General features: G+C 74.8%; 49 protein-coding genes and 1 pseudogene (1 of these 50 running past the window's edge). 24 read left to right on the top strand and 26 right to left on the bottom strand.

The features are described 5' to 3' along the window. The 3 genes from ACIGO8_RS28195 to ACIGO8_RS28205 all read right to left on the bottom strand — a co-directional run. On the bottom strand, nt 1-2,462 hold a 2,462-nt coding region (locus tag ACIGO8_RS28195), incomplete at its 3' end, for a hypothetical protein (RefSeq protein ID WP_399736444.1). A gap of 254 nt (nt 2,463-2,716) precedes the next feature. Then, nucleotides 2,717-3,304, bottom strand: coding sequence for an Imm21 family immunity protein (locus ACIGO8_RS28200; protein WP_399736446.1), 588 nt, complete (start codon nt 3,302-3,304; stop codon nt 2,717-2,719). A gap of 219 nt (nt 3,305-3,523) precedes the next feature. After that, entirely contained in the window at nt 3,524-3,883 is a 360-nt protein-coding gene (locus tag ACIGO8_RS28205) for an MmcQ/YjbR family DNA-binding protein (RefSeq protein ID WP_399736449.1), read from the bottom strand. A gap of 50 nt (nt 3,884-3,933) precedes the next feature. Between ACIGO8_RS28205 and ACIGO8_RS28210 the strand changes: the two genes are divergently transcribed. Next, a complete protein-coding gene (locus ACIGO8_RS28210) occupies nt 3,934-6,015 on the top strand; it encodes a DUF4139 domain-containing protein (protein ID WP_399736452.1) in 2,082 nt (693 codons plus the stop codon). Nucleotides 6,016-6,021: 6 nt separating this feature from the next. After that, entirely contained in the window at nt 6,022-7,737 is a 1,716-nt protein-coding gene (locus tag ACIGO8_RS28215; protein WP_399736455.1) for a DUF4139 domain-containing protein, read from the top strand. A gap of 54 nt (nt 7,738-7,791) precedes the next feature. Here the strand turns inward: ACIGO8_RS28215 and ACIGO8_RS28220 are convergent, their stop codons facing one another. From ACIGO8_RS28220 to ACIGO8_RS28230, 3 genes are read right to left on the bottom strand one after another with little or no spacing between them, the layout of a single operon-like run. Continuing rightward, nucleotides 7,792-8,568 (bottom strand): hypothetical protein, encoded by a 777-nt coding sequence (locus ACIGO8_RS28220; protein ID WP_399736458.1) that lies wholly within the window; start codon nt 8,566-8,568, stop codon nt 7,792-7,794. Then, a complete protein-coding gene (locus ACIGO8_RS28225) occupies nt 8,568-8,981 on the bottom strand; it encodes a hypothetical protein (protein WP_399736461.1) in 414 nt (137 codons plus the stop codon). The genes ACIGO8_RS28220 and ACIGO8_RS28225 overlap by 1 nt, the downstream gene beginning before the upstream one ends. A 33-nt stretch (nt 8,982-9,014) precedes the next feature. Further along, nucleotides 9,015-12,119 (bottom strand): CHAT domain-containing protein, encoded by a 3,105-nt coding sequence (locus ACIGO8_RS28230; protein ID WP_399736464.1) that lies wholly within the window; start codon nt 12,117-12,119, stop codon nt 9,015-9,017. Between the two features lie 138 nt (nt 12,120-12,257). Here ACIGO8_RS28230 and ACIGO8_RS28235 point away from each other — a divergent pair, with 138 nt between their 5' ends. After that, nucleotides 12,258-13,433, top strand: coding sequence for a nitric oxide synthase oxygenase (locus tag ACIGO8_RS28235; RefSeq protein ID WP_399736841.1), 1,176 nt, complete (start codon nt 12,258-12,260; stop codon nt 13,431-13,433). A 156-nt stretch (nt 13,434-13,589) separates the two neighbouring features. On the opposite strand, the gene fusA is transcribed toward ACIGO8_RS28235, so the two are convergent. The 5 genes from fusA to ACIGO8_RS28260 form a co-directional block, all read right to left on the bottom strand. Next, nucleotides 13,590-15,590, bottom strand: a complete 2,001-nt coding sequence (gene fusA / locus ACIGO8_RS28240) for an elongation factor G (RefSeq protein ID WP_399736465.1) — start codon at nt 15,588-15,590, stop codon at nt 13,590-13,592. A 398-nt stretch (nt 15,591-15,988) separates the two neighbouring features. Continuing rightward, nucleotides 15,989-17,059: a tetratricopeptide repeat protein gene (locus ACIGO8_RS28245; protein ID WP_399736468.1), complete on the bottom strand. Its 1,071-nt coding sequence runs from the start codon at nt 17,057-17,059 to the stop codon at nt 15,989-15,991. Continuing rightward, entirely contained in the window at nt 17,056-18,129 is a 1,074-nt protein-coding gene (locus ACIGO8_RS28250) for a tetratricopeptide repeat protein (protein WP_399736471.1), read from the bottom strand. The genes ACIGO8_RS28245 and ACIGO8_RS28250 overlap by 4 nt, the downstream gene beginning before the upstream one ends. Beyond that, nucleotides 18,126-19,469: an AAA family ATPase gene (locus ACIGO8_RS28255; RefSeq protein WP_399736474.1), complete on the bottom strand. Its 1,344-nt coding sequence runs from the start codon at nt 19,467-19,469 to the stop codon at nt 18,126-18,128. The genes ACIGO8_RS28250 and ACIGO8_RS28255 overlap by 4 nt, the downstream gene beginning before the upstream one ends. A 251-nt stretch (nt 19,470-19,720) precedes the next feature. Next, complete coding sequence (locus tag ACIGO8_RS28260) at nt 19,721-20,383, bottom strand: hypothetical protein (RefSeq protein WP_399736843.1); 663 nt, start codon at nt 20,381-20,383, stop codon at nt 19,721-19,723. A gap of 217 nt (nt 20,384-20,600) precedes the next feature. On the opposite strand from ACIGO8_RS28260, the gene ACIGO8_RS28265 reads away from it, so the two are divergent. Beyond that, nucleotides 20,601-21,056: a DUF5709 domain-containing protein gene (locus tag ACIGO8_RS28265; protein WP_399736477.1), complete on the top strand. Its 456-nt coding sequence runs from the start codon at nt 20,601-20,603 to the stop codon at nt 21,054-21,056. A 128-nt stretch (nt 21,057-21,184) separates the two neighbouring features. Here ACIGO8_RS28265 and ACIGO8_RS28270 read toward each other — a convergent pair whose 3' ends face one another. Further along, nucleotides 21,185-22,621: an SLC13 family permease gene (locus ACIGO8_RS28270; RefSeq protein ID WP_399736479.1), complete on the bottom strand. Its 1,437-nt coding sequence runs from the start codon at nt 22,619-22,621 to the stop codon at nt 21,185-21,187. Nucleotides 22,622-22,939: 318 nt separating this feature from the next. Between ACIGO8_RS28270 and ectA the strand changes: the two genes are divergently transcribed. From ectA to thpD, 4 genes are all read left to right on the top strand, one after another. Continuing rightward, on the top strand, nt 22,940-23,479 hold the full coding sequence (ectA, locus tag ACIGO8_RS28275; protein ID WP_399736481.1) for a diaminobutyrate acetyltransferase: 540 nt from the start codon (nt 22,940-22,942) through the stop codon (nt 23,477-23,479). A 152-nt stretch (nt 23,480-23,631) separates the two neighbouring features. Next, entirely contained in the window at nt 23,632-24,915 is a 1,284-nt protein-coding gene (gene ectB, locus ACIGO8_RS28280; protein WP_399736845.1) for a diaminobutyrate--2-oxoglutarate transaminase, read from the top strand. 30 nt (nt 24,916-24,945) lie between these two features. Beyond that, nucleotides 24,946-25,350 carry an ectoine synthase gene (locus ACIGO8_RS28285; RefSeq protein WP_399736484.1) on the top strand — a complete coding sequence of 135 codons (405 nt, stop codon included), beginning with the start codon at nt 24,946-24,948 and terminating at the stop codon, nt 25,348-25,350. A 108-nt stretch (nt 25,351-25,458) separates the two neighbouring features. Next, nucleotides 25,459-26,358 carry an ectoine hydroxylase gene (gene thpD, locus ACIGO8_RS28290; protein ID WP_399736486.1) on the top strand — a complete coding sequence of 300 codons (900 nt, stop codon included), beginning with the start codon at nt 25,459-25,461 and terminating at the stop codon, nt 26,356-26,358. Between the two features lie 755 nt (nt 26,359-27,113). On the opposite strand, the gene ACIGO8_RS28295 is transcribed toward thpD, so the two are convergent. Continuing rightward, complete coding sequence (locus ACIGO8_RS28295; protein ID WP_399736847.1) at nt 27,114-27,974, bottom strand: RNA polymerase sigma factor SigF; 861 nt, start codon at nt 27,972-27,974, stop codon at nt 27,114-27,116. A gap of 176 nt (nt 27,975-28,150) precedes the next feature. Here ACIGO8_RS28295 and ACIGO8_RS28300 point away from each other — a divergent pair, with 176 nt between their 5' ends. Further along, nucleotides 28,151-28,612, top strand: coding sequence for an ATP-binding protein (locus tag ACIGO8_RS28300; RefSeq protein ID WP_399736488.1), 462 nt, complete (start codon nt 28,151-28,153; stop codon nt 28,610-28,612). A 130-nt stretch (nt 28,613-28,742) separates the two neighbouring features. Here the strand turns inward: ACIGO8_RS28300 and ACIGO8_RS28305 are convergent, their stop codons facing one another. Next, on the bottom strand, nt 28,743-28,967 hold the full coding sequence (locus ACIGO8_RS28305) for a DUF6458 family protein (protein WP_399736491.1): 225 nt from the start codon (nt 28,965-28,967) through the stop codon (nt 28,743-28,745). A gap of 133 nt (nt 28,968-29,100) precedes the next feature. On the opposite strand from ACIGO8_RS28305, the gene ACIGO8_RS28310 reads away from it, so the two are divergent. Both ACIGO8_RS28310 and ACIGO8_RS28315 read left to right on the top strand, forming a co-directional pair. Beyond that, the gene (locus ACIGO8_RS28310) at nt 29,101-30,177 is read left to right on the top strand and encodes a mechanosensitive ion channel family protein (RefSeq protein WP_399736493.1); all 1,077 of its coding nucleotides are present in this window, start codon (nt 29,101-29,103) and stop codon (nt 30,175-30,177) included. A gap of 71 nt (nt 30,178-30,248) precedes the next feature. After that, nucleotides 30,249-30,935 (top strand): beta-glucanase, encoded by a 687-nt coding sequence (locus ACIGO8_RS28315; RefSeq protein WP_399736496.1) that lies wholly within the window; start codon nt 30,249-30,251, stop codon nt 30,933-30,935. Nucleotides 30,936-30,972: 37 nt separating this feature from the next. On the opposite strand, the gene ACIGO8_RS28320 is transcribed toward ACIGO8_RS28315, so the two are convergent. Then, entirely contained in the window at nt 30,973-31,524 is a 552-nt protein-coding gene (locus ACIGO8_RS28320; protein ID WP_399736498.1) for an HPP family protein, read from the bottom strand. A gap of 207 nt (nt 31,525-31,731) precedes the next feature. On the opposite strand from ACIGO8_RS28320, the gene ACIGO8_RS28325 reads away from it, so the two are divergent. From ACIGO8_RS28325 to ACIGO8_RS28345, 5 genes are all read left to right on the top strand, one after another. Continuing rightward, nucleotides 31,732-32,781: an aldo/keto reductase family oxidoreductase gene (locus ACIGO8_RS28325; RefSeq protein ID WP_399736501.1), complete on the top strand. Its 1,050-nt coding sequence runs from the start codon at nt 31,732-31,734 to the stop codon at nt 32,779-32,781. A gap of 76 nt (nt 32,782-32,857) precedes the next feature. Then, the gene (locus ACIGO8_RS28330) at nt 32,858-33,691 is read left to right on the top strand and encodes an N-formylglutamate amidohydrolase (RefSeq protein WP_399736503.1); all 834 of its coding nucleotides are present in this window, start codon (nt 32,858-32,860) and stop codon (nt 33,689-33,691) included. An 83-nt stretch (nt 33,692-33,774) separates the two neighbouring features. Further along, a complete protein-coding gene (locus ACIGO8_RS28335; RefSeq protein WP_399736506.1) occupies nt 33,775-34,044 on the top strand; it encodes a DUF6296 family protein in 270 nt (89 codons plus the stop codon). 21 nt (nt 34,045-34,065) lie between these two features. Continuing rightward, entirely contained in the window at nt 34,066-34,398 is a 333-nt protein-coding gene (locus ACIGO8_RS28340; protein WP_399736509.1) for a hypothetical protein, read from the top strand. A 97-nt stretch (nt 34,399-34,495) separates the two neighbouring features. Then, the gene (locus tag ACIGO8_RS28345; RefSeq protein ID WP_399736512.1) at nt 34,496-36,586 is read left to right on the top strand and encodes a protein kinase; all 2,091 of its coding nucleotides are present in this window, start codon (nt 34,496-34,498) and stop codon (nt 36,584-36,586) included. Between the two features lie 131 nt (nt 36,587-36,717). Here ACIGO8_RS28345 and ACIGO8_RS28350 read toward each other — a convergent pair whose 3' ends face one another. The 4 genes and pseudogenes from ACIGO8_RS28350 to rpmG form a co-directional block, all read right to left on the bottom strand. Continuing rightward, nucleotides 36,718-37,470: a chitosanase gene (locus tag ACIGO8_RS28350; protein WP_399736849.1), complete on the bottom strand. Its 753-nt coding sequence runs from the start codon at nt 37,468-37,470 to the stop codon at nt 36,718-36,720. Nucleotides 37,471-37,521: 51 nt separating this feature from the next. Next, nucleotides 37,522-37,944: pseudogene (locus ACIGO8_RS28355) on the bottom strand (discoidin domain-containing protein); the annotation flags it as partial. Nucleotides 37,945-38,209: 265 nt separating this feature from the next. After that, complete coding sequence (locus ACIGO8_RS28360) at nt 38,210-38,983, bottom strand: aminoglycoside adenylyltransferase domain-containing protein (protein WP_399736514.1); 774 nt, start codon at nt 38,981-38,983, stop codon at nt 38,210-38,212. 120 nt (nt 38,984-39,103) lie between these two features. Then, nucleotides 39,104-39,268, bottom strand: coding sequence for a 50S ribosomal protein L33 (gene rpmG / locus ACIGO8_RS28365; protein WP_399736517.1), 165 nt, complete (start codon nt 39,266-39,268; stop codon nt 39,104-39,106). Nucleotides 39,269-39,480: 212 nt separating this feature from the next. Between rpmG and ACIGO8_RS28370 the strand changes: the two genes are divergently transcribed. Further along, nucleotides 39,481-41,397: a serine/threonine-protein kinase gene (locus tag ACIGO8_RS28370; protein ID WP_399736520.1), complete on the top strand. Its 1,917-nt coding sequence runs from the start codon at nt 39,481-39,483 to the stop codon at nt 41,395-41,397. 9 nt (nt 41,398-41,406) lie between these two features. On the opposite strand, the gene ACIGO8_RS28375 is transcribed toward ACIGO8_RS28370, so the two are convergent. Both ACIGO8_RS28375 and ACIGO8_RS28380 read right to left on the bottom strand, forming a co-directional pair. After that, complete coding sequence (locus ACIGO8_RS28375; RefSeq protein WP_399736523.1) at nt 41,407-42,426, bottom strand: CU044_5270 family protein; 1,020 nt, start codon at nt 42,424-42,426, stop codon at nt 41,407-41,409. Continuing rightward, nucleotides 42,423-43,547, bottom strand: coding sequence for a sigma-70 family RNA polymerase sigma factor (locus ACIGO8_RS28380; RefSeq protein ID WP_399736526.1), 1,125 nt, complete (start codon nt 43,545-43,547; stop codon nt 42,423-42,425). The genes ACIGO8_RS28375 and ACIGO8_RS28380 overlap by 4 nt, the downstream gene beginning before the upstream one ends. Before the next feature lie 133 nt (nt 43,548-43,680). Here ACIGO8_RS28380 and ACIGO8_RS28385 point away from each other — a divergent pair, with 133 nt between their 5' ends. The 3 genes from ACIGO8_RS28385 to ACIGO8_RS28395 all read left to right on the top strand — a co-directional run bounded on the left by ACIGO8_RS28385 (nt 43,681) and on the right by ACIGO8_RS28395 (nt 46,192). Then, nucleotides 43,681-45,282 (top strand): serine protease, encoded by a 1,602-nt coding sequence (locus ACIGO8_RS28385; protein WP_399736529.1) that lies wholly within the window; start codon nt 43,681-43,683, stop codon nt 45,280-45,282. Nucleotides 45,283-45,368: 86 nt separating this feature from the next. Further along, the gene (locus ACIGO8_RS28390; protein ID WP_399736531.1) at nt 45,369-45,827 is read left to right on the top strand and encodes a helix-turn-helix domain-containing protein; all 459 of its coding nucleotides are present in this window, start codon (nt 45,369-45,371) and stop codon (nt 45,825-45,827) included. Continuing rightward, nucleotides 45,824-46,192, top strand: coding sequence for a DUF4180 domain-containing protein (locus ACIGO8_RS28395; RefSeq protein WP_399736534.1), 369 nt, complete (start codon nt 45,824-45,826; stop codon nt 46,190-46,192). The genes ACIGO8_RS28390 and ACIGO8_RS28395 overlap by 4 nt, the downstream gene beginning before the upstream one ends. Nucleotides 46,193-46,283: 91 nt before the next feature. Here the strand turns inward: ACIGO8_RS28395 and ACIGO8_RS28400 are convergent, their stop codons facing one another. Together ACIGO8_RS28400 and ACIGO8_RS28405 are read right to left on the bottom strand one after the other, a co-directional pair. Next, on the bottom strand, nt 46,284-47,198 hold the full coding sequence (locus ACIGO8_RS28400; protein ID WP_399736537.1) for a sigma-70 family RNA polymerase sigma factor: 915 nt from the start codon (nt 47,196-47,198) through the stop codon (nt 46,284-46,286). Nucleotides 47,199-47,261: 63 nt separating this feature from the next. Beyond that, nucleotides 47,262-47,657 (bottom strand): DUF4440 domain-containing protein, encoded by a 396-nt coding sequence (locus ACIGO8_RS28405; protein WP_399736541.1) that lies wholly within the window; start codon nt 47,655-47,657, stop codon nt 47,262-47,264. Nucleotides 47,658-47,814: 157 nt separating this feature from the next. Between ACIGO8_RS28405 and ACIGO8_RS28410 the strand changes: the two genes are divergently transcribed. The 4 genes from ACIGO8_RS28410 (at nt 47,815) to ACIGO8_RS28425 (ending at nt 52,426) form a co-directional block, all read left to right on the top strand. Continuing rightward, a complete protein-coding gene (locus ACIGO8_RS28410; RefSeq protein WP_399736544.1) occupies nt 47,815-48,732 on the top strand; it encodes a diiron oxygenase in 918 nt (305 codons plus the stop codon). A gap of 45 nt (nt 48,733-48,777) precedes the next feature. Next, a complete protein-coding gene (locus tag ACIGO8_RS28415) occupies nt 48,778-50,418 on the top strand; it encodes an FAD-dependent oxidoreductase (protein WP_399736547.1) in 1,641 nt (546 codons plus the stop codon). Between the two features lie 546 nt (nt 50,419-50,964). After that, nucleotides 50,965-51,885: a universal stress protein gene (locus ACIGO8_RS28420; RefSeq protein ID WP_399736549.1), complete on the top strand. Its 921-nt coding sequence runs from the start codon at nt 50,965-50,967 to the stop codon at nt 51,883-51,885. Nucleotides 51,886-52,042: 157 nt separating this feature from the next. Continuing rightward, complete coding sequence (locus ACIGO8_RS28425) at nt 52,043-52,426, top strand: STAS domain-containing protein (RefSeq protein ID WP_399736552.1); 384 nt, start codon at nt 52,043-52,045, stop codon at nt 52,424-52,426. Between the two features lie 117 nt (nt 52,427-52,543). On the opposite strand, the gene ACIGO8_RS28430 is transcribed toward ACIGO8_RS28425, so the two are convergent. The 3 genes from ACIGO8_RS28430 to ACIGO8_RS28440 all read right to left on the bottom strand — a co-directional run. Next, entirely contained in the window at nt 52,544-53,257 is a 714-nt protein-coding gene (locus tag ACIGO8_RS28430) for a GNAT family N-acetyltransferase (protein WP_399736555.1), read from the bottom strand. Between the two features lie 262 nt (nt 53,258-53,519). Continuing rightward, the gene (locus ACIGO8_RS28435) at nt 53,520-54,215 is read right to left on the bottom strand and encodes a ribonuclease H (protein WP_399736558.1); all 696 of its coding nucleotides are present in this window, start codon (nt 54,213-54,215) and stop codon (nt 53,520-53,522) included. Nucleotides 54,216-54,272: 57 nt separating this feature from the next. Continuing rightward, a protein-coding gene (locus ACIGO8_RS28440; protein WP_399736561.1) for a glycosyltransferase crosses the window boundary here: on the bottom strand, nt 54,273-55,340 show its 3' portion. The gene runs 213 nt beyond the window's last position; 1,068 of the gene's 1,281 nt are visible here — the last part of the coding sequence; its start codon lies beyond the right edge, outside the window; its stop codon occupies nt 54,273-54,275.

Genomic DNA, 55,340 nt, shown 5'->3' on the forward strand with positions numbered 1-55,340 from the left:
TTCAGGACCACCGAGGTGAGGCCCTCGGCGGGCACACCGGCCCGGCCGGCCACCTTCAGCAGCTTGGTGCCGCCGGGGCCGACCTTCCCGGCCGGAGCACCGATACCGGCGCGGGTGTCCAGGAGACGGGCGGGCGTCACCGGGGTGTACGTGCCGGGGACGGTCGTTAGGGAGCTGCCCGAAACCGAGAAGGTGCCCCACGTGCTCTGGGCCGTACCCCCGTCCAGCGGACGGACGGTCAGCTCCCAGCGGTAGGTGCCCGACTCGACCCCACGGCCGCGGGAGTCCTTGCCGTCCCAGACCGGGCGGACCGCGGCGCCCGCGCTCTGCGCGCCGGAGAAGGAGCGGACGCCCTCGCCGTTGGGCCTGGCGACCCGCAGCTCCCAGGAGACCGGGCGGGAGTAGCGCCACACCGGGGACCAGGTGGCTTCCGGCTCGACGCCCTCCAGATCCTGGAAGGACAGGTCGGGGACGGAGGCGTCCAGACGGGTCAGCGGCTGGCGGGCGAGCTCCACCCGCTTGACGTGGACGTCCTGTGCGGTATCGAGGAAGGCCACACCGCCGCCGAACTTGTCCACGGTCCACGTCGTCCTGCGGCCGGAGCCGTCGGCCGAGGCGGGCAGGTCCGCGAAGTCGGAGGTCTGTCCGGTGGCCGCGTCCGTCAGCTTCAGCTTGTCGCCCTCGTGACGGACCACGAAGCCGTCGCCCAGCAGGGCCTCGCCCGCCGGAACGGGCACGCTCTTCTTCAGGGTGTGGTCGTAGACACCGGCCTTGTCGGCGCCGCAGGCCCAGTACAGCCAGCGGCCCGCGGCGGCCTGCAGCTCGGTGGGCCGGCAGCCGGACTTCAGGTCGATCGCCGCCGACGTCGTCTTCGTCTTCAGGTCGTAGGAGTTGACCAGGTTGCCCGTGGCCGCGGAGTTCTTCCACAGCTTGGTGTCCCACACGGCCGCGGCGGTGTTCTGCAGGGCGAGCAGGGCGCCCGTCCCGCCCACGTTGTAGTTCTCGAGGTCGGCGACGTAGGTCGTGTCGCCGGACGTCGCCACCACGTACCGGCCGGCGCCGTCCACGAGAGTGGCGCCCTGCGGAACGCCGTCCACCGGCCAGTAGGAGGACGTCGTGACGGGCCGCATCACGTTGTTCATCCACGCGACGGCGGGGTCGCCGTCGGCGAGCGAGGCCAGACCGGACGGGGTGTGCACGGCGAAGGTGAAGCGGGTCTTCGGCGCCGTCGCGGTGCCGCCGGCGGTGTCCACCTCGGCCAGTTGGACCATGCCGTCCCGGCCGGTGGGGCTGAGGTAGTGCAGCCGGTCGCCGCCCAGGGCGAGGTGGGTGATCTTCCGGGGCATCTGCGGGATGGCGCGTACGCGGGTCACCTGGGGCGTGCCGTCGGCACCGACGGAGATGCGGTGGAGGGCCCAGTCGGGTGCGCCGGTGCCGCCGGGCACGAGGACGCTGCCGTCGGGCGCGGTGGCGAAGCTGCCCTGCTGGGCGTACTTCAGGAGCTCGACGGTGGTGCCGCCGCCGACCGGGATGGCGCGAAGGGTGTGGCCGGCGAGGTAGCCGTTCTCGGGGTGGAGCAGGTTGCGCTGGTAGAGGACGGTGTCGCCGGTGACGGTGAAGAAGAGGCCGGGCCCTTCGTTGCCGACGGGCGCCGCGAGCGCGGTCTCCACGGGCGTGGTCGTCGGGTTGTCGCGCGGTACGGAGATCAGCGGCTTGCCGTTGCCCGGGTAGTACACGACGTTGCGGTCGCCGAGGGCGTACCAGCTGCTCGTCGCCATGGCGGCCGGCAGCGGCTTCACGGTGGCGGTCGCGTAGTCGAGCAGATAGGTGTCCATGCCGGCGCCGTCGGCCGTGGGACGCAGCCGGAGGATCGCGCCGCGCACGTCCTGCTTGACGGCGGCGACGGCGCTGACGCCCTTCGGGATGTCGGTGATCGGCCGGGCGGTGGTCGTGCCGTCCTCGGCCGCGCGGTAGAGGGTCAGCGAGGTGAGGCCGGTCGCGTCCGCGGTGTAGGCGAGGGTCGTGTCGGTGGTGTAGGTCTTGGACCACACCTGGCCGCCGGGGATCGTGATGCTCTTCTGCGCGCCCGAACCCACGTCGGCGACGGTGACCGTGCGCGGCTGGTCGAACGGCTCGGCGCTGATGGTCGCGTGGAGACCGGAGTGGCCGGCGGACTGGGCCTCGCTGATGGAGGTGTCGGTGCCCGTCGCATAGTCCGTCCAGACCGCGCCGGCGGTGCCCTCGACGACGTGCGCGTAGCCGGTCGCGCCCGCGTGCTTGAGGGAGTCGACGCGCGGCTGCTGGCGGCCGGGGTTCGGGACGACCACCTCGCCGGCGGCGGTGGCGCCGTTGACGGCCGCCGGCGCCGCTGCCGCCGGTGCCGTGATCGTGCCGGACAGGCCGGCGGTGATGCCGAGGGCGGTGGCCGCGGCCAGCGACGCTCTGCGGGCGTGCATGTTCAAGGAAGTCCCCTTTGGAAAGCTGATCAGGCAGGGGACGGGTGGCCATCGTCTCGCGCGGACTCCGCGCGACCCCCTCCGGCTCACTTCCCGGCTCGCGCTGCCTGTCCGAGGTCGTGATCGTAACAGTGCGCTCCTCCGCGCCGGTAGCCGTTTCGAACCCGTTCAGTCATGGCGCGGTCATGGCGCGGCGCGCCGCCGGAAGGCCGGTGCGGCGGCGGGTGTCGAGCCCGTGTACGTGGCCGGTGGCTGTCCCATCAGAATCCGACGGGCAGGAGCTGGACCAGGCCGACCCAGTTCTCCTCGTCCACCTTTGCCTGCGTGGCGCGGACTCTCCAGCGGCCGGCGGGCAGCGGGACCGCGGCCTCGGCGGGCTTCCCGCCGCCGGGGTAGTCGATGCCCACGTCGGAACCCGCTTCGGCTGAGTCCATGAGCACCGCCGGACCGTCCGAACCCCAGATGCCGCACTCCTCCCACACCGTGGCGGGGTCTGCGAGGAGAGCGTCTGCCGCGGCCCTCAGTCCGGCCTCGGTATCGGCGGCGAGCCACCGCAGGAACGCTCGGTGCTGGGGCAGGTAGCAGCTGGTCGCCGGCTCGTCCGCCAGCACAAGTGCCTGCCCACCCTTCTTGTCGATGGGAATCACACCGGCCAGACCGCCCACCGCGCAGGCCCGGTCGTAGTCGTCGGGGGCGGTGCCGTCTCCCGCCACAAGACCACTCTCCGTGCACCCGCCCCAGGAGGCCAGGGACGAGACGGGGACGACGATCAGCGGACCGCCCATCGACTCCACCCAGAGAGAGGAGGGAGGGGAGGCGTCGTCTGCGGTGGATGAAGAGGTGATCATGCACGCAGTGTGCCGTCGGCCACTGACACCGTGCCCGCGCCGAGTGGAGTACCCGCGCTCTGCCGCTTGTCGGGCGTACGGACCCTTCTGCGCGGCTGAGTGCGGATGAACGCCCCCGGGTCTGACCGCGGGGGCGGTGCAGCAGGCCTCTCCGCTGAGATGAATGCCCCGGCCAGGGACAGGAAGAGGCGGTCGAGCATGGCGGCGGTGAGCGACCGCCTAGGGGACCTCCGGAGGGACGAGGTCGGGGTGGGTCTTCAGGAGTCGTGGTGGGGCCGCCTGGTGCCAGGAGTCGAGGACGATGGCGCGGAGTTCGTCCGCGTCGTCGAGGGCGGCGAGGCGCACCCGGACCCAGGCGAAGGCCGCCTCGTGGTCGGCGACCCAGAACTTGTCGGGCTCGGCGAGGACCAGTTCGTCGCGTTCCAGTTTCGGGCAGCGGACGGCCATCGAGGTCTCGTCGTCGGGAAGGGTCAGGAACATCTTTCCGGCGACCCGGAAGGTGGGCATGGACCAGGCCACCTTCTCGGTCGTCTCGGGCAGGGAGAGCGCGAGCGCGCGGACCTCTTCGGAAGTGCTCATGGTCCGACCGTACGACGGACCACCGACAATTCCCGGCGTAGGCTGCGCCCATGACGGTGCAGGTGGAGACGGCGCAGAGGTGGGACTCGGCCCTCGACTCGGTGGTGGTGTACGCACAGGGCGCGCTCTGCCGCCGTCTGGCGGGCGGCGAGGTGCCGGCGGGCGGGCGGATACGGGTGGCGGGGCTGCCCCGGTCGCTGGATCCCGGTTCGCTGCGGGCCCGCGTCGTGGGCGGCGGCCCGGGGATCCGGGTCACCGAGGCGCGGGTGGAGGTCGAGGCCGGGCCGCTCGCCTCCGGCGAACGGGACGCGCTGCGCGGCGAGGTGGAGCGGCTGCGGGACGCGTACGAGGCGGCGCGGCGCCGCCGGGAGAGGCAGCGGGGTCTGATCGAGGAGGTCGGCGGGCTGCGGCCGGTGCCGCCGCCCCGCAGGCGGGAGGAACCGCACCGGCGCACCCCGGTCGACGCGTGGCTGGAACTCGCCGACTTCGTCGACGGGCGGCTGGCGGATCTGCAGGCCGGACTCGTGGAGCTCGAGGACGCGCTGCGGCAGGCCGAGCACGAACTCTCTGTCGCCGTCGACCGCTTCGAGCGGGCCTCCACGGACGCGCCGTCGGCGCACGTCGCCACGACGGTCTGCGCGCTGCTGGTCCTGGACGGCGCCGAACCGGGCGCGCGGGTGGAGTTGGAGCTGGAGTACAGCGTGCCGGGCGCCGTCTGGGTCCCGGCCTACCGGCTGGCGTACCGTCAGGGCGACGGCAGCGGTCGTCTGGTGCTGCGCGCGTCGGTCGCCCAGCGCACCGGCGAGGACTGGACCGGGGTGCGGGTCGCGCTCGCGACCGCCGACCTGCGGCGCCGTACGGACCTGTCGAGGCTCGCCTCGATCCGGATCGGCCGGAACCAGCCCGCCCCGGCGCCGGCCGGCTGGCGCGAGCCGCCGGCGGGTCTCGCGGACCTGTTCTCCGCGTACGACGCTCTAGGGCCCCGGCCGTTGCCGCGCACGCGTGCGGCCGCGGCCGGTGTTCCGGCCGGTGCCCCCGGATCGGCGCCCGCGCCCGCTCCCCTGGCTGCTCCGCCGCCGCCTCCGCCTCCGCCCCAGGCGTACGGCGCACCGCCCGTCGGACTTCCCGCGCCCGGCGGGGCCTACGGCGCCGCTCCGGACGTCCAGCGTGGCGCGCGGCCCGCCGGCCGGCCGGCTGCCGGTGGCGGAAGTCGCGTGGCGGCCCCGGCGCCCCTGGCTCCCGCGGCTCCCGGCGGCCCCGTGCCGCCGCCGTCTCCGGCACCGCCTCCGGTGCCCGGTCCGCCGCAGCCGAGCGGCGCCGAGCTCGATTACGCGGCGCTCGTGCTGTGCGGCCCCGACGAGCAGCCGAGCGGCCGCCGCGGACGGCTGTTCCCGGACCCCTCGTTCGACCCGGTGGCCACGGAGCACCGTCGCCGGGCCGAGGCGGTGGCCTCGCTGCCGCTGCCCGGGCACGCCGTACGGCCGCGGGAGTCGGCGGGATCGTTCGACCACCGTTTCGACGCCGCCGCCCGCGCCGACGTCCCGTCGGACGGCACCTGGCACACCGTCACCGTCGGCGAGATCGCCGTGGACCTGCGGACCGAGTACGTGTGCGTGCCGTCGGTCGAGCAGGCCGTGTACGCGACGCTGGTGCTCTCCAACGCCACCGACCGGGCACTGCTCGCCGGGCCGGTCGAGGTCACCGTCGACGACGACTTCCTCATGACCACCGCGCTGCCCACGCTCGCGCCCGGCGCGGTCCGCCGGGTCGGGCTCGGGCCGGCCGAGGGCATCCGGGTCACGCGTCGTACGCATCTGTACGAGTCGACCGCAGGCCTGCGCAACACCACCACCGTGCTCGACCACCGTGTGCACGTCGAGCTGGCCAACCGGCTCGCCGCGCCCGCCGCCGTCGAGGTGCGCGAGCGCGTGCCGGTCAGCTCCGAGCCGGACGTCCGGATCGAGGAGCGGGCCGGCTGGACGGCGCCCGAGGACGGCGCCGAGCGGCACGTGCCCGGCACCCGCCTGTGGCGGGTGGAGCTGCCCGCCGGCGGCACCGCCGTGCTCGACGGCGGTTACGAGATCCGCATCCCGGCCGCCAAGGCCCTGGTCGACGGCAACCGCAGGAGCTGACGCCCCATGACCACCCCACCGAAGTCCACGGACACCGTGACCGGCGCGGCGAACCCGCCGGCGCCGGGGCCGGCGTCGGCGCCGATCGCGCTGCCCGTCACCGCCGTCACCTGCCTGGAGGACCGCGCGCACATCGAGCGCACCGCCGTGCTCGACCTCGCGACCGGTGTGCAGCGGCTGCGGCTCGGCCCGGTCGCCGCACTGGCCGTCGACCGGACCCTGCATGCCGAGCTGACCGCCGGCCACGGCGCCGACGCGCCCGAGGCGCGCGACGTGCTCGAGGCGCCCGAGGCGCGCGACGTGCTCGAGGTGCTCGACGTGCGGATCGTGCGGAGCTGGACGCCGCGGGCGCCGCGGCCCGTGGGCGCGGCGTCCGCCGACGCCGCCGGGGCCGGGTCCGACGCCGAGGCCGAGTCCGCCCTGCGGCGGCATCTCGACGCCCTCCAGGAGGAGCGGTCCGTCCTGGAGCGGCGCGGTGACCGGCTGCGGACCCGGCTGGAGCTGCTCGGGCGTCTCGCCGCCGATCTGCTGCGGGAGATCGGTGAGGGCGCCGGCCACGGCGAGACCGACGCGGTCCGCTGGGCGGCCGAGCTGGACCGGGTCGACGGCGAGCGCGACACGTACGACGAGGAACTCCGTACCGTGGAGGCCCGGCTGTCGGCGCTCGCGGCCGAACTCGACGCCGCCGAGCGGGCCGTGGACCTCACCGAGGAGGAACCGGCCGAACTGGTCGCCCATGTCGAGCTGACCGTGTCGGCCTCGGCCGCCGGAAAGGCCCGGCTGCGGCTGAGCCATCTGACGCCGTGCGCGCTGTGGCGGCCCGCCTACCGGGCCGTCCTCGACGGTGACGCGCTGGCGCTGGAGACCGACGCCGTGGTCTGGCAGCACACCGGCGAGGACTGGTCGGACGTACGGCTGACGCTGTCGACGGCCCGCTCGGCACTGGCCACCGAGCCGCCGCGGCTGACCGAGGACCGGCTGGCCCTGAAGGACCGCTCCGCGGCGGAGCGCCGCACGATCGACGTCGCGGTGCGCGAGGAGGAGACCGGCTCCCTCGGTCCGCTGCCGGTGCTCGGGCTGCCGGGTGTGGACGACGGCGGCGAGGCCCGGGTGCTGCACTCCCCCGTGCCGGTCTCCGTCCGCGCGGACGGCCGCGCCCACCGGGTGCCGCTGTCCTCCTTCAGGACGGCCGCGAGCAGTGAGTACGCGTGCGCGCCGGAGCTGTCGCCGCTGGTCACGCAGGTGGTGCGGTTCGACAACCGGTCGGGCCACGCGCTGCTGGCCGGGCCGGTGGACCTGGTGCGTGGCGGCGGATTCGTGGGCCGCGGCACGCTGGACTTCACGCCGCCCGGCGCGCCGGCCGAGCTGGCGTTCGGCAGCCGCGACGACCACCGGGTGGTCCGCGCGTACGAGGAGTCCCGCGACACGGCGGGCATGGCCGACCGGCGGACCGTGGTCACCCGTACGGTCCGGCTCCATCTGTCCCGGTTCTCCGCGCCCGGTGAGCTCGGCGACCGGGTGGTCACGGTCCGGGAGCGCGTTCCGGTCCCGGAGGTGTCGGCGGTGGAGGTACGGCTCCGCGAGGAGGCCTGTTCGCCGGTGCCGGACGCGGTCGACGCCGACGGCATCGTGCGCTGGGACGTCGCTCTTCCGCCCGGTGGCCGCCGGACGGTCACCCTGGTGTACGAGGTGTCGGCGAAGGCCAACGTCGTCGGGATCTGACGGGACGAGGGCCTTCGGCGGGGAGTCCGGAAGGCGGCCGGCGGCGGAAGCTCCTCAACGGCCCTTGTGGAGCAGCTCGTTGATCAGCGCGCCGTCCGCCGGCAGCACCCGGCCGTGCCGCAAGGTCACGCCGAGGACCTCGGCCAGCCCCTTCAGGCCGGTGTCGACGGCCGCCTCGGCGGCCACCGCGAGGGCCGTGACGGCCGTCCGTCCCTCGCGTACGCCCGTCACGGCGAGGCCGGCCGCGAGCACGAGGGCCGGCCACCACAGGGCGGTCGCCGCGAGCACGGCGTACGGCACCGCCCACGCCGTGCGGAGGGCCGCCGCCGCGTAGCGGTCCCAGGCGGCGTTGACCTCCTGCCGGGTGCCGTCGGAGGCGAGCTGCCACAGGCGCGGCCACACCAGGGACATGTGGACGCCGTGCTGGACGCGGATCCGTTCCTCGACGGCGCCGAGCCGGCTGCCGATCCGGGTGGCCCGGTCCGGGAGTTCCGTGGCGCCGCGCAGCCGCCGCACCGCGCGCCGCAGCGTGCGCGACCGGCCGGCCCACAGCCGGCCGACGCCCGACGCCAGCCAGTCCGCGCACAGCGCCGACGCCGCGACCGCGAGGACCAGGATCACCAGCGCGGCGGCCTTCCCGGACGGCGAGGCGTAGCGGCCGGTGCGCAGCCGCTCCAGCCAGTCGACGGTCGCCGCCACGTCCACGGCTCCCGTACGGCCGGGTGCGAAGGCCACGGCGCAGGCGACGACGAACAGCAGGCCGGGCAGCACGATCCGGGTCAGCCAGCGGTCCGTGACCTTCTTGCCGACCTCGGAGAGGAATCCGTCCATCAGTCCGGGCTCCCGTCCACGGCTCGGGCCGGCCGGGCCGCCGGCTTGAGCGGGACGCCGTCGGGATCGTCCGGGTCGAGATAGCACATGGGCCAGGCGCCGGAGGCGTCCCGGGAACGGCGGGCCGTGCAGCGGCCGGTGGCGCGCGGGCACCGGAAGACGCTGCTCACCTCGGTCTCCTCGCTCCACAGTCCGGCGGCGCCGACGCCGTCCTTGCGGCGCTCGCCGAGCACCAGGGCCGGGTCGTGGCCCAGCCGCCGCAGCGCCTCGAGCGCGCTTCCGCCCTCCCGTACCTCGTCGAGGGCGTCCTCGAACTCGTCGAGCGCGCCGTCCTCGTCGAAGTCGGCGCGGACCTCGGTGTAGTGGTCGCACAGCCAGGTGCGAGCGCGTTTCTCCAGGGCGGCGTCGGTCATCTTCTCCTCTTCCTCGGGGTGTACGGGGCGGGTTCAGGCCCCGACGTGGATGTACGGCATCCAGATCTTGGGCTGGTGCGGGTGGGCGGCGCGCAGTTCGGTGAGGGCGGCGTGCAGGGCCCGTGGCGCCCGGGACGCGTCCAGCTCGCCGTCGCCCCGGGTGAGACGCGCGTACACCGCGTCGGTCACCGCGGGAGCGCTCGCGTCCTGGACGGGATAGAGGCTGGCCAGGACGTGCCGGAAGCCGGCGAAGTGGAGGACCGCCGCCGGGTGGGTCGCCTCGTCCAGGACGTCGGGGTCCGGTACGGCGGTGTCGCAGGCCGACAGGAACGCGAACTCCGCGTCGCGGGCCGGGACGCGGGACAGCTGGAGCGGGGTGAGGATCTCACCTCTGCCGAGCCGCAGCCCCTCGCGGGCGATGCCGTGGCACACGGTGTGCAGGCGGGTGTGGTCGGGCAGCAGGCGGGTGACGGCGGTCACGGTGGCGTGCTCGTCGTGCAGCCGGCGCAGCGACGGGACGTGCCGGGCGACCACCTCGGCCTCCGCGGCGACCTCGGGCAGGTCCGGTTCGGGGACCGTCACCAGGAGCAGGCGGCCGGGCGCGTCGGTGCGGGCCGGGGGCCTGCGGGCGTGCAGCAGGGAGGTGAGCGTCGGCGCGTACGAGGGCACGACGCGGCCGGGCACCGAGTCCCGCGCGCCGCCGCGCCGGGCGCCGGCGGCGTGCAGCGGCAGATAGGTCGCGAGTCCGGTGGGGCACCACCACAGCCGGGGCAACGTGTCGTAGGCGCGGCCGTGTTCGGTCCCGCCGTCGCGGCATTGTTCGGTCGCGCCGTCGCGGTCGAGTTCGGGCAGGGCGTCGAGCACCGGCCGGGCGAGGCGTTCCCACAGCCGGTCGAGCATCCGGGCGGAGGCCTGGGTGCGCCGCATCTCGGCCCGGATGACGAGCGCCTCCGCGGCCTCGACCGCGTCGGTGTCGCCGGCGGCGGTTCCGTGGGCTTCCGCCCTCGCCGCCCGCAGGGCGGCGTGCGCCTCGACGAGGCGTTCGTCGGCGCGGGCCGTGCGGTCCAGGAGGTCGCGGACGTCCCCGTGGGTCAGCGCGTCCAGCGGGACGACCGACACGGGGCCCTCCGAGCGGACGATCAGGGCGTGGCAGCCCAGTTCGCTGATGTTCACGACCACGACGGGTCCGTCGGCGGCGGCCGCGCGCAGGGTGGCGTAGTCGGCGGGGCGCAGCAGGCCGGCCCGCCGGACGCGGGTCTCCCATTCGCGGGCGAGGGCGGTGCGCCGCTCGGCGGCCTCCGGGCTCTCCTCCTCGCCCGCGGGCAGGGCGCTGTCGAGTTCCTCGCGGATCGCGTCGAGGCGGGCGAAGGTCTCCGGGTCCTCGGCGCGCAGCCGGGAGAGTTCGGTGGTGCGCAGGTCGAGCAGCTGGGACCACATCACGGTCCGGCCCCGCTCCAGGAGTTCGACCGCGCGTTCGGGCCGGCCGGCTCCGACGGCGGCGGCCGCGGCGTCGACGGCGAGTTCGTGCAGGTCGGCGAGGAAGGTCCGCTGGTCGTGGTGGGCGACGCCGCGCCAGGCCACGAGCGGCATGAGTTCGACCGCGAGGCCGAGCCCTTCCGCGCCGGAGGCCCACAGCCGCTCCGCGGTGTCGCCGGCGACGTCCGGCGTGACCCGGCCGGCGGCGATGTCGACGGCGGTGGCCGCCGCCAGCAGGCCCCACATGCGGGCCGCGTACAGCCGCATCTGGGCGGGCAGGGCGGCGTTCTCCGCCGCCGAGCGGGAGGCGCCGGCGCACGCCTCCCACAGGGCGGGGACCGGCTCCGGGTCCTCGTCGATCTGTTCCAGCAGGACCATGGCGAGGAGGCTGTGGTACTCGCCCGCGCTCCTGCTGCCGGGCTTCGCCCGGTCGGCGAGGTCGCGGGCCAGTTCCTCCGCCTCGGCCAGGGCCGCGGCCCGCGGTCCCTCCCGGGGCGTCTCGAGCAGGGCGACGGCCAGCTGGAAGCGGCAGTTGCGTCCGCCGGTCCGCTCCTCGAGCGCGACGCCTTCGCGCAGGGCGGTGACGGCGGCCTGCCAGGCGGCCGGGGCGTCGATGCCCTCGCGCGCCGCGCGGACGTGCTGGGCGCCCAGGACGCGCAGGGCCTCCACGCTCGGCCCCTTGCCCAGCGGGCGGGAGCGTACGGCTCGTTCGGCCCATGCGACGGCCTCCCGCAGGTCCCGTTCGTCGCCGCTCGCGTCGAAGCGGGCGCCGAGCGCCTCGCTCAGCTGGAGCAGGTAGGGCCGGTCGTCGACGCCCTTCGTCCAGCGCGGTGCGGCCACGACCTCGCGGCGGATCAGGATCACCTCGTCGAGCGCGGCGGAGCTGAGCGTGTCCAGGTGCCGTTCCCAGAGTGCGTCGCCGAGCGCGTCGCGCAGTCGCCAGAGGAACTTCCTGGAGTAGCGCCCGGGCAGCGCCTGCATGCCGGCCAGTCCGTGGCGGGCCGCCACCAGGCAGGCGTCCAGGGACTCGGGCCCGTCGGGCTCGCCCAGGCGGTTGAGCAGGACGAGACTGTCGAGGGAGGCGACGACGGCCTCGTTGTACGCCGTGACGCTCGGCAGTCGCCGGGGCTTGCGGAGCGGCTCGGTGAGGCGCCGGATGGTGTCGGTGTCGCCCTCGTCGATCGCCTTGCCGGCCGCGAGGAACACGCCCGCCCGCAGCAGCAGTTGCGGGCCCTCGTAGTGGACCAGGGGCGTCCAGACCAGCATCGGCACGGCCGTGCCGATCATCAGCAGCCACAGGTGGCGGATGGGCTCGGACGATCCCGTCCACCACTGCCGCGGGCTGTCGAAGAGGTCGAACCCGGGGCCCAGGAGGGCGGTGCGCGCGGCGAGGGCCGCGAAGCAGAGCAGCGCGAACAGGGCGCCGTACAGGAGCGGAAGGAGGACGCGCAGCAGCGGCGGCGTGTGCCGCCAGGCCTCCGCGATCAGCGGGTCGTAGGCGGCGCGGAGCACCGTGCCGGCCACGACCGGGCCGAAGAGGATCATCGACGCGAGCTGAATCGTCGTCATGTCGGCGGGCGGGCCGTCGAGGTAGACGGACACGGCCGCCACGCCCGGCACCGCGGCGTAGACCGCCCCCAAGATCCATAAACCGATGCGCATGCGGGTCAGTGTCCCAGGGGCGGGCACTTTAGCAGGGGTGCGGGGTGCTCATCCGGGAAACCGACTACTCTCCACGCTCACGCGTGTTCGTAGGGTAGTCATGTGGACCAGGGAGGGAACACCTTGGTCTTCAGTCTGATGCGCCGCCGGAAGCAGGAGCCGACGCGGGAACCCGGGTCCGGGTCGCACGGTGTGGACCGGCGGGAGGCGGAGAGCTTCGTCCGGCAGTTCCACCGGGAGCAGCCGGAGGCGGGCGACGTGGAACGGCGGGTGCGTGAGGTGCTGGCCGAGATCGACCGGACCGGGACCTACGCCCACTCCCCCGCCGAGCTGGTCTTCGGCGCGCGGGTGGCGTGGCGCAACGCGGCGCGCTGCATCGGCCGGCTGTACTGGCGCAGTCTCGTGGTGCGCGACCTGCGGCACGTCACGGCCGCCGACGACGTCGCCGGCGCGTGCTTCGAGCATCTGCGGCTGGCCGGGAACGGCGGGCGGATCCGTCCGGTGGTGTCGGTGTTCGCGCCGGACCGGCCGGGCCGTCCGGGGCCGCGGATCGTCAACGACCAGCTGGTGCGCTACGCCGGGCACCGCACGGCCGGGGGCGGGTGGGTCGGCGACCCGCGGGCCGCGGCGACGACGGAGCGGGCGCGGGCGCTCGGGTGGAAGCGGGCGGAGGAGCCGTTCCAGGTGCTGCCGTTGATGGTGCGGGAGCGGCCGGGCGCGCGGCCGGAGTGGTACGAGCTGCCGGACGGCGTGGTCCTGGAGGTGCCGCTGCGGCACCCGGACCACGGGTGGTTCGCGGAGCTGGGGCTGCGGTGGTACGCGGTGCCGGCGATCAGCGACATGGTGCTGGAGATCGGTGGCGTGCGGTATCCGGCGGCGCCGTTCAACGGCTGGTACATGGGGACGGAGATCGGCGCGCGGAACCTCGCCGACACCGGGCGCTACGACCTGCTTCCGGTGGTGGCCGAGCGGCTCGGGCTCGACCGTTCGTCGGAGCGCACGCTGTGGCGGGACCGGGCGCTGGTGGAGCTCAACGTGGCGGTGCTGCACTCCTTCCAGGAGGCCGGGGTGACGATGGCGGACCATCACACCGAGTCCGAGCGTTTCCTGCGGCACATCGCGCAGGAGACGCGGCACGGCAGACCCACGCCCGCCGACTGGAGCTGGATCGTTCCGCCCGTCTCCGGTGCCGCGACACCGGTCTTCCACCGGTACTACGACCCGGTGGATCCGCGGCTGCGGCCCGCGTTCCTGCCCCGGGAACGCCCGGACGGCTGCCCGGCGGAGCGGCCGGGCGGTTGTCCGCAGGGGTGAACGCCCGGACGCTCGCGTAGTGGGACGAGCGACCGGGCGGCTGCCCGCAGGGACGAGCGACCGGACGCCCGCCCGCAGGGGTAAGCGTCGGCCCCACGGTGGCGGAGCCCGGGGGCCGGGCAGCGGCGGGTGGGTGCCGGTGCCCGGCCCGGACGGTCAGGCCGTCGGGGCGTAGCCCGCGGGCCGGGTGGTGAAGGTCGCCCGGCCCTGGGTGCGGCTGCGCAGGTGGGTGGCGTAGCCGAAGAGCGCCGCCAGCGGCACGGTGGCCGTGAGCACCGCCGTACCGGACTGGCCGGTGGAGTCGGTGATGCGGCCGCGCCGGGCCGTCAGATCGCCGAGGACGGTGCCGACCGTGCTCTCGGGCGCGGTGACGGTGACCTCGGCGACCGGTTCGAGCAGCGTCGTGCCGGCGGTGCGGAGCGCCTCGCGCAGGGCGAGGCGGCCCGCGGTGCGGAACGCGAGCTCGGAGGAGTCCTTCACATGGGTGGCCCCGTCGGTGAGGGTGACCCGGACGCCGGTGACCGGGTGACCGCCGAGCGGGCCCTCGGCCAGGGCGTCGCGGCAGCCGGCCTCGACCGCGCGGACGAACTCCTGCGGGACGCGGCCGCCCGTCACGGCCGACCGGAAGACGTAGTCGCTCGGCTCCTCTCCTTCCTCCAGCGGGGCGACGTCGATGACGACGACGGCGAACTGCCCGGCGCCGCCGTCCTGTTTGACGTGCCGGTAGGTCAGGCCGGTGACGGCGCCGGCGGGCGTCTCCCGGTAGGCGACGCGGGGCCGGCCGACCGTGACGTCGAGGTCGTGGGTGCGGCGCAGCCGCTCCACGGCGACCTCCAGGTGGAGTTCGCCCAGGCCGGACAGCACCGTCTGGCCGGATTCGGGGTCGGTGCGTGCCGTCAGCGACGGGTCCTCCTCGGTCAGCCGGGCGAGCGCGCCGGCCAGGCGTTCGGTGTCGCGGCCGTGGCGGGCCTCGACCGCGACGGAGACCACCGGGTCGGCGCTGACGGGCGGTTCGAGCAGGACGGGCGCGCCGGGCGCGCACAGGGTGGCGCCGGTGCGGGCCGTCTTGGGTCCGACGACGGCGACGATGTCGCCGGCTTCGGCCCGGTCGGCCTCGGTGGTGCGGTCGGCCTGGACCCGCAGGATGCGGGCGATCCGTTCGGTGCGGCCGGTGGTGGAGTCGAGCACGGTGTCCCCCTTCCGTAGGGTGCCCGCGTAGAGGCGGAGGTAGGTCATGCGGCCGGTGGGTGTGGTGGTCACCTTGAAGGCGAGCGCGGTGAGCGGCGCGTCCGGGTCGGCGGGCCGCTCGCCGCGTACCGGCGGCCGGTCGGCGGGCGCCGGAAGGTAGGCGACGACCGCGTCGAGCAGCGGCTCGACGCCGCGGTCGCGGTAGGCCGAGCCGCACAGCACGACCACGGCCTCCCGGGAGAGCGTGAGGTCGCGCAGCGCGGCGGCGAGCGTGTCCGCGGTGAGCGTGCCGCTCGCGCAGAACTCCTCCAGGGCCGCCGGGTGCAGTGCGGCGACGGTCTCGGCGAGCTCCTGTCGTCGCCGGGCGGCCTCGTCGCGCAGCCCGTCGGGCACCGGGCCGGGCGTGTACGTGCCGGAGCCGGCCGGCCAGACGTACGCCCGCATGCGGACGAGGTCGACGACGCCGGTGAAGGCGTCCTCGCGGCCGATGGGGAGCTGGACGAGCAGCGGCACGGTGCCGAGGCGGGTGCGCAGCGAGTCGACGGCGGCGTCGAGGTCGGCGCCGGCGCGGTCGAGCTTGTTGACGAAGGCGAGGCGCGGGACGCCGTGCCGGTCGGCCTGGCGCCACACGGACTCGCTCTGCGGTTCGACGCCCGCGACGGCGTCGAAGACGGCGACGGCGCCGTCGAGGACGCGCAGGGCGCGTTCGACCTCGTCGGCGAAGTCGACGTGTCCGGGTGTGTCGATGAGGTTGAGGCGGTGCCCGGCCCACCGGCAGCTGACGGCGGCCGAGGAGATGGTGATGCCGCGGGCGCGTTCCTGCGGGTCGAAGTCGGTGACGGTGGTGCCGTCGTGGACCTCGCCGCGCTTGTGGATCGCTCCGGTGAGGTAGAGGAACCGCTCGGTGAGCGTGGTCTTGCCGGCGTCGACGTGGGCCAGGATGCCGAGGTTGCGGATGCTGTTGCGCATGGTGACAGGTCTTTCGCGTGCGATGCGGACGCAGGGCAGCGCGATTCCCGTGACATCGGGCGGTGTGGAACGAAGGAGGGTACGGCCGTTCGTCGCGGGTCAGCGGTGACGGCCGCGCAGCCGGCACCGGAGGGACGAAGAGGCCAGGATCACGTCGTACCGGGCACGGGAGACGACGGTGGCGGCGGCGAGGGCCGTGGCACGCATGGTCGTCTCCCTTCGGACGGTGGAGTGTTCACCGGTGTTCGCCGGTGGTCACGGGTGTTCGCCGGTCTTCGCCGGTCTTCGCCGGTGGTCACCGGTGTCTTCGGTACGGACGGGAGTCTAGGCAGCGAAGTGCCCGGCGGGACAACGGTTTTACGGCCCGGCCCGCGGGCCCCGCGTCATGGCGGCGGCGGTCAGGTCTTGGGCGCGCGACGCTGGAGGACGGCGCGGCTCACCCAGTAGGTGATGACCGCGCCCCAGAACAGCGGGAAGGCGAGCGCCCCGAAGCCGCCGGTCCGCCACAGCACCAGCGTCAGGACCGACTGGAGGGCGAGCAGGGCGACCGCGACCGCCATGGCGAGGACCGGCGTGCAGCCGCGGGAGACGAGCAGCAGCGGGCGGCGCAGCGGCGGCGGCACGCGCCGGCCGAGCCACAGGAACCAGCCGCCCCAGCCGCCGACGAGGACGGCCGTGGCGAGCAGGACGCCGACGAGGGCGCTGCCGGCGGAGGGCTCCGAGCGCAGATGGGCGGCGGCCATGGAGGTGGCCACGAACCCCGCGAGGGCCACCCAGCGCGAGGCGGCGACGGTGCCCCAGGCCATGGTCTCCAGGTTGTAGCGGGCCTGGCGGTCGTTCAGGTCGAGGGCGGCGGACCGGACGAAGCCCTGGGCGGCCTTCGTCCAGGATCCGGGCCGGCGCCAGCGGCGGCGCAGGTGGAGCAGCGAGAGGTTGTTGTGGGCCTCGCTGCTCTGCGGGTCGAGGCGCAGCGCGGTCTCGTAGGCCCGTTCGGCGACCTGGTGGTGGCCGAGGCGATGCGCGGTGAGGCCGACGAGGAAGTGGGTGTCGCTCTCCTCGGGCGCGAGGGCGACGGCGGTGCGGGCGGCCTCGTAGGCGGCGTGCCGGCGTTCGGCGCGGACGGAGCGGTCGAGGACGGTGCCGAGGGTGTAGTGCGTGGCCCAGTGGCGGGGTGCGAGGGCGACCGCGTGCCGGGCGGTCTCCTCGGCCCGGTCGTACTGCCGGGTCGCGAGCAGGATGTGGGTGAGCATCAGCCAGGCGGCGACGAAGTCGGGTTGGGCGCGCAGGGCCTGCTCGACGGTGGTGAGGGCCTGCTGTTCGTCGCCGAGGCGGTGCCGGCAGCGGGCGAGCAGGACGAGCGCGGCCGGGTCGTCGGGCTCGTCGGCGAGGTGCCGGGCGGCGAGCTCGGCGGCCTGCTCGAAGCGGCCGAGGTCGAAGAGGGCGTCCGCCTGGCGCAGCTCCCGGCTCATCGGACCTTGTCCCGGTCGTGGGTGATGCTGAGCAGGTTGGGCACGAGGCCGAGCCAGAACAGGACCTGCGGGAGGGCGCGGTCGGTCCACGGCACGAGGACGAGCAGCAGCGCGCACAGGGTGGCCCAGGCGGCCTGGCCGAGGACGACGCGGGGCCAGAAGGAGCAGGTGCCGGGTGCGCGGACGAGGGCGCGGACGGTGAGCTTGGCTCCGGTGCGCATCCGCAGGTAGCGGCGCCAGGCGCCGAAGCCCCAGACCGCGGCCATCAGGCCGAGGGCCCACAGCCGGGTGCCGAGGTCGACCGGCAGCTCCTTCGGTTCGCCGTCGGTGGGGAAGACGTCGGTGGTGACGGCGGCCATGAGCAGGCAGAGCAGGGCGAGCCAGCGGGTGCCGCGCAGCATGCGGTAGACGGCCTTGGCGAGGTCGTCGCGCAGGGCCTCGGAGTGGGGCGCGGCGGCGAGTGCGCCGGCGTACAGGTCGGCGGCGCGGGCGGCGGAGGTGCCGGGTCTCGCGGCCTCGCGTTCGGTGGTGACGGTGACGGCCAGCTCGTGCGTGGGATCGATGCGGATGATCCGGGTGAGGGCCTCCTCGGCGAGGTCGGGCCGCTCGTGGAAGGTGGCGACCCGGTGCAGGGTGGCCCAGGTGGAGGTGTCCTCGGGTCCGCTGCGCACGGCCACGTGGGCGTGTTCCAGTGCCTCGTCGGGCCGGTCCGGGGCGAGGTCGAGGAGCAGTTCGGCGAGCTGGCGGCGCGGGCCCCAGGCGTGCGGGTCGATGCGGACCGCCTCGCGTTGGGCCGCCTCGGCCTCGGTGAGGCGGCCGAGGAGGCGCAGCGCGTAGCCGCGGACGAAGTGGGCGTCGAGGAACCGGGGCTCCAGGCGGAGGGCCTCCAGGGCGGCGGCGTAGGCCTCGGAGGGCCGGCCGAGGGTGAGCAGGCACTGGCCGAGCAGGCTCCAGGCCCGGTGGTCGTCGGGGTCCTCGGCGAGGCGGCGGCCGACCAGCTCGTGGGCCTCCTCGGGCCGCGTCATCTCGTACAGGACGCGGGCCCGTTCGAGCTGCGGGTGGAGGGTCACAGCTTGCGCTTCTTCTTCAGGTACGCGACGAGGTCGTCGTACATGCCGCCGTCGTTGGCGAACATCGCCACGTTGCGGGCGGAGGCGAACCAGGACTCGCTGGACGGGCTGATCTGCCGGGCGGCGGTCAGGAGGTCCTTGGTGCCGATCATGCGGACGGTGCCGGTGCGGGCGGAGTCCAGGAGGGCGTACTCGGCGGCCGACTCGCAGACGTGGGCGAGGTCGGCGCCGGAGAAGTCCTCGGTCGCCTTGACGACCTTGCCGAGGTCGACGGACTCGATCGGACGGTCGCGCAGGTGGTAGCGCAGGATCGCCTCGCGGGCGGCCGCGTCGGGCGGCAGCACGAGCAGGGTGCGGTCGAGGCGCCCGGGCCGGCGCAGGGCGAGGTCGACGTCCCAGGGCACGTTGGTGGCGGCGAGCACGAACACGCCCTCGTTGCGGTCGCCGTCGATGCCGTCGAGCTCGGTGAGCAGCTGGTTGACGACGTTGCGCAGTCCGCTGTGGTGCATGCGCGAGCGCTTGGCGCCGAGGGCGTCCAGCTCGTCGAGGAAGACGACGCACGGGGCCTGGCGGCGGGCGGCCTCGAAGATGTCGTGGACGTTCTTCTCCGACGTGCCGATGTACATGTCGAGGATGTCGGAGAGCGAGATCGACAGGAAGCCGGCGCCGAGTTCGCCGGCGACGGCCCGTGCGATGAAGGTCTTGCCGCAGCCGGGCGGGCCGTACAGGAGCAGACCGCCGCGCAGCGACTTGCCGTACAGGCGGCGCAGTTCGGGATTGCGCAGGGGCGCGAGGAAGGCTGCCTCCAGGCGGTCCTTGACCTGCTGCATGCCGCCGACGTCGGCGAGGCGTACGGCTCCGGGCGCGTCGACGTCCCAGGCGGCGGCGCCCGCGTCGCCGCTGCCGTCGGAGGTCAGCGGCTGCTCGACGCCGGCGCCGTCGGGGCCGGCGGGGCCGCCGTCGGTGGCGAACCGGGGCCCGACGACGTCCGCGACCTCCTGCTCGGCGGCGGCCCAGTCGAAGGCCGGAGGCTCGGCGGGCGGAGCGGCCGGCGGAGGAGGTGCGTCAGCAGTCGGAGCGGCGGGCGGCGGAGGCGTGGCAGCAGGCGGAGCGGCCGGCGGAGGCGTGGGGGCGGGCAGGTGCAGGGCGCGGACCATCAGGTCCCGTACGGCCGGGTCTCCCGGAGCGTGCTGGAGCGCGACCGCGGCCTGGCTGACGGCTTCGTCGTCCCGGCCCTCCGCGAGCAGCAGTTCGGCGAAGTGCAGCCGCAGCGGTACGTCTTCGGGGGCGGCCGCGACGGCGGCCCGCAGGCTGCGGAGGAGAGGAGACTCGTCGGACATGGGGCCAGCCTAGAAAACCGGCCCCGGGCGCCCGCGCACCGGGTGCGGTCACGCGCCCGCCCCGGAGCGCGGGCGGACGCCCCGTACGACCGGGTGGGCGCCGGTCCCTGACACCGGGTCACGGCGGACGCCGGCCGGCGGGTGCGCTTGCGAAGGAGCCGCGCACCCTGGCGGTTCTGCTCTCGGGGCGGGGCGGGCGCACGCCCGGCAGCCCTGCCCACCGCGGGTGCGTCCGCTGCCTGGGCTCCGGGTCAGGAGCGGCCCCGGCGGGGGCGCTGGCCGTTCTGGGAGCCGCGGCCGCCCTGGCCGCCCTGGCCGGTGCGGCGGCCGCGGCGGCGCTGCGGTGAGGGTACGGGCGTCGCGGGACCGCCGGCCGCCTCCGGCGAGGAGAACATCATCGGCACCGCGGGCGGTGCCGACGGCGGCGGTGCCGACGGGTTCGCGGGCGGGTTCGCGGGCGGCGCGGCGGGAGCGCCGGCCGCCGCCGCGGCCGCTGCCGCGGCCCGTGCGGCGAGCGAGTCGCTTCCCGTGCCGCCGGCTCCGGCTCCGGCGAGGACGGTCGCGTGCGCGATGAGGGGCGCACAGGCCTGGCAGATCTCGGCCAGCGTCCAGACCTCGGCGACGGCCGGGTTGTGGATGAGGACCAGCAGCGTCCGGCCGGTGCACGTGGCGCGGGCGGTGTGGTGGCGGCAACCGGCGGCTCCGCAGGCACACGCGGCGCTCGGGCGCGGAGCGGCCAGGCGGGCGTGGGCGCGGGCGTGTTCGGCGGCGAAGGCGCGAAGCGCCGGGATGTCCCTGGACCGGGCGGGCATACGGCAGCCGGCCGTGGTGCAGGTGACCGTGGCGGAGTGGTCGGGATGACCGGTCAGACGGATGGTCCAGGTTCTGCCTGGAACACGTGATCCGGGAAGCATGCTCAACGCGCGCGTGTCCGTTCGAGTGAGAGAGGTGTTGGCCATCGTTTTACCCCGTGAGCGGTGAAGGTTCACCTCTGGGCGCCCGGTTCGCGGCGTGTCTGCCGCCGGCACTCCGGTGGCGGGCCGGGGCCCGGCCTCGGAGCATGGAAAGCGGAGCGTAACCGATCGAAGCACGGCTGAAGGGCCGGAGTGCTGGAAGGCTGGAGTGTTCCGCATGACCGAGAACGATGCCTGGGGCGACGACGTCTACCAGCCCGACGGCAGCGAGGTGCAGGACGACGCGGGACTGCTCGACGCCGAGGACACGCTGCTCGGGCCCGTCGCCGACCCGCTGGACGAGGGATTCGTACCGCCGGACCGGCCGTGGGCGGTGGAGCACACGGGAGTGACGGCGGCCGAGCGGCAGCGTGGCGAAAGCCTGGAGCAGCGGCTCGCCGTGGAGCTTCCCGAGGGCGGGCCCGACCCGGACTGGGACGGCATCGGCGACTCCGTGGACACGGACGGCGAGCCCTTGGACGAGGAGGTCGGCGGGCGTCGGGCCGGCCGGCTGGTCGCCCTGGACGGCGGGCTCGCGCTCTCGCCGCTGGAGGGCCTCGCCCGCGACGTCGGCATCGACGGCGGCGCCGCGTCCGCCGAGGAGGCCGCCGTGCACGTCGTCGACGAGGAGTGACGACCAGCCTCGACCGGCCGTACGGGAACGGGGACCCGGTACGGGTACGGAGCCGCGCCTCCGGCAGGGCCGGCCGGACGGGCGGACGGGCGGACGGGCGGACGGGCGGACGGGCGGACGGGCCAGGGTCAGAGCAGGGCGCCGGCGGAGAGCCAGAGGGCCACGGTGGCGGCGAGCAGCGTGAGCGGGACGGAGATCAGCCCGAGCCGGGTGAACTCGCCGAGTTCGACCTCGTGGCCGTGCGCCCGGGCGATGCGGCGCCACAGGAGCGTCGCCAGCGAGCCCGCGTAGGTCAGGTTGGGACCGATGTTGACCCCGAGGAGCACGGCGAGGACGGCGGCGGGCCCGGCGGGCGCCGCCAGCGGGGCCAGGGCGAGGACCGCGGGCAGGTTGTTGATCAGGTTGGCGAGGACGGCGGCCAGCGCGGCGATGCCGAGCAGGGCGGGCAGCGAGGTCCCGCCCGGCAGCAGGCCGCCGAGCGCGGCGCCGAGGCCGTTGTCGACCATGGCCCGCACGACCACGCCGAGCGCGAGCACGAAGCCGAGGAACGGCAGCGCCGCCGAGCGGACGAGGGCCACCGGCGTGGTGCGCCGCCGCAGCAGCGCGCGTACCGCCAGGACGGACGCGCCGGCCGCCGCGGCCCATGCCGGGTCGAGGCCGAGGGCCGAGGTCACTCCGAAGCCGAGGAGCGTGGCGGCGACGGTGATCAGGGCGAACAGCGGCAGCTCCGGGCGCTCCGTGGCGGCGTCGGCGGCCGGTCCGGCGTCGCCGGCCGCTGCCGCGGCGGCCTCCGCGGAGGGCTGGGTGGAGTGCTCGACCGTCCGCACGGCCCCGGCCCCGCCCTCGCCCTCGCCGTCGGCGGCGGGCCGCGCGGACCGCTCGGCCCGTGGCGCGACCGAAGACGCGACCGAAGGCGAGACCCGAGAGGAGACCGGGAGCGGGCCCGGCAGTCGCTCGGGAAGCTCGGCCGAGAAGAAGCGGCGGATGACGACGTACTCGACGGCGATCGCCGCGACCCACGGCAGGAGCATCACGAGGGCGAACCGCGTGAAGCCGAGGCCGGTGGCGGTGAACGCGAGCAGGTTCGTCAGGTTGGACACCGGCAGGAGCAGCGAGGCGGTGTTCGACAGGTGTGCGGCGGCGTAGGAGTGCGGGCGGGCGGCGGTGCGCATCCGGGTGGCCGTGGCGAAGACGACCGGGGTCAGCAGGACGACGGTGGCGTCCAGGCTGAGGGCGGCGGTGATCAGCGAGGCCAGGCCGAAGACGGCGCCGAGCAGACGGCGCGGGCGGCCTCGTGCCCAGCCGGCCATCCAGGTTCCGCAGGCGTGGAAGAGTCCCTCGTCGTCGCAGAGCTTGGCCAGGACGAGCGCGGCGGCCAGGAAGCCGACCACCGGCGCGAGCCGGCTCAGCTCCTCGTGGGCGTGGGAGAGGGATACCGCGCCGCAGAGGATCAGGAGCACGGCCGCGGGTATCGCGAAGACCGCCTCCGAGAGCCCGCGCGGGCGGGCGACCGCGCAGATCAGCACGGCGGCGAGCGCGGCGACGGAGAGTGACTCGGGGAGCATGCGGTCGATTCTGCGGCAGACGGCGGTACGGCACGGCGCGGCCAGCCCGTCCTTATGACCGCGCAGAGCCGGCCCAAACCCTGAGGAACGCAAGAGAGGCGGGTGTCTCATGAGCCGCCGGACGACCGGCGCGCCGCCCGCCAGTCGTTATCCAGCCGTTATAAACGGTCACTTTGCCCGACTGTGCCCCGGTTTTCCGGGGAGGAGGTTTCAAACGCCTCCGGCGACACACGTCCGCGCGCCTATCACACCGACCACCGGTCACGGAAGCCCGCAGCACGAGGAAGTTCACCTGATCGATCGGTAGCTTCGGCGCCCATGACCACAGCACACGTGACACCTCCGAGAGCCGACGTGACCATCGGCCCCGCCCAGGTCACGGACGGTGCCGACCTGTGGCGGCTGGCCCGCGGGTCCGGCGAACTGGACGTCAACTCGCCCTACAGCTATCTGCTCTGGTGCCGGGACTTCGCGGCCACGACCGCCGTCGCCCGCGACGCGTCGGGCCGGCCGGTCGGCTTCGTCACCGGATACCTGCGGCCGGACGCGCCGCGGACCCTCTTCGTCTGGCAGGTCGCCGTGGACGATTCGCATCGCGGATCGGGGGTAGCCGGTCGACTGCTGGACGCTCTGTCCGCCCGGGTGGCGGCCGAGCACGGGCCGCTCCGGCTCGAGGCGACGGTCACTCCGGGGAACGCGCCGTCCGACCGGTTGTTCCGCTCCTTCGCGCGCCGCCACGGCGCGACGGTGACCCAGGAGGTCCTGTTCCCGTCCGCCGCCTTCCCTGACGAGTCCGCGACCGGGACCGCCGGGCACGAGCCCGAGGTGCTCTACCGCATCGGTCCCGTGACGCCCTGATCGCGGCGCGACGAGCTCGTCGCGCCCCGGCGGTCCTCGTCGTACCGCGGCGCCCTGCCGCGGCGCGACCGCCACCCACACAGACCGACGACCGCCACCCGCACAGACCGAACCGAGAAACCGAGAAACCGAGATCCGGGAGAACCGTGACCCTGACCGACATCGCCCCGTCGTCCGTGTTCGAGACCGTCGAGTCGAAGGTGCGCAGCTACTGCCGTGCCTGGCCGGTGGTCTTCGAGCAGGCCCGCGGCAGCCGGCTGTACGACGAACACGGACGGCCCTACCTCGACTTCTTCGCCGGCGCCGGCTCGCTCAACTACGGACACAACAACCCGGTGCTCAAGCGGGCCCTGCTCGACTACCTGTCCGGTGACGGCATCACCCACGGACTGGACATGTCGACGACCGCCAAACGCGACTTCCTGGAGACCTTCCGCTCCGCCGTCCTCGAACCGCGCGCCCTGCCGTACAAGGTGATGTTCCCCGGGCCGACCGGCACCAACGCCGTCGAGGCCGCGCTGAAGCTCGCCCGCAAGGTGACCGGCCGCGAGACCGTCGTCTCCTTCACCAACGCCTTCCACGGCATGTCGCTCGGCTCGCTCGCCGTCACCGGCAACTCCGTCAAGCGGGCCGGCGCGGGCGTCCCGCTCAACCACGCCGCCCAGATGCCCTTCGACCACTACTTCGACGGCCAGGTGCCGGACTTCCTGTGGTTCGAGCGGCTCCTGGAGGACCCCGGCTCCGGCCTCGACCACCCGGCGGCCGTCATCGTCGAGACGGTACAGGGCGAGGGCGGCATCAACGTGGCCCGCGCCGAGTGGCTGCGCTCCCTCGCGGAGCTGTGCCGGCGGCACGAGATGCTGCTGATCGTCGACGACGTGCAGATGGGCTGCGGCCGCACCGGCGAGTTCTTCTCCTTCGAGGAGGCGGGCATCACGCCCGACATCGTCACGCTCTCCAAGTCCATCAGCGGCTACGGACTGCCCATGGCCCTGTGCCTCTTCCGGCCCGAGCTGGACGTGTGGCAGCCGGGCGAGCACAACGGCACCTTCCGCGGCAACAACCCGGCCTTCGTCACGGCGACCGCCGCGATCGACACCTACTGGCGCGACGACGCCCTGCGCGACCGCACGCTGAGCCGGGCCGGCCGCATCGAGCGGGCGCTCGGCGACCTGTGCGGCGAGGACGAGCGCGCGGCCCTGTCGTACCGCGGCCGCGGTCTCGTCTGGGGCCTGGAGTTCGCCGACGGCGAGCGGGCCGACGCGGTGTGCCGCCGGGCCTTCGAACTCGGCCTGCTCGTCGAGACGTCGGGGCCGCACGGCGAGGTGGTCAAGCTGCTGCCGGCGCTGACCGCGACGGACGACGAACTCGACGAGGGTCTCGGCATCCTGGCCCGTTCCGTCCGCCACGCCGCCGACGGCGTCGCCGCCGTCTGATCCACCGCACCACGAGAAAGGCCCTCTTCCATGATCGTCCGTTCCTTCGACGAGCTCGAGAACACCGACCGGCACGTCCGCTCCGCCTCCGGCACCTGGGAGAGCAAGCGCATCGTCCTGGCCCGCGAGCGGGTCGGCTTCTCCCTGCACGAGACCGTCCTGTACGCCGGGACCGAGACCTCCATGTGGTACGCGAACCACGTCGAGGCCGTCGTCTGCACCGCCGGCGAGGCCGAGCTCACCGACCACGAGACGGGCCGCACGTACACGATCACGCCCGGAACGATGTACCTCCTGGACGGGCACGAGCGGCACACGCTCAAGGTCAAGCAGGACTTCCGCTGCCTGTGCGTCTTCAACCCGCCGTGCACCGGCCGGGAGGACCACGACGAGAACGGCGTCTACCCGCTCCTGACCGAGCCCGAGCAGGCCTGAGGGACCCCGGCCACGCCGGCCACGCCGACCACGCCGACGACGCCGACGACGCCGACCACGCCGCGAGAGGCGGCACACGCTCCACGAGAAAGGCAGGCACCTTCCGTCATGACCTCCGCTCCCACCCGCCCCGTCGACCTCTACCCCACCCGTGGCACCGAGGAGGTGCTGATCGGCCGGAAGGACCCGGTCGTCTGGTCCGCTCCTGGAACTCCCGGGCCGTTCTGGGCCCGTGAGCTGGAGGAGTTCGAGCGCGACGGCTTCCTCACCGTCGACGCGCTCGTCACTCCCGACGAGGTCGTGGAGCTCCGGGCCGAGCTGGACCGGCTCGTCGCCGACCCGGAGGTGCGCAAGGACGAGCGGTCCGTGGTCGAACCGCGCTCGCAGGAGATCCGCTCCGTCTTCGAAGTGCACCGGATCAGCGAGGTGTTCGCCCGGCTCGCCGCCGATCCCCGGGTCGTCGGCCGCGCCCGCCAGATCCTCGGCTCCGACGTCTACGTCCACCAGTCGCGGGTCAACGTCAAGCCGGGCTTCGGCGCGAGCGGCTTCTACTGGCACTCCGACTTCGAGACCTGGCACGCCGAGGACGGCCTGCCGCGCATGCGCACGGTCTCCGTCTCGATCGCGCTGACCGCGAACCACACCACCAACGGCAGCCTGATGATCATGCCGGGCTCGCACCGCACCTTCCTCGGCTGCGAGGGTGCCACGCCGAAGGACAACTACAAGCGGTCGCTGCAGATGCAGGACGCCGGCACCCCGTCCGACGAGGCGCTGACGACCTTCGCGGACGCGTGCGGCATCCGCCAGTTCACCGGCGCGCCGGGATCGGCGACCTGGTTCGACTGCAACGCGCTGCACGGCTCGGGCGACAACATCACGCCGTATCCGCGCAGCAACGTGTTCCTGGTGTTCAACAGCGTCGAGAACCGGCCGGAGCAGCCCTTCGCGGCCCCGGTGCGCCGTCCGTCCTTCATCGCCTCGCGCGACACCACGCCGATCGTCTGACCTCGATCGCCCCACCCGGACGTCTGTCGTGACTTCGTGCAGCGGCGGGGGGGGGGGCGCCCCGGGGCCCCGCCGGGGATGGTGGGGGGCCGGCTCGACGGCGGGGGCACCGCGCCCCGGGGCCCCCCGCCCGCCCCAGGGGCCCAGCCGCCCCGCCACCCCCCCCCCCCCCCCCCCCACTTCCGTAGCCCCCCCCCCCCCCCCCCGCCGGGGGGGGGGGCGGGGGGGGGGGGGCGGCCCCCCCCCCCCCCCCCCCCCGCCGCTGTTCATGTCGCGTACGCGAAGCTCGCGAGGCTCACCGGCGACCGGGACCGCCGAGCCGGCCTGATCGGCCGCGTCCGGGCGAGGGACCGCTCGTCACGGTGGAGGCGACGGGGGTTCCCGTCGCAGCTGCGGGAGGCGCTGCCGCGTCCGGGCGAGGGACTGCTCGTCACGGTGGAGGCGACGGTGCTCGGGGCGGCGCTCGCGCTCGTACCTGCGCGATGTCTGCGCGCGGGGCCGTCGTCCGGTGCCCGGCGCGTGGCCGGCTTCGTCGCGGTGGCGCCACTGCTCGGGCTCGCGCTCGCGTCGGCCGGGCGGGCGGCTCTCCGCACCGAGCTTTCGACCGGTTCACCGCTGCGCGGCGCGGCCGCGTTCGTCCGTGCGACGGCGCTGTGGGCACAGCTGAACGCCGCGTGGTGCTGCTGCACACCACGCGGCGTCTCGTCCGACAAGACCGAGGGCCGGCGGCGTCGCCGGCCCTCGGTCCGCGGGGATCAGGCCCCGGAGTCGTCGGCGAGCATGCCTTCGCGCAGGCGGGCGAGGCTGCGGGCGAGCAGCCGGGAGACGTGCATCTGCGAGACGCCGAGCCGCGCGCCGATGTCCGCCTGCGTCATCTCCTCCACGAAGCGCAGGTGCAGCAGCAGCCGGTCGCGCTCGTCGAGGCGCTCCACGAGCGGGGCGAGGGTGTGGAAGTCCTCGAACAGCTCGATGGCCGGGTCCTCCTCACCGATGAAGTCGGCGAGGGACGCGTCCACGTCCTCGTCGTCCCCGTTGCCGATGGCGGCGTCCAGGGAGGCGGAGTGGTAGCCGTTCGAGGCGATCTGAGCCTCGATCACCTCGTCCTCGGAGATGCCCATCCGCTCCGCCAGTTCGGCGACGCGCGGGGACCGGCCGAGCTTCGCGCCCAGCTCCTCGTTCGCCTTGGCCAGTTCGACGCGGGCCTCCTGGAGGCGGCGCGGCACGTGCACGGCCCAGGTGGTGTCACGGAAGAAGCGCTTGATCTCCCCCACGATGTACGGCACGGCGAAGGTCGCGAACTCGACCTCGCGCGACAGGTCGAAGCGGTCGATCGCCTTGATCAGACCGACGATCCCGACCTGGACGATGTCCTCCATCTCGTCGCCCCGCGCTCGGAAGCGTCCCGCCACGTAGCGGACGAGCGACATGTTCATCTCGATCAGGGTGTTGCGGACGTACTGGTGTCCTTCCGTCCCCTCCTCCCGCACCGCCAGCTCGCGCAGAAACACCTTCGAGAGGGTGCGCGCGTCCTGGGGCGCCACCTCGTGAGGAGCCTCGAGCACGGGCAGGTCGTCGCAGGTACCGCCTGCCACGGCCGTGTTCGTCGCCTTGCCCATCTCGGTCTCGGTCCGCACGGGGACAACCTCCTGTATTTCGAGGATCGTTCGCCTATGGCGAATCGCCTACCCAGGCTTCGCCGATGCACGCCCCCTTGTTTTCGGGCATCTCCCGGGATTCGCCGGGAAGACGAAACGCGTCAGAAGCTGGACAACTGGGGAGAAAGGGAACCGCGATGAACGCTCGGGGCGACACTCGGTCGCACCCGTGGACGACGTCCGCGAGGACGGCTCACGGTACGGCGACGACGGCCGGCGCTCCGGTCCGCACCTCGGCGCAGGCCCGCACGGCGGTCCGACGCGCGCTCGCCGGGTACCGGCCCGCGTGGCCGGCGCAGGTGGACGACCTGCTGCTCGTGGCCTCCGAACTGGTCACCAACGCCGAGCGGCACGCCGGCGGTGTCACCGGCTTCGCGGTGCGGGTGGGACGGGGCAGCGTGACGGTCTCGGTCGACGACGCGAGCCGGCGGACGCCGCACCGCACCCGCCACGGGGAGCCGGGGCAGGAGCTCGTGCCGGGCGGGTACGGCTGGCCGATCGTGCTGCACCTGTGCCGCACGGTGACGGTGGACCTGCGGCCGGACGGCAAGACCGTGCACGCCGTGGTGCCGCTCGAACGCCGCGCCGGCCGCCCGTGAGCGGGCGGCCGGCGCGGCGGGTGGCCGGGCGGCGGGTGGCCGGGCGGCGGATGACGCCCAGGGCCCGTCCGGCGGTGACCGGCCGGACGGGCCCTGGGCTGGACGGGGACGCTGTGGTCTGGCTGGAATCTCATCGGAGGTCGCGGCGGTCGTCCTCCGTCACGGTCGGGGCGACGGGCGGGACCACCATCCGGCGACGGCGCAGGATGCTGGTGTACACGGCCGTGCCGATGATGCCCACCGCCATCAGGATCAGTCCGACGAGGTCGAGATCGACCCCGTCGAGCTGCCAGTCGGTGGCGAACGTGAGGATCGCGCCGACGGCGATCAGGATGATGCAGATTCCCAGTCCCATGATTCCTCCCTCGGGGGATCGGGCTCGAACGGGACCCGGGTACCCCGGCAGGCGCTCCTCATCCCGCGTTTGACGCGTGGATCGGAGGTGAGGCGAAGAGGATCCGACTCGTCAACACAACGACTGAGGAGCCATGGAGAGCGTTCTTCGACTGGCGATCGTCCTCGTCGGCTCGGCACTGGTGGCGCTGGCGGCCGTGCGCGGCGCCGACGTACTGGCCCGGCACGCGGACGCACGCCGCCCCGACACCCCGCTGTGGGGACTCCTGCGCCGCTGCCGGACCCCGCTGTACGTCGTCCTGTTCACCGCCCTGGTCGGCTGGACGTTCAGCGCCATGAACTGGGCTCCGCTGGCCGACCACGCGAGGGCGGTCGGCCACGTTCTGGTGCTCTGTCTGATCGGCGGCGGCGCCTGGCTGGCGGTGCGGGTCGCCGCGGCCGTCGTCGAGTCCTCGTACACCCGCTACGCGGGACGTTCCCGCGACGTGGCGCGGGTGCGCCGGGTCCGTACCCAGGTCTCGCTGATCATGCGGGTGGTCACGGTCGCCGTCGGGGTGCTCGCCGGCGCCGTCGCGCTGCTCACCTTCCCCTCCTTCCGTGCCGTCGGGACCTCGCTGCTCGCCTCGGCCGGGATCATCGGCATCGTGGCGGGCGTCGCCGCGCAGTCGACGCTGGGCAATCTCTTCGCGGGCTTCCAGATCGCCTTCGGCGACATGGTGCGGATAGGCGACACGGTGGTCGTCGACGGCGAGTGGGGGCTGGTGGAGGAGGTGACGCTGACCTTCCTCACGGTACGGACGTGGGACGAGCGCCGGGTCACGCTGCCGGTCTCGTACTTCACCTCGCGCCCGTTCGAGAACTGGTCGCGCGGCGGCGCGGAGCTGACCGGCTCGGTCTTCGTGTACTGCGACCACTCGGTACCGGTGGCGCAGATGCGGGCGCGGCTGCGGGAGTTCCTCGACAGCTGCCCGACCTGGGACGGCCGGGCCTGGGACCTCGCGGTCACGGACACCTCGCCGAGCTGTGTGGTGGTGCGCGCCATCGTGACCGCCAAGGACGCCGACGACCTGTGGACCACGCGCTGCGCGGTGCGCGAGGACCTGGTGGCCTGGCTCGCGCGGGAGCATCCCGGCGCACTGCCCCGGCTGGTGACGGCGCCGGGCGAGGAGCCGGAGCATCACTCCACGTGGCGACTTCTCGACAAGGAGTGAGAGATTCCGCATCGGCGGCCTCGGTGCGGGCACAACACGGGTGTCAAGACCTCGAGTTGTGAGGAGGAACCATGCCGACCTGGCCGCCGGACGAGGAGCCGGTGTTCACCGCCGACTTCGGCTCGTCGGAACAGTGGGTGGCGGGCCGCTCGTGGGCGTATCCCAACGGCGGGCCCGTCAACACCGGGGACAACAAGCTCGACCACCTGGTCGCCGATCCCGCGTACAGCCGCTCGGGGGTCTTCCGCGCGAAGCGGCGCCCGGACGGGCTGTGGGACACGGGACTGCTGACGACGGAAGGCAGCGCGCAGGAGTTCCAGCTGCGCTCCGGCGACGTGCTGGAGGCGCGGGTGCGGCTGCCCGAGGAGACGGGCGCCTGGCCCGCGATCTGGACGTGGCGCGACGGCGGCCAGGAGGTCGACGTCTTCGAGTACCACCCGGACAACGCCGATCTGCTGGAACTCTCCAACCATGTGCGCGGCACCCACCGCTATCACCGCGACCCGTCCGTGCGCCCGGGCGGCTGGATACGCCTGCGGACCGAGTTCGGCGCCCGCTCCGTGGTCTGGTGGCTCGACGACGTCGAGGTCTTCGCGGACGGCCATGGCGTCGGCCGCTCCTGGCACGCCTATCTGATCGTCAATCTGTCGGTCTGCGCGGGCCGCTACCACCCGGCCCCGTCGGACGGCACGGACGAGATGTCCTACGAGGTGCGCGACCTGCGGGTGTACCGGCCGAGGAGGCCCCGGCCCCGCTAGCCGGCGTCACGCCGGGCCGGCGGGCCGGCGGGCGGAGTCACCACCAGTAGGCGGGGTACTTCGGGGCGGCGCGGCGGAGACGGGAGACGGTGAACTCCATCAGGACCAGCAGGATCGTGGCCCCGAAGAGGAGCGGGACGAAGCGGGCCGGGGACGGGGACTGGAGGACGATGACGACGGCGGTCGCGCAGGCGGGCGAGTGCGGCGTGCGGGCAAGCGTCGTCAGGGCCAGGGTGACGCCGGCGGCCACGGCCGCGGCCCAGGCGCTGGCACCGGTCAAGGCGAGGGTCGCGTAGCCCGCGGCGGCCGCGAGGAGGTGGCTGACGACCACGCTGCGGGGCTGGGACAGCGGCATGGTGGGCGCGCTGTGGACCAGCGCGGCGCTGGCGGCCAGCGGCGGTATGAGAACCGGTTCGTGGATCACGGCGCCGATCGCGACCAGGCCGAGCAGGACCGCCGTGACGGCGCCGACGCTGTGGAAGGCGGCGGCGGGTGACGGGCGGGCCGGTGCGCGGCGGGCTGCGGCCGCGGAGGCGGTCGGGGCGGTCGGGGCGGTCGGTGTCTCGGGTGCTGCGGTGTCGGTGGGCATGGTGAGGCGTTTCCGGTGGGGGCGAGCGGGAAGGGCCAGGCGTACGGGATCCCGTGGTCGACAGTCGGCCCGCCATCGCGCCGACGGCTGCGCCCGCGCGCCCGGGTGCGGGCGACACGGTCTCCGGAATTGTATACAAAACGTTGAACGTGCGACGAGGCGGGCCACCCCGGCCGGCCCGCAGGCGGTCTGTGGCAGGGTGATCCCGTGACCTCGCCGACCTCGCCGACCTCGCCGATCCCGCCGACTTCGCCGATCCCGCCGACTTCGCCGAACTCGCGGACTTCGCCGGTCTCGTCCGGCACTCCGCCGACGGGCGCCCGCGCCGACCGTGTCCTGCTCGGCTGCATGGGCCTCGGCGGCAGCTGGGACACCTCTCCCTGGTCCCCCGCCGACGTCGACGCCGCCGAGGCCGTGATCGAGGCCGCCCTGGACAGCGGCATCACCGCGTTCGACCACGCCGACATCTACCGGCACGGCAAGGCGGAGGCGGTCTTCGGCGAGGTTCTCGCCCGCACGCCGGGCCTGCGCGAGCGGATCACGCTCCAGTCGAAGTGCGGCATCCGGCTCGCCGACGGCGACCGGCCCGGCCGCTACGACCTGCGCGGGCCCACCATCGTACGGAAGGTCGAGGAGAGCCTCGCCCGGCTGCGCACCGACGTCCTCGACGTGCTCCTGCTGCACCGCCCGGACCCGCTCGCCGACCCCGCCGAGATCGCCGCGGCCCTCGAGTCCCTCCACCGGCAGGGCCTGGTCCGCCGGTTCGGCGTCTCCAACATGAACGCCGCCCAGATCGCCCGGCTCCAGGCGCACCTCGCGCTGCCGCTCGTCGCCGACCAGCTGGAGATGAGCCTGCTGCGCCGGGACTGGCTGGAGGACGGCGTCCTGGTCAACACGCCCGCGTCGGCGTCCGTCGGCTTCCCGGCCGGCACGGTCGAGCACTGCCTGGCCCACGGCATCGCCCTCCAGGCCTGGGGTCCGCTGGCCCAGGGCCGCTACACCGGACGGCAGGAGACGCCGGAGCAGCACGCGACCGCCGCGCTCGTCGCCGAGCTGGCCGAGGCCAAGGGCACCACGCCGGAGACCGTCGTGCTGTGGTGGCTCCAGCGGCATCCGGCCGGGATCGTGCCGGTCATCGGCACCACGCGTCCCGACCGGATCCGGGCCTGCCGCGACGCCGCCGTCGACGCTCCCGCCCTCGGGCACGAGGAGTGGTACCGCCTGTGGATCACCGCGCGCGGCGCCGCCCTGCCGTGAACCGTGCCCGTGCCGTCCCGCGCCGCGTCCCGCGGCCCGTCCCTCCGGTCCGCCCGCCCGTCCCAGGAGACCGCCCATGACCGACGCCCCTGACGCGCCCTCCTTCGAGCTGCTCGCCGGCGCCCCGGACTCACCGGTGCTGCTGCACGTGCCGCACTCCTCGCGGACGGTGCCGCCCCAGGTGCGCGCCGGGATCGTCCTCGGCGACGCGGAGCTCGAGCGGGAGCTCGACCACATCACCGACTCCCACACCGCGGAGATCGCCGCCGTGGCCGCGGCGTCGGCCGCCACGCCGCCCTGGCGGTTCGTCAACCGGCTGTCCCGGCTGGTGGTGGATCCCGAGCGGTTCCCCGACGAGCGCGAGGAGATGCTCGCCGTCGGCATGGGCGCCGTGTACACCCGCACCACGCACCGCGCCGAGCTGCGGCCGGCCGGATTCGACCCTGCGCCGCTGGTGGAGCGGTACTTCACCCCGTACGCCGAGGCCGTGACGGAAGCCGTGGAGGAGCGCCTCGCGGCGACGGGCCGCGCGGTGATCGTGGACGTGCACTCGTACCCGACCGCGGCCCTCCCGTACGAACTGCACGGCGACGGCCCCCGCCCGCCCGTCTGCCTCGGCACGGACGCCTTCCACACGCCGACCGCCCTGCTCTCGGCGGCGCGGCGGGCGTTCGCCGGCTTCGGCGGGGTCGGGACGGACAGCCCCTTCGCCGGCACGTACGTGCCGCTCGCGCACCACGGCCGCGATCCGCGGGTCAGCGCGCTGATGGTGGAGATCCGCCGCGACCAGTACATGAGCGAGCCGGGCGGCCCGGCCGGGCCCGGGGCGCGGGCCCTCGGCGTCGCCCTGGCCGCGCTGGTCGACGCCGTGACGGACGAGGCGCTCCGGACGGTTCCCGAGGCCCGCTGAGCCGCCCCGCGGGCGGCTGCCCGGACCGCGGGTGCGATCCGCCGGACGCCGCCGATCAGGGCGTTCCGCCTGATCGGCGTAAAATGGTGCGGGTGAGCGCACTCCGGTACGAGCTGGTGTTCTCCGACGGTACGGGCACGGCCCGTGACGCCGTCGTCGTCGAGCGGACCCAGGCCAAGGGCCCCGGCGGCCATCCCGTCTACGCCGATCCGACCGGCATCATCCGGGCCGAGATAAGCGACCACGACGAGGTGCGCGTCCTCGCCACGGGCGGCCATCAGGAACCACCGCAGACGGTCGTGGCGCGTCGCCTGCCGGAGGCCCCGGACCCCGGGGTTCCCGATGTCGCTTGAAACAGGCCGTAAGCTTCGCGGATGACCACCATCGACCCCGCTTCCGAGCAGTCCGCCCCGCGTTTCGTGCGGGTCACCATCGAGCTCGTCGCCGAGATCACCGACGAGCAGGCACTGCGTGACGCCGCGCTCGCCCAGGTCCAGGACGACGAGTACCTCGAGGACTCCGAGCGCGCCGAGGCCCTCGAGGCGATCGAGATCGACCCGTCCGGCTCGCTCGCCCACTTCATCGACCCGGTCGAGCTGCTCGGCGCCGTGCCGGGCGTGGAGCTCGCCTCGGCCACCTGGGAGTCCGCGCAGACCGAGTACGACCCCGACGACGAGACCTGGGAGGAGCACGCGCTGGGCGAGTGAACCCGGCGGCCCGCGCCCCGGGGCGGCGCCGCGCTCGACCGGAAGGCCGCCCGGCTGATAGGAGAACCCTGCACGGTACGTCTTGCGAGGGGGCAGCATGAAGCCGCTGGAGGCGGGGGACCCGGAATCGGTCGGCGACGGCAGGTACCGGCTGGTGGGACGGCTGGGCCAGGGCGGCATGGGCGTCGTCTATCTGGGCCGCTCCCGGTCGGGCCGGGCGGTGGCCGTGAAGGTCGTACGGCCCGAACTCGGCACCGATCCCGAGTTCGTACGCCGCTTCGCCCGCGAGGTGGCGGCGGCCCGTCAGGTCGGAGGTTTCCACACGGCGCCGGTCGTGGACGCGGATCCCGACGGCGACCCGGCCTGGCTGGTGACGGCGTACGTGCCGGGGCCGACGCTCCGCACGGTGCTCGACGAGGTCGGCGCGCTGCCCGTGGACAGCCTCACCGTCCTGGCCGCGGGACTCGCGGAGGCCCTGGAGGCGATCCACCGGGCCGGAGTGATCCACCGCGATCTGAAACCGGCCAACATCATCGTGGCCGGGGACGGGCCGCGCGTCATCGACTTCGGCATCGCCCGGGCCCTCGACGGCACGTCCGCCCTCACCCGGACCGGGCTGCAGGTCGGCACGCCCGGCTATCTCGCGCCCGAGCAGCTCACGGGCGGCGCGATCACGCCCGCCGTGGACATGTTCGCGCTGGGCGTGGTGCTGTGCCAGGCGGCGGGCGGCCAGCCGTTCGGCGACGGCTCGTCGGTGGGCTGGTTCTACCGGGTCGTCCACGAGGAGCCGGACCTCGGGACGGTGCCCGAGCCGCTGCGCCATCTCGTCGCCTCCTGCCTGGCCAAGGACCCGGGTCTGCGGCCCTCGCCGGCCGCCTTCCTGGACCGCCTGACCGTCCGTCACCGGGAGGACGGCGGCTGGCTGCCGGACGCCGCCACGCGGCTGCTCGCCACGGTCGCGGAGCACCCGGCCACCTCCGTCGTACGGGAGGACACCGCCGCACCGCCGGCTGAACCGTCCGTACGGGAGGAGCGGCCGGCGCATGAGGAGCCGCCGGTGCGGGAGGAGACCGCCGTTCAGGACGCGACCGCCGTCCAGGACGAGACCGCCGCCGCCGAGCGCCCGCCGGTGCCAGTGCCCCCGCCTCCGCCCCCCGCTTCCGGTTCCGGTTCCCGTCCGACGGTGGCCGATGCGGCCGTGTCAGCTCCGGGAAGGCGACGGCCGCGCCGGCGGGCGGTGGTGGGAACGGTGCTCGCGGTGTGCCTGGCGGCCGTCGTGGGCCTCGTCGTCTGGAGCCCCTGGTCGTCGGACGACGGCGGCGGGACGAAGGACACCGGCGGCACGTCGGACTCCGCCGCCTTCCCCACCGCCCCGCTCCTCGTGCGCGAGGACACCGCGCCCGGCTGGCCGAAGACCTGCCACGCCGCGATCGCCGTCCGCCCGGCGGCGGCCGACGAGCCGCGGCGGCTGCTCGACGGCAGCGGGTGCGACATCCTGCCGCAGTGGTCGCCCGACCGGCGGTCGTTCGCGTTCACGCGGATGACGCCGGAGGGCGCTCAGGTGTGGACGGCGAAGGCCGACGGCTCCGACGCGCGCAGGATCACCTCCGTCGCGGGCGGCCGGGCCTCATGGTCGCCGGACGGCACCCGGCTCGCCGTGCTGCGCAAGAAGGACGGTGTGCAGCAGCTGTTCGAGGTGAAGGTCGCCGACGGTTCGGCACGCCAGCTCACCCACGGCAGCGACCAGGTGGAGGACCCGGCCTGGTCGCCGGACGGCACGCGCATCGCCGTCTCCGTCGACGTCGGCTCGGGCGACTGGCAGCTCCACCTGGTGGACCCCGAGGCCCCGGACCGGGCGCCCACGCGGATCACCTGGCTGCCGCACCCGGCGCTCGACCCGGCCTGGTCGCCCGACGGCCGGACCTTCGCCTACACGGCGGGCAGCTATCAGCGCGCCACGACCAAGGGCGACATCCGTCTGATCGGCACGGACGGCAAGGGAGACCGCGCGCTGGTGGCGTCCACGGCCCACGAGATGGACCCGGTCTGGTCGCCGGACGGACGCTGGGTGGCGTTCGTCCGCGGCCCGTACGAGAAGCCGGCCGTGTGGGCCGTACGCGCCGACGGGACCGACGAACGCCGCCTGACCACGGGCGAGGTGCCGGAGGGCCACCCTTCCTGGCGGTGACGGTCCCTCCGGCGTGACCGTACGACGAAGGCGGCGGTACGGGGCAGAGCCCGTACCGCCTCGCGACGGCCGGCGACCGGCCCGGCGCGGCCCCGGCAGGTCCCGGCACGGTCCCGGCCGGCTCTCGCCGTTCAGCTGGTGATCGAGAAGGCCTCTCCGTACACGCTCCAGTACAGGGGCGTGTTGAGGTCGAAGTTGTTCTCGTTCAGGAAGCGGCGCTGGGCCGTGCTCACGCGGGTGGTGTCGCTGTGCGCCTCCTCCTTGCGCATCTCCTCCTCGCGCGCGTCGAGGAAGGCGTTGAGGTACGCCTTCTCGTCGCCGCCGCGCGAGGGCGGCAGCGCCCGGGAGAGGGCGACGGAGCGGATGGAGCGGAAGCCGTCCTCGCCGTGCATCACGGCGGCGTCGTAGTAGGCGAACTGGCCGAGCGCGCGCAGTCCGTCCGCCTTGGCCTGGGAGACGGCCGGGTTGAAGTAGACCCGGTCGCGCTCCTCCTCCTGGGTCTGCTGGAAGACGGAGTCCTGGGCGGCCTGGCGCCAGGCGGACGTGAAGCCCGGGTCGAGGCCCTCGTGGGAGTCGGTGCCGTTCACCTGGCGCAGGGCGGGGAGGTAGCGGGCGAGCGGGTTGCCGGGCTTCTTGGCGGTGTAGCGCTCGACGAGGTCGAGCATGTCGCCGGTGCCGGAACAGAAGCCGATGATGCCGGCGGTGTAGCCGCGGCCGTCGTCGATGTCCTCGATGTAGGCGAACTGGGCGCGCCAGTCGAGGGAGGAGTTCTCGAAGGAGGACACCAGCTTCATGGCGACCTCCTTCTTGGCCGGGTCGTCGAGGTTCTTGCCGGTGGACGGCGGCGTGGTGGACCCGGTGCCGTACGCCTCGACCTCCCACAGCGAGTAGCCGTACGGGGTGCCGCGCTGGGTGCCGAAGACGCGCAGGTAGCGGCCCGTGCCGTTGACGGTGAGGTCGTCGGTGCCGCCGTCGCCGCTGGTGGTGGCGTAGATCTGGCGCCAGCTGGAGCCGTCGTCGGACAGCTCGACGCGGTACGCCTTCGCGTACGCCGCCTCCCACTTGAGGACGACGCGCTTGACGGCGGTGCCCGCGCCGAGGTCGACCCGTATCCACTGGTTGTCCACGCCCTCGGCGCTGGCCCAGCGGGTGGAGGCCGAGCCGTCGACCGCCTTGGCTCCTCCGAGCGTGCTGCTCTCCGTGGTGGAGGTGGTGACCGGGCGGCCCTGGGCGAGATTGCCGGCCGCGGCCTGGGCGGGCGCGAGGCCGGCGACGGCGGGAAGCAGGAGCCCGGTGGCCGCGGCGGCGACGAGCGCGGCGGTGCGGTGGCGCCGGAGTGCGTTGATGGTGGGGGGCATGCCACTCCATTCCTGAGCCGAAGAGAAGTATTAGGAAAGCTTCCTAACTTTCGGTGAGGCGAGAGTAGGGGGCCCTCTGGAGGGGCGCAAGAGGACGGTACGGAAAGGGAGTTGAACGCGCGCGTCCCGACGTCGGGGCGGGAGGCGGGAGAGGCGGGGAGAGGCGTGGAAAGGCGGCGCGATCCGGCCAGGTCGGGGGCCGGTCGGGGCGGGGCCGGTCGGGGCGGGGCCGGTCGGCCGTCAGTTCGGAGGGTCCGGTCCGCGTCTACGACGGTCGCGGGGCGGCGGCGCGACGGATGCGGTCCAGGAGGTGGTCCGCGTGGGGCCGTACGGCGGCGTGGAACGGGGACCAGTCCTCCGCGGCCCGGCCCGTGTACACGTCGCGCGCGTGGGCGAGGACGCGGCGCTGATCGGGCGGCAGGCGGGACAACGCCCAGTCGGCCGCCTCGTCCTTGGCGCGTATGCGGCCGGTCTCCAGGGTGGTCCAGATGCGGGCGAGGGTCAGCAGCACGTTGCGGGTGTCGGCGGCGAGGTCGGCCATGAGGTCCGGGATGCCGGCGAGGACGGCACGGCGGATGTCCGCGGCCGGCACCGGGTCCAGGAGCACGGCGGCGGGCGGGCCGAAGAACGGTGCGTCGCCGGTCCGGGCCATGTGGACCAGCGGCGCGAGGTCCGGCATGGGCGCCGCCCGGGGCAGTTCGCCGCGCTCGTACTCCGCGCGCAGCCACTCCCCGTAGAGGTAGTCGCAGACGGGCGGGTAACGCCAGGGCCGGACCTGTGCGGCGGTCACGACGATCAGTTCGACGGGCCGCGCGGGCCCGCCGTGCGCCCGGGCGCCGGAGAGGGCGAGCAGGCCGTCCGTCAGGGCGCGCCGCTCGACGGGCGTGAGGCCGCGGCGGGCGACGACGAGCACGTCGACGTCGCTGTGCGGCCCCAGTCCGCCGAGCACGGCCGAGCCGTGCGCGTAGGCGCCGAGCGCCGCGTCACCGAGGACGGTGCGGACGAGCGCGGCGACGGCGACGGTCTGGGGCGTGGTCACCGACGGAGCGTTCCGGCGACGGGCGGAGCCGGAAACGGAACCGGAAGTGGAGGTGGGTGCGCGGCGGCTCCGTCCGCCCGGGTGGGCGGACGGAGCCGGCGGTCGGGCCGTCCCGGTCGGTCAGCGCTGCTCGCGGAACTCGACGTGGGCGCCGAGGACCGGGTCGTACTTGCGCAGGACCAGACGGTCGGGGTCGTTCTGGCGGTTCTTGCGGGTCACGTAGGTGACGCCGGTGCCGGCCGTGGACCGGAGCGTGACCACGGGGCGCTGGGTGGTGCGGGGCATGGGTTTTCTCCTTCCGGCCGGCGCCGTCGAGCTCCTTTGACTCGGGCATGCCAGCCGCACGTTCCAACAGCGGCGTCCTGCTCCGCATTCCCGGACCTTCCGGGCCATCCCCCCTTCCCCTGCGACGGGGCGGATCCGGCCACTCCGTCGGAACGGATAGGGTGCCGGGCGAGTAACGGGATCAGCAGTTCCGCACGGGGAGAAACGAATTGATGAGTGGTCAGCAGCCGGGCCGCGACGCCGGCGCCTCCGCGGTCTTCCAGCCGCTCGCCGCCGACGACCCGACGACCGTCGCCGGGTACCGGCTGGCCGCGCGGCTCGGCGCCGGCGGCATGGGCAAGGTGTACCTGTCGTACACGCCCGGCGGCCGCCCGGTCGCCGTGAAGGTGATCCGTCCCGAGTTCGGCGAGGACGCCGAGTTCCGCCGCCGCTTCGCCCAGGAGGTGCGCTCCGCGCAGCGCGTGCAGGGGCTGTACACCGCGCCCGTCATCGACGCCGACGCCGAGGGCACCCAGCCCTGGCTGGCCACCGCCTACGTGCCCGGGCCGTCGCTCGCCGACGCGGTCGTGACGCACGGCGCGCTGCCCGTCGAGACGGTGCTGCTGCTGGTCGCGGGCATGGCGGAGGCGCTGCAGGTGATCCACGGCGCGGGGCTCGTGCACCGCGACCTCAAGCCCTCGAACGTGCTGCTGGCCGCGGACGGCCCGCGCGTGATCGACTTCGGCATCGCGCACGCCGCCGACGCGACCTCGCTCACCGGCAGCGGCGTCACCATCGGCACGCCGTCCTTCATGGCTCCCGAGCAGGCCGCCGGGCGCCGGGTGACCCCGGCCACCGACATCTTCGCGCTCGGTCAGGTCGCGGTGTACGCGGCGACCGGCGCTCCCGCGTTCGGCGAGGGCACGTCGCACGGCGTGCTGTACCGGATCGTGCACGAGGAGCCGGACCTGAGCGCGGTGCCGGAGCGGCTGGCCGAGCTCGTCACCCGCTGCCTGGCCAAGGACCCCGAGGGCCGGCCCTCCGTCCCCGAGGTCATCCGGCTCTGCCAGGAGGCGAACGCGGCGACGGTGCTGCGCCGTCCCGAGGACTGGCTGCCGGGAGCCGTCTCCGCGGACATCACGGCGCGGGCGGCGACTCCGGCGCCGGTGCAGGCGCCGCCGCCTCCGCTCACGCCTCCGGCCGGTGCGCCCGCGCCGACGGCGCCTTCCGCCCCGGCCACGGCCCCCTCCGTGGGCTACTCCCCCACGGCGCCCGCCCCGTCCGCGCCGGCCGCGGCGCCCGGCTATCCGCCCACCGCTCCGGCGGGTGCCGCGCGGCCGCCCGTCGTGCCGCCGCACCCGGCGCACGCCCAAGCCCACGCCCAGGCCTACGCCCCGACGCAGGGCCCCGCGCCCGCGCCGTACCAGGCACCCGCCGCGTACCCGCAGACGCACGTCCCGGCCGGCTACCCTCCCGTCCACCCGACCGGGCCCCAGACCGCCTACCGGCCCCCGGCCGCGCCGCGCAACCCGGCCCGGCGGACCCTGCTCGTGGCCCTCGCCGCCGCGCTCGTCTTCGGCGTGGGCGGCGCCGGCACCGCGTACCTGCTGATGAAGGACGACGGCAAGGACACCACCGCCGGCGGCGGCCACAAGGCCGGCGGCGCTTCGTCGGGCACCTCCTCCGGTGGGTCGAACGGCGGGTCGGCCGGCGGCGCGACGAAGGCGGCGGAGCCGGCCGCCAAGCCGGCGCCGAAGCCCGTCGACTTCACGAACATCGACCTCACCGCGGGCTATCACCTGACCCTCGGCGACGACGTCGTACGGCCGCAGGACGGCGAGGACGGCGGTTACGAACTGTCCTACGACACCGGCGGCTACCTCGACGCCGAGAGCAGCGGCGGCAACCTCGTGCTGCTCGACCCGGGCCAGCAGGGCTCGCTCGAGACCTGCCGCGCCGAGACCCGGTTCACCAAGGAGGTGTACGTGAACAAGCTGTCCCGGGGCCGGCAGGTGTGCGTCACCACCGGCTCGGGACACCTGGGCCTCGTCACGGTCCAGGGCTTCTCGCCAGAGGGCTCGCCCAGCACGTACATGACCCTGGACGTGACCGTCTGGCGCAACGCCGCCACGCCGAGCTCCGGAAGCTGACCGGCCGCCTCACGCGCCGGCCTCGTCCGTGACCGCCTTGCCGAGCACGGCGGAGGTGCCGAGGACGGTGCCGGCCGGGCCGGCCGCCGTGGCGCGGGTCAGGACGGTCCGTTCGCCGAGGAAGGCGGAGGTCGTCCGGTCGAAGATCCACTGGGTCTGCTCGCCGTGGGCGGTACGGGCCACGGCGACGCCCTCACGGCCCGCCGCGTCCGTGGCGGACGGCAGGCCCACGGTGCCCGGGATGCGGGCGGCGGCCTCGTACAGCGCGGCGGTCACGCGCGGCGGCGACCAGGTCTCGGCGAGGAGCGTGCCGATGGCGGTGAACGCCCGCTGGTGCGGGTCGCCGCCGGCGGGGCGGGTCTGGGCGTAGACCAGGTCGAGGAGCGTGGCGGGATCGGTGGGCAGGGCGGCGACGTACGCGGGTGTCGGCCGGGTGATGGACGGCGCCGGCGGCTCCAGCGTCTCGGGCCGGGGCGTGGCGCCGCGGTGGTCGAGGGCGTAGACGCGTCCGCGCGCGCCGAGCGGTGCGTCGGGCGCGCCGGCCTCGCGCAGCAGGCCCTCGCGGCTGCCGTCGACGGACTGCCACACCTGGCGGCGGTGGGCGGGCGGCAGCGTCGCGGCGCCGTCGCCGCCGGCCGCACGTGACGCGTGGGCGACGAGGCTCTCGACGTAGACGAACTGCTCGGGCCGGGCCGTCTCCTGGGGCGTGGCCGAGGCGGCCAGCGCCGCCCGTCCCAGCACCTGGGCGGCGCCGTCCGCCGTCCGCCCGTTCGGGGCCGGCCGTACCGGCGGCCCGTCCGTTGCGACGGTGACGACGAGGGCGGCGGCGAGCGCGGCACAGGCGGTCGCGACGGGCACGGCGAACCTCGGCGTCCACGGTGTACGACGCGGGGCCCGGCCCTGCGTGGCGTTCAGGACCGCCCGTCTGAGGGCCTGCCGGCGTGCGGGGTCGAGGTCCGGGACCTCGGGCGCGGGAAGCAGGGACACGAGCTCGGCACGGAGGCGGGCGTCGTCGGCAGAAGTCTTCACAGCGGGTTCTCCGTGGCGGGTCGGGGCGAGAGTACGGGCACGGGAGCGGTGACGGGCCCGGCCGCGGGTGCGCGGCGGACGGCGCCGAGCGTGGGCGCGGGCGCCGGGCGGGCGGCCCCGAGCGTGGGACGGGGCGCTGGGCGGGCGGCCGACGGGGCCGGGCCGGGACGGCCTGCCGCTCGCGCGGCGGGCCGGGAACCGACTACCGGCTCGAGGAGCCCGGCGAGGGCGTCCGTCCCGCCGCCGGAGGAGCGGACGCCCGGCGCGGCGCGTACCGGGCCGGCAGCGCCTTCGGCGAGGCCGGCGACCCCGAAGCCGCCGGCACGGACGACGCCCGGCTCCGGGCCGACACGTCCGGCACGTACGACCGGCACGGCGCGTACCGGACTGACCGTCCCTGCAACGCGCCCGGCCGGGCCGGTGCCCGGCTTCGGGCCGTCCCGCGTGGCACGGTCCGCTGAACCGACCCTCCCTTCCACGAGGTCGGCGCGGGCAGCAGGTGCTTCCGGTCCGAAGGCGACGGGCGGGTCGGCCGGGCCGGCCGGGGTGGAACCCGTACGGGAGGGGCGCCTGCGGCCGGTGCGCGGGGCGCGGAGTTCTGCGTCGGCCAGGGTGCGCAGGCGGTCGCGGGCGCGGGAGAGGCGGGAGCGGACGGTGCCCACGGGGATGTCGAGGGCCTCGGCGGCGGCCGCGTAGTCCAGGCCGGCCCACACCACCAGGGCGAAGACCTCGCGGTCGCGGCGGCGCAGCCGGCGCAGGGCCGCGCCGGCTGCGCGCAGTTGTTCGGCGCCGGTCAGGCGGGTGACGACCTCGTCGGAGAAGTCGGGCAGGACGCCCCGGTCGGCGAGCCGGGCGAGCGCGGCGTCGCGGCGGCGGGCTTCGCGGGCGGTGCCGCGCAGGATGTTGGTCGCGATGCCGAGCAGCCAGGGGCGGAGGCTGCCGCCGTCGGCGTGCAGTGCGCCCCGGCAGCGCCACGCCTCCAGAAACGCGGCCGACACGGCGTCCTCGGCCGCCGCCGGATCGCCGCAGACGCGCAGCGCGTACCGGTAGAGGACCTGGGCGTGCTCGTCGTAGGCCTCGCCGAGCGCCGCCGGGTCCCCGGCACGGAAACGATCTCTCATAGGTGATTCCACACCCAGCACTGGGCCCCGGTTCGTGCGGGTTCCCGTGACGCCCGCCACATCCGGGCACCGCCGCGCGAGGCTGTGACGCGGGTCACGGGAACGCGGGGCGCCGGCCGGGCCAGTGCAGGGCATGAACGATTTCCCTGCCAAGCGCCGGACCGTGCTGCGAGGGCTCGCGCTGACCGCCGCCGGCACCTGCCTGCCCGCCGTCACCACCACCGCGGCCACTGCGGCCACCGACACGTACGCGCTGACGTTCGTCCACCTCGACCGGTCCGGCGCGGCCGCTTCCGACTACGTCACCCATGTCATCGGCCTGTCCGGGACGGCCGCCGGGACGACGACGACCCTGGGGCCCGAGGAGGGCGACAGGTCCGGCACCGTCACCGTCCGCGTACCCAAGGGCCGTTACGTCTTCGACAGCATGCTCACCGCCTACGCCCAGGACGGCGAGACCTTCGTCGGGACGGACTGGCTGGTGCAGCCGCGCCTGGAGGTCGAGCGCGACACGACGGTGGTCGTCGACGCACGCGCGGCCGCCCCGGTGGACATCCGGCCGCCGGAGGAGGGCGCAGCGTTCCAGCACGGCGGCGCCTTCGTCGAGGTCTCCCACGCCGGCAGCCGCGCCCTGGTGAACGTTCTCAACCTCACCCCGACCCTGCGCGTGGCGCACCTCGGCCCGGCGGCGGAGGCCGGCTCGGTCCGGCAGTGGGTGGACACGTACTGGCAGGGCAGCAGCGACCGTTACGCGCTCGGCTACCTCTTCACCTCCGACCAGGCCCTGACCGGTCTCGTCCGGCGCCCCGCGCCCGGCGAGCTCGGGCGGCTCGTGGTGCGCGCCGCGGCCCCGGGGCCCGGCGGCGGTTACGGGATCGTCACCCTGCAGCCGTCCGACGGGCCGGCCGACGCCCTGCCCCAGGCCCTGCCCGTCCCGGTCGACGTGACCTTCCGGGTCACGCCGGATCGCGGGGCCTGGGACGTCCTCTACAGCGCCCCCGGCCCCGAGGAGGGCGAGATCAACCGTTACGAGGCGCTCGGGCTCCGGGTCAGCGCCGGCGGCACCGTCACCCAGACCTTCGACACCCCGGTCTTCGGACCGGCACCGGACTCCTCTCCCGGCGCCCGCCCGGCCGGTCTGCGGACGGGGAACACCATCGATCTGGCGCTCGCCCTGCTGGCGGACGGCGACGGCCATCTGCCGTCCGCGCCGCCGTACCGCGACGCCACGACCACGCTGCACCGCAACGGCGTCCTGCTCGGCACCCGGCACGGCACGCCGGGGCACGCGTCGTTCACCGTGCCGGGGGCCCGTGCCTCGTACCGGCTGACGAGCACGGTGACGCGGCCCGTCGGCCGCGTCACGGCGGCGTGGACGTTCACCTCCGCCGCGACCTCGTCCGCCACGGAACTGCCCCTCAGCGTCGTGCGCTTCGCCCCGGCCCTCGGTCCCGACGGCACGGCGCCGCCGCGCCGCGCGACTCAGGTGGGCGTGGCGGTACGAGGCGCGGCCGAGCGGTCGGGTATCCGGTCGCTCGCCGTGTCGGTGTCGACGGACCGGGGCGCCACGTGGTCTCCGGCTTCGGTCGGCGGCGGACGGTTCGGGCTCACCACGCCCGGCCCCGGTGGGACCGTGTCCCTGCGCGCCGTGGTGACGGACGCGTTCGGCAACACCCTCACCCAGACCCACATCGATGCGTACGCCACGAGCGATCTCCCCTCCAGGACTCCCTGAGATGCCTCTTCCTTCCTTATCATTCCCTATCTCTACGTGAACGGGTGGTACTTTACGGAGTGACAGGGAAGGTTGCGTGAGAAACGGTGCAGCGGTACTACACGGTCGAGCAGGTCGCGGATCTGCTCGGCCTGCACGTCAAGACGGTCCGGGGCTACGTCCGTGAGGGCAGGCTGCCGGCGACCCGGGTCGGTCGGCAGTACCGGATCGTCCGGGAGGACCTGGAGGCCTTCACGGGCCTGCCGGTGCCCGCCGCGGCCGAGCCGGCCGCACCGGCGCCGCACGGGGACGCGTCGAGCATCGTGCAGGTCGACGGTGTCGAGCGGCACACCGCCGACCGGCTCGCCAACGCCGTCATGGCCATGCTCCTCGGCCGCCATGGCACCGAGGGCGGCGGTGACGCCGAGGGCCGGCGGGACCGGCTGCGGGTGGAGACGGTGTTCGACGAGGAGCGGGAGTCGCTGAAGTTCGTGATCCTCGGCGATCTCGGCGCCACCGCCGACCTGCTCAAAGTGATCGACGCACTGATCGGAGGCACCCGGTGAACACCTTTCAGGACATCCACGGCACGACCGTCCTCGTCTGCCCGCCCGACGGCCCACTCCTGCACGGCGAGCGAGAGGCGACCGATCTGATCGGCGCGAGCGCGTACGGCGGGGCCACGTGGGTGGCGGTGCCGGTCGAGCGGCTGACGGACGCGTTCTTCCGGCTGCGCACGCGGGTGGCCGGGGACATCGTCCAGAAGTTCGCCCAGTACCGGGTCGGCCTGGTCGTCCTCGGCGACATCGCGTCGCACGTGGAGGAGAGTCCGGCGCTGCGTGACTTCGTCCGCGAGTGCAACCGGGGCACCCAGATCTGGTTCGTCGCCGACACGGAAGCCCTCGCGGAACGGCTCGCTCCGGCGAGCTGACGCGCCGCCGCGGGCCGCAGGGACCTCAGCCGCGGGCCGGCCGCGGCGGCGCCCGGCCCGCGGGCTCCTCGGCCCCTACGCCCTCACGCCCTCACTCCCCGAAGTCCAGCGCGCCGAACTCCATCGCCTCGAGCCGGTCCGGCTCCGCCACGACGTCGATGGCGGTGATCATTCCGTCCGCCACCGTGAAGGTGAGCACCACGCGCAGCCGGCCCAGCGGCGCCATCGCCAGGCCGATCGTTCCGTCGACGAGCGCGAGGCCGGTGAACCGGGCCCGGCCCACCGCCGCCATGGCCCCCTGGGCGACGGCACGGCCGCCGGAGACCGTGATCGGTTCGGGCGTCGGGACGACCATGCGGTCGGCGTGCAGCACGACGTCCGGGTGGAGGAGCGCGACGAGCGCCTCGAGGTCGCCGCCCCGGGTCGCGGCCAGGAAGGCCTCCACCACGGGCCGCTGCCGCGCGACGTCCGCCTCGGCTGCCGCCGCGCCGCCCTTCACCCTGCGGCGGGCCCGGCTCGCGAGCTGCCGTACGGCGGCCGGAGTGCGCTCCAGCAGGGAGGCGATGTCCTCGAAGGGAACGGCGAACATGTCGTGGAGGACGAAGGCGAGGCGCTCGGCGGGCGCCAGCGTGTCGAGGACGACCAGCAGGGCGACGCCGACGGAGTCGGCCATGAGCGCCTCCGCCTCCGGATCGCGCCCGGCCGGGCCGAGGCCGGAGTCGGGCCCGGCGTCCGGTTCGTACGGTCTCGCGTCGAGGGAGTCCTCGCGGCGCCGGTCGCGGGACCTGAGCATGTTGAGGCAGACCCGGGAGACGACGGTGGTGAGCCAGCCGCCGAGGTTCTCCACTCCGGCGATGCCGGCGCCGTTCGCCCGCAGCCAGGCCTCCTGGAGGGCGTCGTCGGCCTCGGCGAGCGAGCCGAGCATGCGGTAGGCCACCGCCCGCAGGTGTCCGCGGTCCCGCTCGAACCGCTCGGTCAGCCGCTCGCCGTCGTCGATCACCCGCATACCCCGCCACTCCCCCGGCCCACTCGCGTCACCTGCGCGAACGTCTCATCAAAGCACGGGTGTTCAGGCCTCGGGCACAGGGGTTCCCTGGTGGTAGTAGAGCCGCCAGGCGGCGTCGTCCACCTGGCGCCAGATCGAGCTGCGGCGGGCCCGGCGGCCCTCGACGACCGTCTCGTAGGTCAGGTGGACGAGGCCGGGCGCGAGGAGTTCACCGCGCATGCGGGACGGCTTGATGCGCGGGCCGTCCTCGGCGCTGCCCTCGAGCTCGGGGAGCGCGGCCAGCATCTCCTCGTAGGTCCAGCGTCGTCCCGAGGCGCCGACCTCGGTGAACGCGGGGTCGAAAAGGCGGCGGGCCTCGGTGGCGGAGAGGCGGACGGCGGGGTCCAGGAGGCGCAGTTCGCCGTCGATCGCGGCGGCGATCGCGGCCTGTTCGGCGCCGGTGGGCGTGCTGTCGATCATGGCGGCATCCTCACCGGCCGGTGAGTGGCACGGCAAACGAATTCGGTACCGACGGGTAGGCGCGCGGCCCGTCTTGCTATACCTTCCGTCCAACAGCTTGTTAGACAGACCATCTAACAAGCGTCGTTCGCCGTCGAGGTCCCGAAGGAGCCCCACCATGGCAAGCAGCACCGTCCCGCCGACGGACCAGGCCGGGCAGCCCCCCGAGCGCGACGCGGCCCGCCGGCTGCTCGAGTCGTCCGCGAAGCTCTCGTACGACCCCGCCACCGAGGTCGACTGGGACACCCCGCTCGACGAGGACTTCCACGGGATGAGCCCGGAGTGGAGCACCCTGTACGGCACCCGCTACTGGCAGGAGCTGACCGAGGCGCAGCGCAAGGAGCTGACCCGGCAGGAGTCCGCCTCGGTGGCGAGCACCGGCATCTGGTTCGAGATGATCCTGCAGCAGATGGTGCTGCGCGACATGTACGCCAAGGACCCGACCGACCCGCGCTTCCAGTGGGCCCTGACCGAGATCGCCGACGAGTGCCGGCACTCCATCATGTTCGGCCGCGGCGCGGCCAAGCTCGGCGCGCCCGCCTACCGTCCGCCGCGCCTCGTCCTCGAACTCGGCCGCGCCTTCAAGACGCTGGCGGTCGGCGAGGCCGCGTACGCCTCCATCCTCGTCGCCGAGGAGGTGCTCGACGTCATGCAGCGCGACTGGATGCGCGACGAGCGGGTGGTGCCGTTCGTGCGGACCATCAACAACATCCATGTCGTCGAGGAGTCGCGGCACATGAAGTTCGCCCGCGAGGAGACCCGGGCCCGGCTGCGCAAGGCCGGTCCGCTGCGCCGCCGGGTACAGGCGCTGGTCGTGGCCATCGCCTCGTACTTCATCGTCACCAGCATGGTGAACCGCGAGGTGTACGCGAACGCCGGTCTCGACCCCGAGCGGGCGCTGGCGGAGGCGAAGGCCAACGAGCACCACAAGGCCCTGATGAGGTCGAGCTGTTCGGGCCTGATGGAGTTCCTGGCCTCGGCCCGGCTGCTCACCCGGCCGGCCGTCGCGGTCTACCGGCGCGCCCACCTCATCTGAGCCTCCCGTCCGCCTCTCACCGGAGCCCCGCGAGCTGACCACGACATGACCTACGCCATCACCCAGACCTGCTGCAACGACGCCACCTGCGTCGCCGTCTGCCCGGTCAACTGCATCCACCCGACGCCCGACGAGCCCGACTTCGGCCGCACCGAGATGCTCTACGTCGACCCGAGGTCCTGCATCGACTGCGGCGCCTGCGCCGACGCCTGCCCGGTCGACGCGATCTTCCCGGTGGACGCGCTGACCGCCGGGCAGCAGGAGTACGCCGCCGTCAACGCGGCCTTCTACGAGCGGCGCGCACCGCGTCCGGCGCCGGAGGGCGGCCCCACCTTCCACGCCTGGGGCGCGCCGGCCTTCGAGCGCACCCTGCCCTCCGACTTCGCGCCGCTGCGGGTCGCGGTCGTCGGGACCGGCCCGGCCGGGATGTACGCCGCGGAGGACCTGCTCCTGCACACCAACGCCGAGGTGACCCTGGTCGACCGGCTGCCGGTGGCGGGCGGGCTCGTCCGCTACGGCGTGGCGCCCGACCATCCCGCGACCAAGCGGATCGGCGACACCTTCGCCCGTTTCCACACGCACCCGCGGGTCCGGATGTACCTCGGCGTCGACGTCGGTACGGACGTGACGGCCGAGGAGCTGGCCGCGCACCACGACGCCGTCGTGTACGCGGTCGGCGCCGCCGGCGACCGGCGGCTCGGTGTGCCGGGCGAGGACCGGCCCGGCAGCCTCTCGGCGACCGACTTCGTCGCCTGGTACAACGCCCATCCCGAGGTGGCGCCCGACGCGGTCGACCTGTCGGGCACCGAGCGGGTGGTGGTCGTCGGCACCGGCAACGTGGCCCTGGACGTCGCCAGGATCCTGGTCGCCGACCCCGAGGCGCTGGCGGCGACGGACATCGCGGACCACGCGCTCGCCGCGTTGCGGGCCTCCGCCGTACGCGAGGTGGTGCTGCTCGCCCGGCGCGGCCCCGAGGACGCCTCCTGCACCGCGTCCGAACTCCTCGCCCTCGGGCAGCTCCCGGGTGTGCACCTGGTCGTCGACGACCACGATCCGCGCGTCGGGGCCGCCCTGGACGCCGCCGGGCCGCACGAGAAGGCGGCGCTGCTGCGCGGCGCGGTCCGCGAACGGGTCGACTGGAGCGAGCCGCCGGGCCCGCGGCGGCGCATCGTCTTCCGCTTCCACTCCGCGCCCGAGGAGATCCTCGACGGGGCGGTGCGGGTGACCGGCGCCGGCGGCCCGGTGGAGATCCCGGCGGGGACGGTGCTGCGGGCGGTCGGCTACCGCGGCCTTCCGGTGCCGGGACTGCCGTTCGACGAGGCGAACGGCACGGTGCCGCACCGGGCCGGACGGGTCGAGGGCCGGCCCGGCACCTACGTGGTCGGCTGGATCAAGCGCGGCCCGTCGGGCGGCATCGGCGCCAACCGCGCCTGCGCGGCGGAGACGGTGGGCACGCTCCTGAACGACGCCGTCGACGGCGCCCTGCCGGTGCCCACCGGCACCGGCAGGGCCTTCGACCGGCTCGCCCGCGGCCGCGCCCGGCACGTGGTCGACGCGCGCGGGCTCGCCGCCATCGAGCGGGCCGAACGGGCACGGGGCGAGGAGACCGGACGACCGCGGGTCAAACTGGGCACGGTGCCGGAGCTGGTCGCGGCGGCACGAGCTCGACGCCGACTGCTGCGCTGACCTCCTGCGACGGGGCCGCTCCGGGCTGGCCTCCTCCGGCGACGGGGCCGCTGCGGGCCGGCCAGCCGCGGCGGCGCGGGCGGGGGCGCCGGCTACTGCGCTGACCTCCTGCGAGGGGGGCCGGCTGCTGCGCTGACCTGCGCGAGGGGGCCCGCTCCGGGCCGGCCTCCGGCCGGGCCGGCGTCCTCCGCGCCAGCTTCTTGCGAGCCGGCCTACTCCTGCGCCGGGGCCGCTCCGCACCGGCCAGCCGCGGCGGCTCGGGCGGGGGCGCCGGCAGCTGCGCTGACCCTGCGCGAGGGGGCCCGCTCCCGGCCGGCCAGTCGCGGCAGCGCGGGCACGGCGCCGGCAGCTGCCGCTGCCCCTGCGCGAGGCCCGCTCCGGGCCGGCCCTCGCCCGGGACGGCGTCCTCGTCGCGGCTTCTCGCGAGCCCGCCTCCTCCGGCGGCGGGGCGCGCGGGGGCCGGCCCCGCGCGCGCCGCCGTCGTCCGGTGGGTGGTCCGGCGTGGCAGCCGGGATCGCGGCATCGATCCCGATATGAGTGCGAAGCATGAGTGACACGTCAGCAGTCGTGGTGGGAGTGGACGGATCCGAGCACAGCCTGCGGGCCCTGGAGTGGGCGCTGCGGGCCGCGCGGAGTCTGGAGGCGCCGCTCACCGTCGCCCATGTCCGCTCCGAGGCGCTGCAGCTCGGCAGCGCCCGGATCGCCTCCCTCGGCCCCGCGCCCGAGCTGCCCGACACCGTCGTGGACGCGCTCGCCGTCGAGGTCGGGCCGCGCGCGGAGGGCCTGGACGTGCGGTACGCCTCGCTGGACGGGTCCGTCGTCGACGCGCTGCGCGAGGCGGCCCGCGGCGCCCGGCTCCTGGTCATCGGCTCGCGCGGGCGGGGCGGTTTCGCCAGCCTGCTCCTCGGCTCCGCCAGCCGCGCGCTCGCCTCCTCGGCGCCCTGCCCGGTGGTCGTCGTGCCGCACGAGGCGCGGGCCGCGTCGCTGGAGAGCGGCTCGGAGGCCGGGCGGGTGCTGCTGGGGCTGCATCCCGAGGAAACCTCCGACGAGGTCGTCGAGTTCGCCTTCGAGGCGGCGCGACGCCGCAAGGTGGCCCTGGAGGTGGTCACCGCCTATCCGGTGCCGCCCTCGCCCGCGCTGCTGATCGGCGCGCCCGCGCCGGCGATGCAGATCCCGCCGCCGCTGCCGGACGAGACGCCCGAGCTGGCCGACGAGACGGGCCACCGGCAGGAGGAACGGCTGCGGCCGTTCCGGGAGCGCTTTCCGGAGGTGGAGGTCGTCCCGGCGGTCACCCCGGCCGACGCGGCCGGCCGGCTGGTCGAGGACTCCGCGGAGGCGGGTCTCCTGGTCGTGGGCCGGCACCACCGGCACCGGGTCGAGACCCTGCTCGTCGGCTCGGTCGCGCACGCCGTCCTGCACCACGCGGCCTGCCCCGTCGCGGTCGTCCCGCCCGCGCCGAAGAGCTGAGCCCGCCGTGGTGCGAGCCCGGGCGGCGACGGAGCACGCGCGGGTGGAAATGCGCCGTATTCACCTCTTCGGGTGATGGCGGATGTGGAGAAACGTGTCTTCCTCCGGGCGGGCCGCGAACCTCGACTCACGGGGACCGATCCAGTGGAGCGTGTCCATGCATCTGATCCGACGCGGCGATCCGCACCTGGCCGTCCGGTCGAGCGAGGGCCTGACCACGGTCGAGCTGTACGGCGAGCTCGACCTGGTCCTGGTCCAGCGCGTCCGGCCCGAACTCGACGTGCTCGCCCGCGAGGCGGGCGCCCTCACCGTCGACCTGCGCCACGTCACGTTCTGCGACGCGTCCGGGCTCGGACTCCTGGTGCGCTGCGCCCAGCGCGTCCGGTCCCGCGGCGCGGCGTGGCGCCTGCTGTGCGACCACCCGATGACCCTCCGCCTGATCCGGCTCGCGGACCTCGACGACGTCCTGCGGCCCTCGCCGCCGTCCACGGCCGCACCACCGGCCCCGCGTCACGACGTCCCGGGCCACCAGCGCATCTGACGCGCCGCGTTCCGCCCGAGCGCCGAGCCGTCTCCGCCCCGCGGGCCGCCCCGAACCGCGGACGGACCGCCGGCCCGGGCGTGAGCAGACCGTGCTCACGCCCGGGCGGACCGGTGCTCAGGCCGGGAGGAGTTCGCCCGCGCCGCCGTGTTCGCGGAACTCGCCCGGCAGGACGGACTGCGGGCGCAGGCCCGGGAGGCGGAGCTCGATGATGCCGCGGACCGCCGACCACTCCTCGTCGAGAACGGAGTAGAACGCGGTGTCGCGGACCACGCCGTCCAGGCCCCGCGAGTGGGCCCGGCGGACGCCCTCGCACGTGGCGCCGAGGCGTTCGATGGCGACCCGTGAGCGGGTGTTGCGGGCGTCGGCGCGCATCGAGATCCGGCGGACGCCCCAGGTCTCGAACGCGTGGCGCAGCATGAGGTACTTGGCCTCGGTGTTGACGCCCGTGCCGCGCGCCTCGCTGGAGATCCAGGTGTTGCCGATCTCGGCCGCGTCGGGGACGGCGGTCAGCGGATCGCCGTGCGGGACGCCGGTGGTCGGCGGCCACACGAGGGGCCCGCGCCAGTAGTCGAGTTCCAGGAAGCGGGTCGACCCGAGGACCCGCCCGTTGAGCGGGTTCACCAGGGCGAAGGGCAACGTCCTGCCCGCCGCCTGTTCGGCGAGGGCGCGGGCGATGTAGTCGCAGGAGGCGTCAAGGCCGTGGGGCACGGCGGTGTAGGCATAGGCCGCACGATCCAGTGCGCCCGCCCAGGCGATGCCCTCGGCGTGGCGCATGGCCAGCGGCTCCAGGCGCACGGTGCGCCCGGCAAGGACTACAGGTACTGGCACGGAACCTCGGGTCTTTCACGGGCAGGGGTCATCGCACGCCGGATCGCGGCGAGGATGAAGGGGTGGGGTTCGCGCCCGATGCCGCCCACTTGGCCAGGGTGCAAAAAGGCAAGTGAAACGGTTCGCCATCGGTGGCGGGAGGAACAGTATGCAGCCCCGACGGCTCAGAGAACAGAACCCCACACGAACCCGCGGACACAGGTGAGTGAATGTCCGGTTTACCCCATCCCCCGTTCGGCCCAGAGGGGCCTTCCGGCACCCGTCAGGAAACGGCGTCCGCGCAGGTCGGATGGCCCCAGCCGGCCGAGTTCTTCATGATCGTCTCACCCTTCGCGTACGGCTGTCCGCACCGGCACCGGCCGGGGAACCGCGCCTTGAGCGTGGGTGCGCCGGATCCCGCGCGCCGGGGGGCGCGCCCGGCGGCGCGCGCACCGGTGGAACGCGCGCCTGCCGGGCGGGCGGAGCCCGGCTCGGGCGGCGGCAGCTCGGAGCCGGCGGCGGACCCGGCGGGCTCCTGGCTGCGCGCGCTGTGGCTGGCGGCGCGGTCGGCGGCGTCGTTGAGCGGGTCGCCGTCGACCTGGTGGGCCGGGGTGTACACGAAGTCGACGTGGCGGTCGGTGAGCAGCTCGTCGATGCGGACCACGAGCTCCTTGTTGGCGACCGGGGTGCCGGCCGAGGTCTTCCAGCCCTTGCGGCGCCAGCCGGGCAGCCAGGTGGTGACGGCCTTCATCGCGTACTGCGAGTCCATCCGCACCTCGGCGGGCACGGCGGGGTCGAGGCGCTCCAGGAGCCGCAGGAGCGCGGTCAGTTCGGCCACGTTGTTGGTCGCCGTGCCGAGCGGGCCGGCCTCCCAGTGGGCGATCTCGCCGCTCTCGGTGCCGATGACCCAGGCCCAGGCCGCCGGCCCCGGGTTGCCCTTGGACGCGCCGTCGCACGCCGCGATGATCTTCTCAGTCATCCTTCGATCCTGACATGACCGGGGAACGCCGACGACCACCGGCGTCGGCGCCCCGCGTCAGGCGGGCCGGCCCCGGCCGAGGTCGTCGAGGTCGTCGAGGTCGTCGAGCGCCCGGCATACCGGAGCGACTCCGTCCTCCTTCCGCAGGCGTTCGGCGAGGGCGGCGGCGCGGTGGCGGTAGGCCGGGTCGCCGGTGGCGGCGGTGAGAGCGGCGGCGAGCGGTTCCGGCGCGGTCAGCCGCCGCAGCGGTACGGGGCCGGGTGAGACGCCGAGGGCGGTGAGCCGTGACGCCCAGAACGCGCCGTCGAACCACACCGGCATCGGGACCGCGGGCACACCGGCCCGCAGGCCGGCGGCGGTCGTCCCCGCGCCCGCGTGGTGCACGACGGCCGCCATGCGCGGGAAGAGCAGGGAGTGCGGCAGCTCTCCGACGGTCAGCATGTCGTCGCCGTCGGCGCGCAGTCCGCTCCAGCCGGACTGGATCACTCCGCGCAGTCCGGCCCGGCGCAGGGCCCGCACGATCAGGTCGCTGACGCGTTCCGGGTCGGGGACGGTCGGGCTGCCGAGGCCGACGAAGACGGGAGCGGGTCCGGCAGCGAGGAAGTCGTGCACCCGCGGCGGGAGTTGGGCGGTCGGCGAGGTGTACGGCCACCAGTAGCCGTCCGTCGTCAGGCCCGGGCGCCAGTCGGCGGGGCGGGTCACGACCAGCGGGCTGAAGCCGTGGTGGACGGGCCAGTTCTGCCGTTCCCGGTGCCGGCGGCGGGCCGTGGAGCGGCGGGGCCGGTGGCCGAGTTCGCGCTCCAGGAGGCGGGCGGCGCTGTCGAAGACGAGGTCCAGCGCGGCATTGACGGCGTGCCCGGCCAGCCGGTTGCCCGCGCCGCCGTAGGAGCGGGTGCCGAGGACGGGCGGCGGGAAGGCCCGGGTGGGTGCGATCGGCTGGAGGTAGACGCCGCGGCTCGGCAGTCCCAGGCCTTCGGCGACGGCGTGGCCCAGGGGCGCGACCGACCCGGACAGCAGGAGTACGTCGCTCGCGCGGGCCGCGGCCAGCATGCCCGGGGCCATGCCGCCGACGAGGCGGCGGGCCATGGACAGCACCCTGGCCAGTTTTCCGGGGCCGCTGCGGCT

Origin of the sequence: Streptomyces sp. NPDC053493 (assembly GCF_044544825.1) — a bacterium.
Taxonomy (GTDB): domain Bacteria; phylum Actinomycetota; class Actinomycetes; order Streptomycetales; family Streptomycetaceae; genus Streptomyces.

What these genes read in the sequence shown, in the direction of transcription:
- ACIGO8_RS28200 (WP_399736446.1), bottom strand. Translation starts at nt 3,304, where the DNA reads ATGATCACCTCTTCATCCACCGCAGACGACGCCTCCCCTCCCTCCTCT.
- ACIGO8_RS28205 (WP_399736449.1), bottom strand. Translation starts at nt 3,883, where the DNA reads ATGAGCACTTCCGAAGAGGTCCGCGCGCTCGCGCTCTCCCTGCCCGAG.
- ACIGO8_RS28210 (WP_399736452.1), top strand. Translation starts at nt 3,934, where the DNA reads ATGACGGTGCAGGTGGAGACGGCGCAGAGGTGGGACTCGGCCCTCGAC.
- ACIGO8_RS28215 (WP_399736455.1), top strand. Translation starts at nt 6,022, where the DNA reads ATGACCACCCCACCGAAGTCCACGGACACCGTGACCGGCGCGGCGAAC.
- ACIGO8_RS28220 (WP_399736458.1), bottom strand. Translation starts at nt 8,568, where the DNA reads ATGGACGGATTCCTCTCCGAGGTCGGCAAGAAGGTCACGGACCGCTGG.
- ACIGO8_RS28225 (WP_399736461.1), bottom strand. Translation starts at nt 8,981, where the DNA reads ATGACCGACGCCGCCCTGGAGAAACGCGCTCGCACCTGGCTGTGCGAC.
- ACIGO8_RS28230 (WP_399736464.1), bottom strand. Translation starts at nt 12,119, where the DNA reads ATGCGCATCGGTTTATGGATCTTGGGGGCGGTCTACGCCGCGGTGCCG.
- ACIGO8_RS28235 (WP_399736841.1), top strand. Translation starts at nt 12,258, where the DNA reads ATGCGCCGCCGGAAGCAGGAGCCGACGCGGGAACCCGGGTCCGGGTCG.
- fusA (WP_399736465.1), bottom strand. Translation starts at nt 15,590, where the DNA reads ATGCGCAACAGCATCCGCAACCTCGGCATCCTGGCCCACGTCGACGCC.
- ACIGO8_RS28245 (WP_399736468.1), bottom strand. Translation starts at nt 17,059, where the DNA reads ATGAGCCGGGAGCTGCGCCAGGCGGACGCCCTCTTCGACCTCGGCCGC.
- ACIGO8_RS28255 (WP_399736474.1), bottom strand. Translation starts at nt 19,469, where the DNA reads ATGTCCGACGAGTCTCCTCTCCTCCGCAGCCTGCGGGCCGCCGTCGCG.
- ACIGO8_RS28260 (WP_399736843.1), bottom strand. Translation starts at nt 20,383, where the DNA reads ATGCTTCCCGGATCACGTGTTCCAGGCAGAACCTGGACCATCCGTCTG.
- ACIGO8_RS28265 (WP_399736477.1), top strand. Translation starts at nt 20,601, where the DNA reads ATGACCGAGAACGATGCCTGGGGCGACGACGTCTACCAGCCCGACGGC.
- ACIGO8_RS28270 (WP_399736479.1), bottom strand. Translation starts at nt 22,621, where the DNA reads ATGCTCCCCGAGTCACTCTCCGTCGCCGCGCTCGCCGCCGTGCTGATC.
- ectA (WP_399736481.1), top strand. Translation starts at nt 22,940, where the DNA reads ATGACCACAGCACACGTGACACCTCCGAGAGCCGACGTGACCATCGGC.
- ACIGO8_RS28285 (WP_399736484.1), top strand. Translation starts at nt 24,946, where the DNA reads ATGATCGTCCGTTCCTTCGACGAGCTCGAGAACACCGACCGGCACGTC.
- thpD (WP_399736486.1), top strand. Translation starts at nt 25,459, where the DNA reads ATGACCTCCGCTCCCACCCGCCCCGTCGACCTCTACCCCACCCGTGGC.
- ACIGO8_RS28295 (WP_399736847.1), bottom strand. Translation starts at nt 27,974, where the DNA reads ATGGGCAAGGCGACGAACACGGCCGTGGCAGGCGGTACCTGCGACGAC.
- ACIGO8_RS28300 (WP_399736488.1), top strand. Translation starts at nt 28,151, where the DNA reads ATGAACGCTCGGGGCGACACTCGGTCGCACCCGTGGACGACGTCCGCG.
- ACIGO8_RS28305 (WP_399736491.1), bottom strand. Translation starts at nt 28,967, where the DNA reads ATGGGACTGGGAATCTGCATCATCCTGATCGCCGTCGGCGCGATCCTC.
- ACIGO8_RS28310 (WP_399736493.1), top strand. Translation starts at nt 29,101, where the DNA reads ATGGAGAGCGTTCTTCGACTGGCGATCGTCCTCGTCGGCTCGGCACTG.
- ACIGO8_RS28315 (WP_399736496.1), top strand. Translation starts at nt 30,249, where the DNA reads ATGCCGACCTGGCCGCCGGACGAGGAGCCGGTGTTCACCGCCGACTTC.
- ACIGO8_RS28320 (WP_399736498.1), bottom strand. Translation starts at nt 31,524, where the DNA reads ATGCCCACCGACACCGCAGCACCCGAGACACCGACCGCCCCGACCGCC.
- ACIGO8_RS28330 (WP_399736503.1), top strand. Translation starts at nt 32,858, where the DNA reads ATGACCGACGCCCCTGACGCGCCCTCCTTCGAGCTGCTCGCCGGCGCC.
- ACIGO8_RS28335 (WP_399736506.1), top strand. Translation starts at nt 33,775, where the DNA reads ATGGTGCGGGTGAGCGCACTCCGGTACGAGCTGGTGTTCTCCGACGGT.
- ACIGO8_RS28340 (WP_399736509.1), top strand. Translation starts at nt 34,066, where the DNA reads ATGACCACCATCGACCCCGCTTCCGAGCAGTCCGCCCCGCGTTTCGTG.
- ACIGO8_RS28345 (WP_399736512.1), top strand. Translation starts at nt 34,496, where the DNA reads ATGAAGCCGCTGGAGGCGGGGGACCCGGAATCGGTCGGCGACGGCAGG.
- rpmG (WP_399736517.1), bottom strand. Translation starts at nt 39,268, where the DNA reads ATGCCCCGCACCACCCAGCGCCCCGTGGTCACGCTCCGGTCCACGGCC.
- ACIGO8_RS28370 (WP_399736520.1), top strand. Translation starts at nt 39,481, where the DNA reads ATGAGTGGTCAGCAGCCGGGCCGCGACGCCGGCGCCTCCGCGGTCTTC.
- ACIGO8_RS28380 (WP_399736526.1), bottom strand. Translation starts at nt 43,547, where the DNA reads ATGAGAGATCGTTTCCGTGCCGGGGACCCGGCGGCGCTCGGCGAGGCC.
- ACIGO8_RS28385 (WP_399736529.1), top strand. Translation starts at nt 43,681, where the DNA reads ATGAACGATTTCCCTGCCAAGCGCCGGACCGTGCTGCGAGGGCTCGCG.
- ACIGO8_RS28400 (WP_399736537.1), bottom strand. Translation starts at nt 47,198, where the DNA reads ATGCGGGTGATCGACGACGGCGAGCGGCTGACCGAGCGGTTCGAGCGG.
- ACIGO8_RS28405 (WP_399736541.1), bottom strand. Translation starts at nt 47,657, where the DNA reads ATGATCGACAGCACGCCCACCGGCGCCGAACAGGCCGCGATCGCCGCC.
- ACIGO8_RS28410 (WP_399736544.1), top strand. Translation starts at nt 47,815, where the DNA reads ATGGCAAGCAGCACCGTCCCGCCGACGGACCAGGCCGGGCAGCCCCCC.
- ACIGO8_RS28415 (WP_399736547.1), top strand. Translation starts at nt 48,778, where the DNA reads ATGACCTACGCCATCACCCAGACCTGCTGCAACGACGCCACCTGCGTC.
- ACIGO8_RS28420 (WP_399736549.1), top strand. Translation starts at nt 50,965, where the DNA reads ATGAGTGACACGTCAGCAGTCGTGGTGGGAGTGGACGGATCCGAGCAC.
- ACIGO8_RS28425 (WP_399736552.1), top strand. Translation starts at nt 52,043, where the DNA reads ATGCATCTGATCCGACGCGGCGATCCGCACCTGGCCGTCCGGTCGAGC.
- ACIGO8_RS28435 (WP_399736558.1), bottom strand. Translation starts at nt 54,215, where the DNA reads ATGACTGAGAAGATCATCGCGGCGTGCGACGGCGCGTCCAAGGGCAAC.